The organism is Micrococcaceae bacterium Sec5.7 (assembly GCA_039636785.1).
GTDB lineage: Bacteria > Actinomycetota > Actinomycetes > Actinomycetales > Micrococcaceae > Arthrobacter.
In genome coordinates this window covers 3332773-3389446 of record CP144169.1, presented here as the reverse complement: position 1 = coordinate 3389446, position 56674 = coordinate 3332773, and the positions used below count along the sequence as shown (strand labels likewise).

The window sequence follows — 56674 nt, the reverse complement described above, 5'->3', positions numbered from 1 at the left end:
CTGGAACGGGACATCGTGCAGGGTGGAATGCATATTGATGTCGATCAGGGCCATACCGCCCAGTTCATAGGTGGCGGAGGTACCGCCCGCGGCGGGGGTTTGAGGGAGGTTGGCGACCCCGGCGCAGAGCATTTTGGAGTTGGCAGCGTACTGGCAGTCCTGGTAGTCGATGAACTGGTCCGGGTTCTGCCAGGTCGCCAGTTCCTTGCCTTGAAGGTTCCACTCGGCGAACCGGCGCGACCCCCACGTGTTCCCGACCAGGTGGCCGGTCTTCTTGTCCATGACGATCCCGCCGAACTGGTCGGGCACCTCGAACTGCTTGTGCACATCCAGGGAGCTCGCGTCCACGCGGTAGATGATGGCGCTGCTGTTGGGCCGGTACTGGGCGACGGGGACCCAGATGCTCGTGCCGTCGAAGTCAATACCGCCGGGGTGGTACATGTCGCCCTCGCCGAGCGTGATGTCCTTCTGGAGGTTGCCGGCCTTGTCCATGACGAACAGATGGCCCACACCCTTGCCCGGGGTGCGGTCGTGGCCGCCCTGTGGGCTCGGGTATTTCGCGGTGGGCTCGAGAATCTGGACCGCGGACAGGAAGATGTGGTCCTCCGTGAACGCGATGCCTTCCGTGTGGTACGTCGGGAAGTTGAGTTTCTGTTTGCCGGCCAGTTGCCAGTCGGTGTTGCGGTCGACGGCGCTGAAACCGTCCGCGACGGCGGTATCCGGCGTGTGGCGGTCGGCGGTTGCCTGGCCCTGTGCGGTGGCTTGGGCTGCCGCTGTTCCGCCCATTGCGGACGCTGCGATGGCTGCCGTGATGACGGCGGCGAAGATGCTGCGCGTGCGGGTTGTGCTCATGGGGTGGGCCCTCTCTCGTTATTTCGTGCCGTCCTGACGCTACGGGCGGGTTGTGAACCGGGAGAGTCCAGCGGCTGAACAGGGTCCTGCGCTCGGTCCGGCGGTATCTCCCGAACCTGGCCTTCCATCGACTCATCGCACGTCCCGCGCCTTGGTGCGCCGGAGCCGGCTGTGGCGGAGCCGATCCCCTCGGTCCTACAATCGGGATGGACGCAACCGGCCGAGGCACCCCCGGATACGCCACCGAGGGGCTCTGATATTGTTTCGGTGCCGACGAAGGACACGAAAATGCCGGACATCCAAGGGCTGATCAGTTCACTTCTGCCGGAAGACTTGGCTCTGCTGCAACAACATGGCCCAAACAATCTGCTGGAGAGGGCCATGATTGATGCCATCGACCGTGCCGCCGGCGGCCCCGGTGAAGGCCGTGGCTACTACATTGTGCGTGGCAGTCTTGAACCATCGGAACGCCGGAATTACTATCTGCGCGAGGATGTGGCGGCGGCGCTGTTCGCGCCAGAATCCCTGGAGGGTGCGTTCGGAGCCGACGAATGACTGGACGGACCGCCGCCGGGCCTGCGCGTTATCGCGGCCAGGAGGTCCAGCCACCGGCGGTCAGCGCTTAGGATTCGGCGGCGGCCGGGTCATGGACGCGGGCGGAGGGGGAAAGGCAGCGGCCGGGTAAAGTCTGGCGACCTGCGTCATGTAGATTGCCCATTGCGGGCCGGCGATCATGTAACCGTCGATGCCCCTGTAGAACTTGCCGTTGATCGTGACGTTCTGGCCGGCCCGTTTCTGGCCTTCCAGAGTGTCGCCGAAGAAGGACGCGGTGGCGATGCCGGTGGTGTAGCCCACCACCCAGGTAGCACCGTTGTTGTTGGAGGTCCCTGTCTTTGCCGCCACGTGCACCAGGCTCTGGACCTTGGGGTTGATGTAGATGCCGGACCCCTTTCTCAGCACGTCCTGGAGCACGGCGTTGACGCCGCGGGCAACCTCGGGTTTGACGGCGTCCCGGCAGATGCTGGTCTGGACCGGGAGCTTCCTTCCGGCCACATCGGTCACGGCCACGATGGCGATCGGAGCGCAGTATCTGCCGTCATTGGCGAACGTGGCAAACGCATTCGCCAAGTGGAGGGGGGCCACGCCGATGGCGCCCAGCAGGTTGCCCAGCTGATGCATGTTGACTGGGGCGTTGTCCAGACCACTGTGGATACCCACGGCATCGACCATCCTCTGGATGCCGCAGAAGTCCAGCTGGGCGGCGGTAGCGAAGATTGCCGTGTTGATGGAGTTGTAGAGGCCGTAGTTGACGGGCATCGGCCGGTAGTACCCCAAATCGTTGTTCTGCAGGTCGTCCGCGGCGCCGAGGCCGGCGATTTTCTGCTTCGTGCTGTAGGCACCGGCTACCTTTCCACAGCTGGATTTCCACGGAAATTCGAGCGGATAAGACCGCCGGGATGCGTCCACCGTGGTGGTCATGGACTTGCCCTCATTGAGCCATTCCGCGAACGTGAACGGCTTCATCGTGGACCCGGGCTGGAAGCCGCCTGCTCCATTGAGGTCATTGCCCTTGGCGTCCTTGGAATCGACGTTGAAGTTCAACTGGGTATCGAATTTCCCACGCACGGGAAGAAAGACGGTGTTCTGCGCCATGGCGAGGATCTTGCCGGTGCCGGGCTGGATAGAGACCAGGGACGCACCCCATTTGTCCGGGTTCGCCCCGGCCGTGGCGTTCACCCGCACCTGCGCGGCCGACTGCAGCCGGCTGTCCAGCGTGGTGGTGATGGTCAAGCCGCCCCGGTACAGCTTTTTCTCGCGCTCGGTAACGTCGGGGCCGTAGGCCGGGTCGTTGAGGATCAGGTGGGAGACGTAGTCGCAGAAGTAGGTTGCCATGGCGGCAACGGAGCACCCCTGCCTCGAGGGAGTGATCTTAAGGGCAACACGTGTGGCAATGGCGGCGTCGTGCGCTGGTTGCAGGATCTTGCCCTGGCTGAGCATGTTGTCCAGCACCTGGTTGCGTCGCTTGAGGGAGTTTTCCGGATGGACGGAAGGGTCATAGAAGCTGGGGCTGTTCACGAGCCCGGCGAGCAGAGCAGCCTGGGGCAGCGTGAGGTTCTTGGCGGAGCTGCTGAAGTAGTGCCGCGCTGCGGCTTCGATACCGTAGGCGTCCCGGTTGAAGAACACGATGTTGAGATAGCCCTCGAGGATCTGGTCCTTGCTGAACTTCTTTTCCAGCTGAAGGGCAAGCCTCATTTCGCGCAGCTTGTCGCCGATGGTTTTCTGGCCGCTGAGGACCACCTCGTCGCCCTTGTCTGAGGAGGACAGAGACTCGTTGACTATGTTGGTGACATACTGCTGGGTCAGCGTGGACGCTCCTTGCTTGCTGCCGGAGGTCAGGTTGGAGGTCACCGCCCGAAGAATTCCCTGGGGGTCCACGCCGGCGTGCTCGTAGAAGCGGCTGTCCTCGATGGCGATAATCGCGTCCTTGATGTACGGGGACATCTGGTCCAGCCTGACCTTGACGCGGTTCTCCGCGTAGAAGGTGGCGATCAGCTTTCGGTCCGAGCTCAGTACCCTGGTGGACTGCGACGGTGTTTCAACCGCCAGCTCAGCCGGAAGGTTGTTAAAGAAAGAGATCGAATTACTGACCGTCATGCCGGCGACAGCCACAGAGGGAACGACGAGGCTGGCAGCCAGAACCCCGCAAATGGCGCTCACCGCGAAGAATCCGAGAACCCTGCCCAGGGCCACGGCCGGACGAAATTTTGGGCGGTTCTTTGGCGCCATGTTTTTCCAGCCAACGCGCTTGCTATGTGTGTCCAGAATACGCCGTAATTTGGCCCAGCAACCAGACCGCAACAGAGATTCTGAACCAATGCGGAGAGCTCAGGCAAGACGGCATGCAGCGCAATGCAAGAGGACGACGGCGGGAGCTTCCCGCCGTCGTTCTCTCTCGTTCTGCGCCGCAAGGCGGGTGCGGATCTTCCTCAGATAGTGCGCGGTGCGCGGGCCAGATTCTCGGTGAGTTCGTCCGCGTTCTGGCGCACGACGTAGGCCGGGCGGTCCCGTTCCACGCGCCAGCTCTCGGACAGCGGGCCGATGTTCACCGTGTCGAAGCCGAACTCGTCATAGAGCTTTGCCACCAGCTCGCTGGCCTCGGGGTAGTCGCTGGCCGTGGCAAGCGCCCGCCGGTTGTCCGTGCCTGCCGGGGTTCCGTCGGTGGTGATCTGCGGGGCCTTGATGTGGTTGAAACCCTTGGCCACCTTTGACGTGGGCAGGTGTTCCTGCAGCAGACCGGAGGTGGTGGCTTCACCGTTATCGAGGGCCGGGATGCGGCCGTCACGTTCCCAGTAGTAGTTGTTGGTGTCGATCACGATCTTGCCCGCCAGTGGCTCCGCGGGGATGTTCCGGATGCTCTTGAGGGGTACGGTGACGACGGCGAAATCGCCTGCGACGGCCGCCTCGGCCGGCGTTGCGGCCCTGGCCCGTGGCCCCAGCTCCGCCGCCAGATCTGTCAGCGTATCCGGTCCCCGGGAATTGCTGATCACCACGTCATAGCCCAACATCACTGCCTGACGCGCAACTTGGCTTCCAATGTGTCCTGCACCGATGATTCCGATTGTTGTCATGTCCGGGCAAACACCATCCCGGGCCCAGATATTTCGCAGGCTACGCCTAGGGTTCATAACCCTAGGCGTAGCTGTCTTCCTTGTCGCGCCGAGGCTGGACACGGGTAGTTACCGCTGAGGCGAGCATGGCTCCTGCCGCCGCGACGGCGTCGATGACGGGGACGCCGAGCCTGCGGCGGAGAACGTCGGCCATACCGATGCTCGTCAGCCCGGTGCTGGCCTCAACGATCACATCTGCGCCGGCGTCCACCAGCATATGGGCGGCGGCGAGGGCGTCGAAGATGCCGGTGGGCATCAGGAATCCATCCGGTGTTTCGACGCTTTCGGGCCCGTCGATCAACAGCATACGATCGCCCAGGAGCTCAGAGATGGGACTCGGCACCTGATGCTTCAAGCCCAGGACGCCCACCCTGCCGCCGAACGCCAGGGCCGCGGCCGCGGCGGCGGAACCGGCGCCGATCACCGGAATGTCCACCAGGGCGCGCGTTTGGGCAAGCCCGGGATCGGCGGCACAGCTGATGATCAGTGCGTCCACGTCGCCGGCCATATCCAGGGCGATCTCCACCACCTTCGGGGCTGCGGCCCGGAGCGACTCTTCGTTGTAAACCCCGGATGGTTGGCCGGGGATGCAGCGGGTGGTGACGTCGAAGCCGAACGTTTCCTGCAGCAGCCTTCCATGGGTGCGCAGCAGCCGGCGGTCCGACGTGGTCAATGCCCGGATGAGTCCTACGCGCATGATTCGTGCCTCCCCCTGAATGGATTTTGTAATCACACGTTAGCCGGACAATGTTTCCTGCCGTTTACCGGCGAATGACTAACAAATGCGGCGTGGCCGCGGCGGCGGGGCCACGGTTCACCCCAGCAACCCGTCCACATAACACCAGCGCCACTCCTCGCCCGGCTCAATGCTGCGCATGGCAGGGTGGCCGCTTGATTCGTAGTGCTTGGAGGCGTGGGTGCCGGGTGACGAATCGCAGCAGGCCACGTTCCCGCAGTCCAGGCACATTCTGAGGTGGACCGTCGTCGTTCCTTCACGGACGCACTCCGCGCAGAAGGCGCCATCGGGGACAGCCGGGAACGCGGCGTCCTCCAGATGTTCGCAGCCGCCAACCGCCCTCAGGGGGCTCCCGCCGGTGCCGGGCATTTCCAGATCGTCCAGGGATGAGTCGAGCATCGATTCCTCCACATCCAGTCTCTCCAGAACATCGCTGAGAACTTCGTGGGCGTACCCGCCGGTGCGCCTTAGTTCCAGGACTTTTGCCCGCTCCGCCTCCAGCATGGCCAGCCGCAGCTGGGCGTAGCGCCGGCTGGGGGTGGCCGCCTCCGGCCCCGGCCGGCCGAGCCGTTCCCACGCCGCCAGGCCGCGTTCCTGCGTCCGCCGTTTGAGCATCGCCATGACCTCCGGCGGATCATCATCCGAGCGCAGCTCCTCGAGGCGGTCCACGCCCGCGGTTGTGGCCAGCTGCATCAGCGACGCCTGGTTCAGGGCATCCTCGCGCTGATCCGGACCCTGGACCTGCAGCCGCCGGACCAAAGCAGGCAGCGAGAGCCCCTGGAGCGCAAGCGTGCCGCCCACCACCACCATGGCGGCCAGGATCAGCACGGAGCGGTGCTCCAGATCCGCCGGCAGGACCAGTACCGCGGCAAGAGTCACCACACCCCGCATCCCGGCCCAGGAAATGATGGCCGGGTACGTCCACGGCGGCGCCGGATCCTTGCGGCGGACGGCAGGAATCAGCCGGGGAAGATACGTTGCGGGGAACACCCAGACCGGCCGCAGCACCAGCACGGCCAGCAGGATCGCCACACAGCCGGCCCAGATTCTGCCCGCGCCCAGCGAGTCATCCTGGACTCCTTCAATGATGGTCCGGACCTGCAGCCCGATGAGAAGGAACACGGAGTTCTCCAGCAGGAACTGGACCGTGTCCCAGTTGCTTCGCTGGCTCTGGCGCGCAGCCCCGCCCGGCATGGACGGCGCTTTCGCGCCCATGATCAGACCCGTGACGACGACGGCGAGGACACCCGAGGCGTGGATTGCCTCCGCCGGCAGATAAGCGACGAAAGGCGCCATCAGCGACGTCGAGGTGTTGATCGCCACGTTCCGGATCCTCTTGCGGAGCTGGGCCAGGACATAGGCGACGGCGAGGCCCACCAGCAGGCCGCCACCGGCCGCCACAATGAATCCGCCGCCGATCTCAGCGGCGGAGACGGATCCCGAAACCGCTGCGATGGCCGCGCGGAGGCAGACCAGGGCCGTCGCGTCGTTGACCAGCGATTCCCCTTCAAGGATGCTGACAATCCGGCGCGGCATACCCACCTTGCGGGCAATGGCCGTGGCCGCCACGGCATCCGGCGGCGCCACCACCGCACCCAGCGCGATGGCCGCAGCCAGCGGGATCTCGGGGAAAAGCCACCAGGCAATGAAACCCACGGAGACCGTGCCGAAAATGACGTAGCCCACCGAGAGCAGGCCGATGGCGCGCCGGTTGGAGCCGAAGTCGAAGAGCGAGGTCCGGAGTGCTGCGGCATAAAGCAACGGCGGGAGCAGCCCCACGAGCACCAGCTCAGGGTTCAACTCGATCCTCGGGACGAACGGCAGAAACGAACCCACAACGCCGGCCAAGACAAGCAGGAGCGGAACGGACACATTGATTTTCCGGCCGAGCGCGCTGCCGGCACACACCACTGCCACCAGCACAAGCAGTCCCAGGGCCACTTCCATTGGGCCATTCTCTCAGCTGGGTGTCTTTTTCAGGAGCGCGGGAGGCAATCACGGATCGGCGCAGGCACGGCCACCGTGGCTCGGCACCATTGGGCCCCGGGAGCTGCCCCGGGAGCTATATGAGAGCGGGTGAAGAAGAAGTATTCTGAAATCACCTGAAGAGGGTGCTCTACATTCAATATCGCGGTGGAAGACCGCAGGCCCCATCGGCTCCGGGGCAAGCTGCTGTTTTCTCTGCAGTGAGCTGGATCGTCATGGTCCACGAAGGAGCCCAGCGTGTCAATGGAGACCAATTCCCACGATATGCCAACCCGTGGGCCGGCCAGACCGGCCCCCTATGTCGTCAGCGGGGTGCTGCTGGGACTGGGAATCATTCTGCCGTTGCTCGTACCGATGTATGCCAGCATCGAGCCGCGTCTGGGCGGCATGCCGTTCTTCTACTGGTACCAGATGATGCTTGTGCCGATCGAGGCGGTTGTCATCGGCATCTGTTACTGGGTCATGACGCGGGAGGACCAGCGCCGCAGGGACGTCCTGAAACGCGACGTGACCGGCAAGGCGCCGACGGCAACGAACGACGACGGCGGTGAAGGGCGATGAGCATCGTTCCAAGCTCCGCCGTCGCAACCTCCGCTGTGATGGCTGAAGGTCCCACCAGAAGCATCGACGGCGTGGCACTGGCCGTCGTCGTCGTACTTTTTGTGCTGGTGGGTGTCCTGGGTTTCTATGCCGCCCGCTGGCGCGGCGGCGGCAAGGAAGGCCTGCATACGCTGGACGAGTGGGGCTTGGGCGGCCGCAAGTTCGGAACATGGGTGACGTGGTTCCTGCTGGGAGGCGACATCTATACGGCGTACACGTTCGTGGCCGTGCCCGCGGCGATGTGGGCCACCGGCGCGGTGAGCGGCTTCTTCGCAGTGCCGTACACGATCGTGCTCTACCCCATAGTGTTCCTGCTGATGAGCCGGCTGTGGTCCGTCTCGCACCGGCACGGCTTCGTCACCACCGCGGACTTTGTGGGCGGGAGGTACGGCAGCAAACCGCTCTCCATTGCCATCGCGCTCACCGGCATGGTGGCCACCATGCCCTACATCGCGCTGCAGCTTGTGGGCATCAAAGCGGTGCTGACTGTGTTGGGCGTGGGCAGCCCGGATAACCCGTTGCTCAACGATCTGCCGCTGATCATCGCCTTCGTGGTGCTGGCCGCATACACCTTCACCTCCGGGCTGCGTGCCCCGGCCATGATCGCCGTCGTCAAGGACGTGCTGATCTACCTGGCTGTGATCGTGGCCATCATCTACCTGCCGGCCAAGTTCGGCGGCTGGGGCACCATTTTCGATGCGGCCCAGACCAAGATGACGGCGATCAGCCCCGCCACAGGCAAGCCCGTCGGCGCCATCATCCCCGGCGCGGCCAGCTACTCGGCGTACTGGACGTTGGCGCTGGGCTCGGCCATGGCATTGTTCATGTATCCGCATTCGGTCACTGGTGTGCTGGCGACCAAGAGCCGGAATACGATCCGGAAGAATGCCGCACTGCTGCCGCTCTACTCCCTGGTTCTCGGCTTCCTGGCGCTGCTGGGTTACGTGGCCATTGCCGCAGGGACCAAACCGACCGAGCTCGACGGCAAGACGATCAATCCGCAGCTGGTGGTTCCGCAGCTGTTCCTGGACAATTTCCCGTCCTGGTTTGCCGGCGTCGCGCTGGCCGCGATCGCCGTCGGCGCCCTGGTGCCGGCCGCCATCATGTCCATTGCGGCGGCAAACCTGTTCACCCGCAACATCTACCGGGACGTTTTCCGGCCCGATGTCACACCCAGGACGGAGGCCAAAGTCTCCAAGATAGCCTCGCTGGTGGTGAAGTTCGGGGCGCTGATCTTCGTCATCGCGATGGACCAGTCCGCCGCCATCAATATGCAGCTGCTGGGTGGCATCTGGATCCTGCAGACCTTCCCATCCATCGTGGCCGGCCTGTATACGCGCTGGTTCCACCGGTGGGCGCTGCTCGCAGGCTGGGCAGCGGGCATCATTTACGGGAGTGTGGCCGCGTACAACGTGGTCAGCCCGGCGACGAAGCAGCATTTTGGCGGATCGATTGCAGCGATCCCCGGCACCGATGTGCAGGTGTACATCGCCGTGGTCGCCTTTGCGATTAACCTGATTGTGGCGGTGCTGTTGACGCTGGTCTTCCATGCCGTGAAGCTGGCGGACGGCAAGGACATTACGCGGAGGTCCGACTACGGCGCCAACGAGCACAATCCGAAGGTCGCCGAATTGTCAACGAGATTCCCGCGGACCCCAATAGCCTGAGCCGGGCGCCCAGAGATCGTCCGGCCTGGACGGTGTCCTCTTACGATATTCGCCACCGGCCATGCTGGCCCATTGTCCGAAACCGGGATGCCTGCTGGCAGACGAGCTGCCAGCGGCTGTCGGCGCCGGCCCGAGGACAAGGCCAAGGGCACATCAAGAATCTCGCCGCCCGGAAACGCTACCTGCGCGATGTCTACGAGAAACCCAACCTCGCCGGTAACCTTCACAGCATCAAAATGCCGGTCACATTCTGATTTGCGGATAAAACAGCTGCCAGAATCCGCATATATGGGAATATTCTGGATATATGCCGAAAATACGAGTATCTGAAGCAGCACGGTTTCTGGGCGTCAGCGACGACACCGTCAGACGCTGGACCGAAAACGGAATCCTGACCCCGATCAAGGACGACTCCGGCCGCCTGGCCGTCGACGGACTCGAGCTGGCCCATCTGGCCCGCGACCAGGCACAGCTGCCCGAAGACCCGACCCATGTGGGCCGTTCCGCGCGCAACCGCTTCGTCGGGCTGGTCACGGGCATCACTGCCGACAAGGTCATGGCTCAGGTCGAGCTCCAGTGCGGGCCCTTCCGGGTGGTGTCACTCATGAGCAGCGAAGCCGTCCGTGAACTCGGGCTCGAACTCGGATCCGTGGCCACCGCAGTGGTCAAGGCCACCACCGTCATCATCGAAACACCCCAAGGAAAGAGCATCATATGAGGATCACACGCAAGAACATCACGGCCCTGTTCGCTGCAAGCGCCCTGGCCTTCGGCCTGGTCGGCTGCGCTTCGGGCACCCTGGGAGCGACGGGCAGCGGCTCCGCCAGTGCCAGCACCAGCGCGACGCCAAAACTGTCCGGGACCGTGACCGTCTTTGCTGCAGCATCCCTGAAGGCAACGTTCACGAAGCTCGCCGGCGAGTTCGAGACCGCCAACCCGGGCACCAAAGTCACGCTCAACTTCGCCGGGTCCTCGGACCTCGTCACCCAGATCACCCAGGGCGCCCCGGCAGATGTCTTCGCGTCAGCCGACACGAAGAACATGGCCAAGCTTTCCGACGCCAAGCTCATCGACGGGACCGCCAGCAACTTCGCCACCAACGTCCTGGAAATCGCCGTCCCGCCGTCCAACCCGGCGTCGATCAGCTCCTTCGCCGATCTGGCCAAGCCGGGTGTGAAGGTTGTTGTCTGCGCCCCCCAGGTTCCCTGCGGCGCCGCCACCGAAACCGTTGAAAAGGCCACGGGCACCACCCTGACGCCGGTCAGTGAGGAATCATCCGTGACTGATGTGCTCGGCAAGGTCACTTCAGGCGAGGCTGACGCCGGACTGGTCTACGTCACCGACGTCAAAACCGCCGGCGACAAGGTCAAGGGCATCCCCGTCCCCGAGTCAGACAAAGCCGTCAATACGTACCCGATCGCCACAGTCGGTGCCAGCAAGAACAAGGACCTGGCCAAGGCATTCATCGCCATGATCACCGGCAGCGAGGGCAAGACGGTCCTGACCGACGCCGGATTCGGCACCAAGTAAGGACCGCATGAAGCACGTCAGGGGCAGCGGGTACGAGGGCATCCCGCGGTGGGTGTACGTCATCGCCGTGGCGGGCGGTCTGTTCGTCCTGCTGCCTCTGGCCGCCATGGTCGCCAAGGTCAACTGGCCCCAATTCATTCCGCTCATCACCTCGGACGCGTCGCTGACGGCGCTCGGATTGAGCCTGCGAACTTCGGCAGCGAGCACGTTCCTGTGCATCGTGATGGGTGTGCCGCTGGCATTGGTCCTGGCCCGCGGGCAGTTCCCCGGTCAGCGGTTTCTGCGCTCGTTCGTCCTGCTGCCCCTCGTTCTTCCGCCCGTCGTCGGCGGCATCGCCCTGCTCTACACCTTCGGACGGCAGGGCCTGCTGGGAAAATCACTGGAGCTAGCGGGCATCCAGATAGCCTTCTCCACCACCGCCGTCGTCCTGGCCCAGACGTTCGTGGCCCTGCCGTTTTTGGTGGTCAGCCTCGAGGGTTCACTGCGCACTGCCGGAAACAAATACGAGGCAGTCGCTGCCACCCTCGGGGCTCGGCCCACCACCGTCCTGCGCCGCGTCACGATCCCGCTGGTACTGCCCGGTCTGGCCTCCGGAGCAGTGTTGTCGTTCGCCAGGAGCCTGGGCGAATTCGGCGCCACCCTGACGTTCGCCGGAAGCCTTCAGGGAGTCACGCGGACCCTGCCGCTGGAAATCTACCTCCAGCGCGAAACCGACGCCGATGCCGCCGTCGCGCTCTCCCTGGTCCTCGTGGCCGTTGCCGTCATCGTGGTCGGCCTAAGCTATGGGCGGCGAAGGCAGAGCGGCAGCTCGGTCGAGGCGGGCCGGTGACCTTTGATCTGGAGGCCACCGTCAAGGCGCGCCGCTTCGACGTCTCACTCAGCCTCGGTGCGGCGGAAACCGTGGCCATTCTGGGCCCCAACGGGGCCGGGAAGTCGACACTCCTGGCGGTGATTGCGGGTTTGCTCCGTCCGGACAGCGGCCGGGCCACCATTGACGACACGACGCTCTTCGACCTGGGTCCGGGACGAACTATCTGGAGCGCCCCGCACCGCCGGGGCACGGCGCTGCTGGCCCAGGAGGCTCTCCTGTTTCCGCACCTGAGCGCCCTGGACAACGTCGCCTTCGGGCCACGCAGCGCCGGGGCATCCAGGGCGGCCGCGCGGGAGACCGCCCGGCACTGGCTCGCTGAAGTCGACGCCGAATCCCTCGCGGCACGCCGGCCGGGCCAATTGTCAGGAGGCCAGGCCCAGCGCGTGGCCGTGGCACGGGCACTGGCCGCCGAGCCGGAGCTGCTGCTGCTCGACGAGCCCATGGCAGCCCTAGACATCCACGCCGCACCAATGCTACGCCGCCTGCTGAAGCGCGTCCTGACCGGACGCCGGGCCATCATCATTACCCACGACATTCTCGACGCCCTCATGCTCGCGGACCGCGTCATCATCCTCGAAGACGGCCGCATCAGCGAAGAAGGCCCCACCCGCGAGATCCTTCAACGACCGCGGAGCAGGTTCGCCGCCGGCCTGGCCGGGCTGAACCTCATGACCGGCACGGTCACCAACCTCGGCATCATCACAGCCGAGGGCCTGAACATCGCCGGCCGCCACGAAGACAGCATCATCCCCGGGCAGGACGGCGTGGCGGTATTCCCGCCGTCAGCCGTGTCCGTGTTCCCCACCGAAGAACACGGGAGCCCACGAAACTCGTTCCCGGTGCTCATCACAGACCTGGAACCCCACGGCGATCAGATCCGGGTACGCGCCGGTGGGTTGGCCGCAGACATCACACCGGCCGCCTCGGCGGACCTCGCACTGACACCTGGCATGACCGTGTACTTCGTGATCAAGGCCGCTGCGATCTCCATCTCTCCGGCCTAACCAACAAACCGTGCCTTGTACCACCCGTTGCCTCTCGTTGGCCCATCGCTGATCACCCGATCAAGATCCGACTTCCGGACCAGAAAACCGTGCAGACGACTTCTGAGAATGACAAACGCCCGGTGGAGGACCGACTTATGGGACAGGGGGATCCGCATTTGGTACGTTCCAGATCGCCAGCGAATTACTTGCTCGGCTCACTGATTCTGATCCAGTAGCGCCACGCGGCGCCGTTTTCGCTGTCGCAGTCATCCTCGAGGATGCCGTCTTGGCGCTCGATCGTCTTAGCAGAGGCGCCGTTGCCGGCCTCGCAGACAACCAGCATCCGGTCCATGCCTAGCACCCGAGCCTCATCCACCATCCGACCCAGTGCCCAAGTGGCCAGCCCACGTCGGCGCGCGGAGGGCCGGATACCGTAGCCGATGTGCCCGGCCCACTGCACGAAGTCGCTGAACTCGTGCCGCAGCGCGATCCCGCCGAGCACTTGGTCACCCTGGATGATCCACCGGTATGTGCAACGGACCGAGTCTTCGGCGAGCCGCGCCACCCAGGCCGCGAACCCGTCGGGTGAGTCGACCTCATCGGTCGGCAACAGTCCAAAACCATCCTCGTGGAGGCCGGCGCCCCACTCGGCATGTGCCTTGAGCCAGGCGGCGTGCAGGCGTTCGGTAGGTGCGATCAGGTGGGGCATTCCGCAACTATATCGATCCGGGGCAAGCGCCCGTTAAGCCTTCCGAAAGGAACGACGAACCGCCATTTCAAGCTGTGATTTAACCGCCACTCTCGACGAAAAGTCACACTCGGAGATTCTGTATACCAAAGTCCCATCACAGGGGTTGAATGCGACACCGGAGGCTAATTCTGGCGCTCACGCTACCCGTCTCTCCTCAATACATCGCGCTGCCGGTCTCCGCCCACGGGCCGCATGCTGCCCAGCTGGTCAGAGCCCGAGCGCCTCTGCAGCGTGGCCCGTTGAAATGTCAGTGCGACCGCAGACGGAACGGAGGCTACGGTTGAACTGATGGCCGGGCAGGAGCCCAGACCGTGACGGATCAGGGGGTGCGGCTTCGGGTGGCCACTGTCGCGATCAGGACGACCGTTCGGACCGGCGACGCGGCCCCCGTGGGTCACCGTTCAGGCTAGGTGGCTTGAAATGAGGTAGGCGTAGGCGACCGTGTTCTGGGTGTATTCGCCAGTGGAGGGCTGGTACCCTCCGCAGGTAATCAGCCGCAGTTCGGCCCTTTCGGCGTTTTTGTACACCTCGATGGTGGGGAACCGGTTCTTGTCGTAAGTTTTTACCCGGTAGACCCGGAAAACTGCGACTGTCCGGTCATCCCGCGTCACGGAGACCTGTTGACCGTTCTTCATCTCATGAAGTCGGTAGAACACCCCGACAGGGCTCTGCACCGAGTTCACGTGGCCGAGTATCACCGAGGATCCCGGCTCGCCGGGCGTGGGTGAGTATCTGTACCAGCCGGCCGGGGAACCGGCGTCGCCGGGCGGCACGGCAATCGTGCCGTCGGCGTCTTTGCCCAGCCTCAGCAGGCTTGAATCCACCCCGATGGCGGGGATGGCCACTCTGGCCGGTGCGGAGCCGGGCAATACGGGCCCCGATGAAACAGCCGGCGAGGGCTTTTTGGGCGGCGCGGACGGCCGCGCCCGCGCCGATGAGGGGGCCGATGCTGGCGGGGAGGGTACTGTCGCCGTCGACACGGCCGTTGGGGCTGTCGGTCCGGGCGAGGCATGGCTTTGCAGGCCAATGCCTACGGTGATGGCTCCGCTGGTCAGGAGCAGGATGGCCGCCGCCGACACCAGGCGGCGTCCGCGGCGGCCAAGTCCCTTGTTTTTCATTGGATCGGCGTGCGGTTACCGTTGGGCGGCGGCGCGTCGACGGACAGCGACGGCACCGGCACCGGCGAGCAGCAGTCCGCCGCCGAGGGCGATCATGCCCATGTCAGGACCGGTGCTGACCTGTTCGGCGCTCACTCCGGTGCCGGGGGCGCCGGCTGGCATTGCCACCAGGGTGCCGCACAGCGCCGGGGACGTCGCCGCGAGCGGCAGCGAGGGAACCAGATCGCTCTTTGCCTTCTGCGCAGCCGCGGACAGCGTGGCCGGGTCAAGTCCATGGACGACGACGACGGCCTTGCCAGCCTTCAACGACTCCGCGGTCTTCGCGTTCAGGGTGAACGTCCGCTCGTAGGTGTAACTTGCGCCCATGCCGGCTACGGCCAGGTTAAGTCCTGCGGCAGGGCTGACATCGCCGCTGGTGGAAAGGGTCGTGCCGATCCCGCCGTAGGAGGGTGCGCCCTCGGTGGTGCTGATCACACCGTCCTTGTCCTTGTCGGCGGCGGTCGTGGGACACACACCCTGGGCGCCGACGTGGATGTGCTGGACATGCGGGAAAGGCTTGCCGCTGAACGTCGCGGCCAGACCGCTCACCGTCTCGGTCACGGTGGCCTGGTCCCCGGACACCTTCACCATGATGGTGCCGGTGCCGTTGCTGCCGTTGATTGCACCAAGATTCGCCTGATAGGTACCGTCCGCTGCCGCCATGGCAGGGGAACCCAGCAAAGCCACGGCGCCCAGCGCCAGCGCCGGGGCAATCAGAAAACGAGATCTACTTTTCATAGCAATAACTCCTCATCCAAAGGTCGCAGCACCGACGTGGCCGCGATCACTTAACAGTGATTCGCGGCGCACCGACCCACGGATGGGTTCCCACCGGACCGGACAGTCACCGATGCCGCGTCCGCCCTCAATGGAGATCCCCACGAATGCAGGTGCCCAACAGACCCCAGCCCCGAATGCCGGCACGTCAAAGTACAGGTACAGGAGCACTGCTGCGAAAGCCCCGGCCGCAATCAGAGCGGCAGCGGCGTAAGCCCCGGACGATCAGCAGCCTCGACGTGATGCCCGGCGGGTCGTCACGGCGGACGGGTACCGGGAAACCTCGTCTGCGGGCGGTCACTTGACGATCAGGGTTCCCGTCATGTTGCTGTGATAGGCGCAGTGGAAGGGGTACGAGCCTGGTTTCATCGGCGCCGTGAACTCGACCGGGTCGCCCTTGACGATGACCTCGAACGCTTTGCCCTCGTCAGCGGTGACGGTGTGGGCCTGGGCGTCCTTATTGATCACGGTGACCTTTGCGCCGGGACTGACCGAGACCGGTCCCTGATAGGCGAAATCCTTAATGGTGATCTCCACCGGCGCCGTCGATTCGGTGGGGGATGCGGCCGGCTGGCTGGAAGCCGAGGCGCCCGGAGAAGCGGCAGAAACCGACGCCGACGCTGACGCTGTAGAGGTGCCGCTCCCTCCCGGCGATGAGCAGCCGGCGATTGCGATCAATGCAGTCGCGGCGATGATTCCCGTGCCTGCCTTGGTGATCTTCATGGTTGGCCTTTCCAGAAGCATCTAGGGTTATCCAATTTTGTAAGCATCCACGGAAGTGCCTGCAATATCAACAGTTCCTCGGGAAAATTCATCGGAAAACCGCCAGGTATCGTGCCGCGGGCTATTCGGTCCAGCAGGCCAGGACGGTCGTGGCCACCTGGTACGCCAGGGCGGTTCGCGTCACGCCGTGCGGACCGACCGTTCCGGGCAGGTCAGAGGCGTCCACATGCAGGGTCATATTGTCCTTGAGGAAGACAACTGACCCGTCCTGGTCCTGGTAGGCGGGAAATCCGAGGTTGGCCAGGCCCTCGATGGGCGCCGCGTTCCGCAGCGTCCCCCGCAACCCATCGAAGTACACTCGCGCTGACGGCTGGTCCGCTGACTCCTTGACGGAAAGTACCAACGGGCCGCCGGAGAGGTGATAGGTGCACGTGTAGAGGTGGTCGGCCCACGTCGTCACCGTGTGCGGGGGCGACTCCAGCGCCAGGATCGAGGCGACATTGGTCTGTGTCTCCGGTCCGCAAACCATCAGGGCCGCCTCCGGGGGACCGTCACCGGACCCGCCGCCGGCCACTTGGGCCGAAGCGGAAGGCTCGGCCTGGGGCGCGGCATCGGAATGATCCGTCGATGACCCCGGGGCCGGCGTCTCCGGAGACACGGACGTCCCGTAGTTTGGCCCGGCAGTGCCGGCCGGCACCCCGCACCCGGCCAATAGGAGCGATGCTGCGGCCAGCGGGCCCAGCCACCAGGTACGATTACCCATCTCAGACACCAATCCTCGACCCTTTGTCTCGTAATCTATTCGTCGCACGGAACACTATGGATTGGTCCGTGCACCGCCCCGGCTAGCCGCCACAAATCGGAGGCGCGCCGGCACGATCATGCCGGCCTTTTTGGCAACCGGTCCAGGTCCTGGCGTCGAAGCCGGCTGCAGGAGCATCCCTATTTGGAGCCCTGATCTTTTTGTACATCGCCTGGCTTGGCTGCGCTTGCCGCCGCGACGCACAGGGCGAGGACCCCCAAGCCGAGCGGCAGTCCTGCGAGGGTGGCGATCCCGCCGACGAGGAGTGGACCTCCGGCGTCTCCCAGTTCCCTGCCGAGTTCTGCCGAGCCCATGGTGCGGCCGATTCGTTCGGGCGGGGTGGTGTCTGCCAGGTGGGCGAAGCCCAACGGCGTGGCGGTTCCGATGCCCGTGCCGATCATCGCCGCGGCGACGAAGATGGTGACGATCCCCGGGGCCAGCGCCAGAAGCGCGATGCCGGCGGCGGTGAGCAGGAGCCCCGTGGCCATGCCGCGGGAGTCACTGATGCGGTGCTGGTCGCGCATCCTTCCGACCCATGGCTGCGTGAGCACCGAGGCGATGGCCAGGACGCTGACGGCCGCGGTCCCGCTGACAGGGCCGAGACCGTGTCTGACGGCGAGGGCCGGAAGGAAGCCGATGGCCGCACCCAGTGCGCCTGTCGACGCTGCCAGGACAAGGGTGGGCACCAGAAACCGCCGTTCTGTTACCTGGCGTGCAAGGTCCAGCACCGTGTATCGCTGGCGCGGGAGCGGCTCCAGGGGAGACACGGACAGTGCCACCCAGACTCCCGTTGCGGCGGCCAGGACCGAGAGCGCGGCGAACAGCAGGGAGAATCCACCGGCCTGTATCAGTCCGGCGCCCAGGAGCGGTCCGATGACGTAGCCCAGGCTCTTCCAGGACCCGTACCGCCCAAAGTAGGTGCCGGATTTCTTGCCGCCGGCCAGCCTGGCCACCATGGCAGAGGACGCAGGCGAGAACGCCGAGGCAGCAGCACCCTGGCCGAGGCGCGCCAGCCCGAGCATGAGCGGGTCCGCGGCCCACAGCCCAATGAGGGAGAGCAGGGCAAAGGCCAGGAGTCCTCCCACAATGACCGGCTTGGGCCCTATCCGGTCGCTCAGTGCCCCGAAGACCGGCTTGAGAAACACTTCGGACAGGTCGTAGACGGCGAGCAGAATGCCTAGGTTCAGAAGGGTCAGACCGATGTTGTCGCTTTGGGCACCCATGCCGGCGGCTATGCTGTGGGCTCCGAAGGCCGTCACGAACCCAGCCGCGTACAGCGGTGCCGTGGACGTGCGGGTGGTCCGTGTTGGCTCAGGAGAGGTCATGCGTGCAGCTCGCTGTAAACGTGACCGGAGAATTCTTCAAGGTCAGTGGTGCAGGCGGCCAGGTCCATCTCGGCCCGTTCGGCCAGCGGACCACCGAAGACGTCCCGTGAGCGGTTCGCGCGGAACCACCGCCGCAGCCGTTCCAGGCTCTGTTCTTCCTCTTCGAGTTCGGCCAGCGTGAATTTGCGCTTCGCGATTTCGCTGGCGATCTCGTCCTTGAATTTGGCGCAGTCGGAACTGAACTCGGACCATTCGTCCTCGCGGGCGGCGTCAAAGAGAATCCGCAGCTTCGCGGCGTCGGCGTCTCCGGACAGAGTGGTGAGCACCATCAGCTGGCCGCCGCCGGCGAGGGCCAGACCGCGGGCCTTGTCCGCCCCTTGCCGGCAGAGGGGAACATCGGGCGCCGTCCAGGCGCCTTGCCCGACAGGGGCAGCGCCGAAGCGCCTTAGTTCCCGCCAGACCGCCACCCGATGCCGGGACGGCTCCGAGGGCATCTGCACGAGCATTACCAGCCAGGACGGTTCTTCGGTTGCGGTCACAAATCAAAGTGTAACGGTTGCTACATATTCACAGAGAATATTGTCGCAGGGCGGCCCTCAGATCATCGAGTGGCGGCAACCCGGACATCTTTCCTCCGGACGGATAGAGGCGGCACGACACGGCCGGGGCGGCATCGGACGGAAACAGATCATGGCCAGCAGCGCGGAAGGTGGGTGACCCGTGGAAGTCCAGCTCCGCGGCCTCCGACTCCGAGGTGACCTCCTGCACCCGCGCCGTGCAGCCTGTTCCCTCCAATGCCAGGGCCCGGTCAAACACGACACGGGCGGCGGCCGTGTTCGGGCAGCCCGGAATGGTGAGCAGTTCGAAGTCCACGGCTCAGCCCGTCCGGCCGGACACGGTCAGCGACGGCGGAACGGACTCCGTGGGAAGGCCTGTACCGGAACCGCACTCTTCGCAGCAGGCGTCCGTTCCAGCCCCGGGGACCCGGGTCTGGGGGACGGTGCAGCAGACGTCGCCGCGCCAGGCCTTGATCCCTTCGCGGACGGCGATCACGGCTATGACCAGAGCCGCGGACGCATCCGCCCACCACCAGCCGAGGGTGCTGTTAAGCACCAGGCCAATCAGTAATACCCCAGACAGACACGTGCACAGCAGGGTCTGTTTGGAATCCACGACGGCGGTCCGTGAACCGAGCTCCCTGCCGGCCCGGCGCTGTAGCCAGGACAGGACAGGCATGATCACCAGACTCAGTGCCGCGATGACAATGCCCGGCGTGGAGTGCCGGGGCTCGCCGGCACCGATGAGGGCGCTGACCGCGTCCGCTGCCACGAACGCGGCCAGAGCGAAGAAGGACAGGGCGATGATGCGCAGGGTCAGGTGCTCACGCCGTTCGGGATCCCGGGCCGAGAACTGCCACGTGAGCGCGACGGCGGAGGCGACCTCGATGACCGAATCCAGTCCGAACCCGATCAGGGCGGAGGAGCCGGCCACCCCTCCGGCCCAGAGTGCAGCGATCGCCTCGATGACGTTGTAGGTGATGGTCGCCGCGGCAAACAGGCGGATGCGGCGGCTCAGAACGGCCCGGCGTGGCGTCGAAGGTGCCAGCTGGAGGCCTGTCATGCCAGGCACGATCCGTCCGGTGCGCAGCAGGCCGGGTCCACAGCCAGCACTACACCCAGAAGGTCCTTGATCGCGTGGCCCAGCCGGGCGTCGGCAAGCTCATAGAGAGTGCGCCGCCCGTCCGGAACCGCTACCACCAGCCCGCAGCCGCGCAGGCACGCCAGATGATTGGACATGCTCTGCCTGGACACGCCAAGTGAGTCAGCCAGGGAGGAAGGATGTGACGGAGCGCCTGCAAGTGCCAACAGGATCCTGGCCCGGGTGGGGTCCGAGACTGCGTACCCGAAGCGAGCGAGCACCGGGGCGTGCGTGAGGGTTTCCATAGTTCCAAAGTACATCGGTCAGTGTATTCACGCAATCATGTACCTGGGTGAACGATTGGCCTTCATCCCAGGGGGAGCACATGATGACGGCGACGCCGCCTCACCGGGTGCAGCCTCACCGGGTGCCGGTGGGCTGGAAGGTGGCGCCGTCGTCGGTGGATACGACGATCCCGTCAGCGGTGGCGGCCCAGATCCGGGGGGTTCCGTCGGCATCCACGGTTGCCGCAATCGCCTGGACTTCGTCATTGATCAAGCCCTTCCGGGTCCAGGTCGCCCCGCCGTCGGAGGAGTAGTGGACGGCTCCGTCGGGTTCGACACCGAACGCGGCACCGGCGCTGGCGAACGCAGCGAACTGGATCACAGGAGCGGACGCGTCAGCCGTCCAGGTTGCCCCGCCGTCGGTTGAACGCTGCAACCCGCCGGGGGTGGTGGCGAGCACGGTGTCACTGCTGGGGGTTCCGGCCAGGCCGGCCGGGGCGAAGTCCGCCGCCACTGTTTTCCAGGTCTTGCCGTCCGGGCTGGTGCGCAGTGTGCCGTCGAACGCCACGATCCCGGACTTGGTGGTGGTGAGGGCATGGAAGTCTGATTCACCCTGCCGGGACAGCTGTTCCCAGGTTTTGCCGCCGTCGGAGGATCTGATCAGACCAAGGGGGTTGGGAAGCCCGGAGCCTTTTCCGGGGTGGCCGGAGGCGTAGAAGATGCCCCGGTCCTGGCCTGCAGTAAAGCCCATCAGGTCATTGGTGGCACCGATTTTGGTGGCGGGCCGCTTCGTGACGTCGAACAAGCCGTCGTGAGTGGCCAGGAGCACCTGATCCGTGTCACCTCTGACGCTTAGACCGTGGACGTGGGCGTTCGGAAGGGCATTGCTCGTGCTCTTAGACGGGGACGGATCGGCGGGGACGGAGGCCGGAACGCAGGCCGACAAAGCCAGAACCAGGCCTGCGCAGGAAGACAGGACGGCCGCCTGCCGTATGCGGGAAATGGATGGAAAGGGCACGGGGAACTCCAGGTTTTTGAGGTCGGGCAAGCGAGGGCGGCACCGGCCCTGGCAGGGCCGGTGCCGGTAAATGCTGGTCAGGGGCCGGCCAACAGGCCCCTCATTTCCTGGATTTCCGCTTCCTGTGCGGTCACGATGGCCTTGCTGAGGTTGACTGCGTCAGCGTTCTTGCCGTTCGTGTTTTCGGTCTTGGCCATCATCACCGCACCTTCGTGGTGGGCCACCATCTGGTTCAGGAAGAGCCTGGCCGCTTCCGTTCCCTGGGCGGCGTCGAGCTTCTTCAGGTCCTCCCCGCCCATCATGCCGGTCATGCTGTGGCCGGCTGACATCTGCGTTGATTCGTGCCAGCTCGTGAGCCAGCCGGTCATCGTCTCGATCTCCGGGCCCTGCGCTGCCTTGATCTTGGTGGCCAGGGCCGTTACCGAAGCCGGGATGCCCTGCTTCTTGAGCATCATCTCGCTCATTTCCACCGCCTGGGCGTGGTGCGGGATCATCGTCTGGGCAAACGCCGTGTCGGCGCCGTTGTGGTCCCCGGCCGCGGCTGGTGCGCTGCTGGACGTGGCGCTGCTGGATGGTGCGCTGGAGCCGCTGTGGCTCATGCCGGGCATGGCGCCGCCGCCGGATCCGGTGGAGCACCCGGCCAGGGCGATGGCCGCGGCGACGCCGGTGGCAGAAAGGGTCAGAAACTTCTTGTTCATGGAAATCAGGTCCTTCAAACATCAATCGGCTTGTGGCGCCGTCGGAAGATGGTGAGCATCATCGATGCGCCCGTCAGGCCCGCAGGGAGCGCGTCGGGCGGGGTGTGCGCCGGGGCTGGTCACGGCGCAGGGCCCTGTTTTACGTCCGGCTGATGGACAGCTCACCCGGTGAAGGACTGCCGGGAAGGTAGGAATAGAGGCCGGCGACTGTACTGGCCACACTGGGGTTGAAGGTGAAGGCAAGCACTGTGGTTCCCGGCAACGGGGCCGCCAGGGATCCGCTGCTGGCCGACGGGGTGCAGGGTGCGGTCATGGCGTGCATGCTGGTGCAGTTTCCCGAGCAGGGGCACGACTCTCCCGAGGCGACGCCTGTGGCCACCACGGGCGACGGGTCCGCTGTGGTGGTGCCGGCGGCCTGATGGCCTGTGTGGACATCAGGCGCTGCCGCCCCGGCATGGGCCGCGGCTCCGGCGGTCGCTGCGACAGCGGACGGGTTGTGCATGGCGTGGTTTCCCGTCATGATGTGCATGCCGAAAATCCCGGCGATGACGGCCAGGATCCCGGCGAGCAGGCCCACACGGCAGAGAAACGCCGCCGCGCGGCCATTGCCTGCTGCGGTCATGATGTTCCCTCCTTCCGTGCGGATCTGTTTGACTTCAAGGCTACCGGCCCCGGACAGCCGGGTGGCGCCTCCGGGTTCAGCGAACCCGGGCCGGGTTCAGTTTCACCCGGCGCAGCAGCTGGGCGTTCAGGGCCACCACGATGGTGGAGACGGACATCAGGACGGCGCCGGCGGCAGGGGAGAGCACAACACCCGCGAAGGCCAGCACGCCCGCGGCCAGGGGGACGGAGATGACGTTGTAACCGGTGGCCCAGACCAGGTTCTGCCACATCTTCCGGTAGCTGGCCCGTGACAGGTCCACCATCGACAGGACTGCCCGGGGGTCGTTGCCGGCCAGGACCACGCCGGCCGATTCCATGGCTACGTCGGTGCCGGCGCCGATCGCGATGCCCACTTCGGCCCGGGCCAGTGCGGGGGAGTCGTTGACTCCGTCGCCCACCATTGCCACCTTCAGGCCGCGGGCTTGGAGCTCGGCTACTTTTTTGTCCTTGTCCGCCGGGAGGACTTCGGCGAAGACCTCGTCAATGTTCAGTTCGGCAGCCACCGCCTGGGCAACCTGTTGGGCGTCGCCGGTGATCATGGCCACCTTGATGCCACGGTTCTGCAGGGCGGCCACGGCCTGGCGTGATTCGGGGCGGACGGCGTCCTCCAGGCTGACTGCGCCCAGGATCCGGTTTCCGCCCACGATGTGCAGCACGGCCGCCCCGCGGTCCATCCAGGCCCGGGTGGATTCTGCCAGGGCCGCGGGTTCGGCGGTTCCGAGTTCCCGCAGGAGCGCCGGGCCACCGACCGCCAGGGTCCTGCCATCAATGGTGGCGCGGACGCCGCGGCCGGTCAGGGAGGTGAAGCCCGTGGCCGGCGGAATCTTCAGTCCCTGTTCGCGGGCTGCCCGGACGATGGCCTGGGCCACGGGGTGTTCGCTGTCAGCTTCCACGGCCGCGGCCAGGGCCAGCACCTCGTTCCGGCTTACGCCGTCCACACCGGCGGTGTCTTTGAGTTCGGGTTCGCCTTTGGTCAGTGTTCCGGTTTTGTCGAACAGCACGACGTCGACGGTCCGCATGCGCTCGAGGGCCATCCGGTTCTTGATCAGAACGCCGACCCGGGCGGCCTGTTCGGTGGAGATGGCAATCACCAGCGGGATGGCCAGGCCCAGGGCGTGCGGGCAGGCAATAACCAGCACAGTGACGGTCCGGGTGACCGCCTCCGGGACACTGCCCAGCAGCGTCCAAACGACGAAGGTGATGACACCGGCGCCGGCGGCGAAGTAGAACAGGAATGCCGCGGCCCTGTCCGCCAGGGCCTGGGCTTTGGAGGACGATTCCTGTGCTTCGGCGACCAGGCGCCGGATTCCGGCCAGGGCGGTGTCATCGCCCACGGCAGTGACGCGGACGCGGACGGTGTTATCCGTGGCCACGGTCCCGGCGACGACGGGGTCGCCGGGAGAGCGGGGCACGGTCTTGGATTCGCCGGTGATCATGGATTCGTCGAACTCGGCCTGGCCGTCGATGACGGTGCCGTCAGCCGGCATTCTGGCCCCGGAACGGACCAGGACAATGTCGCCGGCGCTGAGCTCGGAGACCCTGATGGTTTCTGTGCCTGCCCCGGTGATGCGCTCGGCCTCGTCGGGAAGCAGGGCCGCGAGGGCATCCAGGGCTCCCCGCGCGGATCCGAGGGCGCGCATTTCAATCCAGTGGCCCAGGAGCATGATCGCGACCAGCAGGGCCAGTTCCCACCAGAAGTCCAGATCGAAACTGCCGATGCCCAGGCTCGTGACCCAGGAAGCGACAAACGCGACGCTGATGGCCATGCCGATCAGCAGCATCATGCCCGGGCTCCGGGATTTCAGTTCATTCAGCCCGCCCTGCAGGAACGGCTGGCCTCCGTAGAGGAAGATCACCGTCCCCAGGACCGGGGCGATCCAGGCCGAACCCGGGAAAACGGGCGGTATGAAGCCGAGGAGGTGACCGAACATCGGGCTGAAGTACACCACTGGCACGGCCAGGGCCAGGGTCAGCCAGAACCTGTTTTTGAACATCGCCGTGCTGTGCCCGGCATGCTGGCCATGGCTGTGCACCGCATGGTCATCCTGCGTGCTGTGGCCTTCGTGGCGGGGGCGCTCCAGGTCTGTTGCCACGGCAGCCCCCTGATGGTTGTGGTGCTTGGTGTGGTCTTCCATGATCTCTCCTTGAGGGGATCCGGGCCGGCCTAGCTGGCGACCAGGCTGTATCCGGCGGAGGTGACGGCGTCACGGACCGCCGTATCAGCGGCAGCTCCGGAAACAACCAGGCGGGACAAACCGCCGGGAACGAGTTCGACGGTTGCGGCGTCCACGCCGTCCAGTGCTGAGACGGCCTGTTGAACAGTCTCCACGCAATGCCCGCAGCTAAGCCCTTCGACAGCGTATTCGGCGTCGCCGGTGCCGGTCAACGAGCCTTCCACGGCATCGGTTGAGCAGCAGCCGCAGCCGGACGAGGAGGAGGCCAGCGGCAATTCTTTCCGGTTTTCTGTTCCACACATGTCAGTTCCATTCCTTGAAGAAGGTGCGATGGGGTGCTGGGATTGAACGGCTGTGATGGCGGTGCGCTGAACCTGCCGGGACATACCAGTCACTGACAACACCTGAAACATACCCCCTGGGGGTATTTTCGTCAAGGGGCAGATTGAAGAGTGCGCGAGACTGTGTAAGTATCTGCGTATGAATGCAGATACGAATGCTTGCATCCGCACCCCAGACAGTCAGCACGTCGAGCTCGCGGTGGAAGTCTTTGCCATGCTGGCGGATGTCACTCGCGTCAGGCTGATCCTCGCCCTTCGCCACGGCGAACTGCCCGTCAACGCCCTCGCCGAAATAGCCGGCAAGTCCGCTGCTGCCGTCTCCCAGCACCTGGCCAAAATGCGGCTGGCCCGTATGGTCGCCACCCGCCAGGAAGGCACCAAGGTCTACTACAGGCTCCAGGACGGCCATGCCTGGCAGCTGGTCGCGAATGCGATCCACCAGGCTGAACACGCCCTCGGCACTGCCCCGCACCACAGTGCCGTCCCCCATGACGCCGGCGGGGAGGCTAAGGCATGAGACGGCAGATGCCGCCTTCCGGCCACGACGTGCGCCCGCATCCGCACGGACATGCTGAACACGGCGAGGACGAGGGCCACCATCATGGCCATGAGCACGGGCCGCACGGGCACGTCCATGGCACAGGTCTCAAAGGATGGCTACGGGAGCTGTTCGTGCCGCACTCCCACGACTCCGCCGATTCCATCGACGAAGCCATGGAGGCCAGTGGCCAGGGCATCCGCGCCGTCAAGATATCCCTGCTCGGGCTCGGCGCCACATCGCTCTTCCAGCTCGTCATCGTCCTGATCAGCGGCTCCGTCGCGTTGCTGGCCGACACCGTCCACAACTTTTCCGACGCCCTGACCGCAGTCCCGCTCTGGATCGCCTTCCTGCTCGGACGCCGCGCCGCCACCCGCACCTACACGTACGGCTTCGGACGGGCCGAAGACCTGGCCGGGCTGTTCATCGTGGCGATGATCGCGCTGTCCGCTGTCGTGGCAGCCGTCGAATCCATCCGCCGCTTCTTTGAACCCCAGCCCGTCCAGAATCTGGGCTGGGTGCTGGCCGCCGGGCTCGTCGGCTTCGCCGGCAATGAACTTGTCGCGATCTACCGGATTCGTATCGGCAGGAAGATCGGCTCCGCCGCGTTGGTCGCTGACGGGATCCACGCCCGCACAGACGGATTCACGTCGCTGGCTGTCGTCGCCGGCGTCGTCGGCATATGGCTCGGATTCCCCCTCGCGGACCCGATCGTGGGGCTGCTCATCTCCGCAGCCATCGCCGTGCTGCTCTGGGGAACCGTCCGCGACATCGGTCGCCGGCTCATGGACGGGGTCGACCCAGCCTTCACAGACAGGCTCACATCGCTGGTCGAAGTCCTTGCTCCGGAGGGATCGTCGTCACGGCTGCGTTGGACGGGACACCGCCTGCACGCCGAGATCACCATCACGGCAACCCCGGGCATGAAGCTGGACAACTTCGCCGATCTGGCCGCCGGCATTGAACGAGCCACCCGCGCCGCACTCTCCAACATCGCGTCGGTCACAGTCGTGCCCCGAGTTCCTGTTTGATGCGGTGATGCGGCGGCGTTTGATGGTCAGCTCCCAGTCCAGGGCGGCGACGACGACGGAACCGTCGTGTGGTTCCCGAGCCCGGGTTACGCGGAATCCACCGAATTGCATCTGAGGCAGGATGCGGGCATCTCGGGGGCTCCATGATGGAAAGTTCCATAGGAACGTGGAGTGACATGCGGGAGCCACGACGAGTGCTCACCGATGAAAGTTGGGAGGAGTATCACCCCGCAGATTGGACACCGCCTACACGCTGGGCAATCAGTTGCGCAGCCCGGTGAAGAACGTGGCGATGTCCTTCGCCAAGAGTTCCGGGAACTCGAGGGCCGCGAAGTGGCCGCCCTTCTCGAACTCGCTCCAGTGCACAATGTTGCTGTTGTCGCGCTCGGCCAGCGGCCGGATGGTCTGGAAGTCATCGGCGAAAACCGCGACCCCTGTCGGTGCCGAGTTGACCGCGGGAGTGGCCCCGGCGCGCGCCTCCTCGTAGTGGTACCGGCCGGCTGCCGCAGACGTGTTGGTCAGCCAGTACAGCGAGACCTCCGTCAGGATCTGGTCGGCAGTGACCAGGCTGGTTCCGTTCCCGAAGCTGTTGAACAGCTCATTCCAGGCAAGCTGCCCGACGGGTGAGTCGGAAATGCCCACGGCCACGGTCTGGGGCCGCGTCGAGTTGATGCCGTTGTAGCCGCCCACCGATTGGAACCACTCGAGGTGTGCCAGCGCCTCGTAGTCCTTGGGTCCGAACTTTTCGAACTCGGCGGGATCGCCCGAGGGGAAGGAAAACAGCTGCAGGGTATGGAGCCCCAGGAATCCGTCGGGGTTCATCAATCCGAGTTCCCGGGCAACCATCGCGCCGCCGTCGCTGCCGTGCGTTCCATAGCTTTCGTAGCCGAGCCGGCGCATCAGGGTATCGAAGGTCCGGGCCACCCGGGCCATGGTCCAGCCGCGTTCCTTCAGCGGGGTGCTGAAACCGAATCCGGGAATTGAAGGTACGACGACGGAGAACGCGTCCGCGGCGCAGCCGCCGTGCGCTTCCGGATCGGTCAGCGGCCCGATCATGTCCAGGAAATCGATGAAGGAACCGGGGTAGGTGTGCGTCAGCAGCAGCGGGGTTGCGTCCGGGACTGCGGACGGCACGTGGATGAAGTGAACCCTTTGGCCCTCAATCTCAGTCAGGTAGTGCGGAAACTCGTTCATCCGGGTTTCCTGGGCGCGCCAGTCGAAAATGTTGACCCAGCGGTCCACCATTTCCTCGAGGTAGTGGTTGGGTGTGCCGTAGTCCCAGTCATCACCCGGGGCTGCCTGGGGGAGCCGGGTGCGGGCGAGGCGGGAGCTGAGGTCATCCAGATCGGCCTGGTCGACGTCGATTTTGAAGGGACGGATGGCTGCGGGGGATTGCTTCATCGTGTTCATGCATTCAGCCTATGAGGCATATAGGAAGGGTGAGTTCCTATATGTGGGACCATTTCAACATGCGTGAGACTTCCTCCCGGCTCCTGAAGCTTTTGGCTCTGATGCAGGCGCGTCCGGCCTGGCCGGGCCCGGAATTGGCCGAAAGGCTGAACGTGAGCACCCGCACCGTCCGCAATGACATCGACCGCTTGCGGGGGCTCGGCTACCCGGTGGACGCTGTCCGCGGAGCGGCCGGTTATTACCGGCTGGGGGCAGGCGCGAATCTTCCCCCGCTGTTGCTGGACGACGAGGAAGCCGTTGCCGTGGCTGTTGGTCTGAGGACCGGGAGCGGCGTCAAGGGCATGGAGGAAACCAGCGCCCGTGCACTGGCAAAACTCGAGCAGGTATTGCCCCATCGCCTGCGCCGCCAGGTGACCGCCATCAATTCGGCCACGTCGAAGGGCCCTGACAATACGGGCAGCAACGTCAAGGAACCCGAAGTGGATCCGGCTGTGCTGGGGACGATCGCCGGTGCCATCCGGGACCGGCACTACCTCCGTTTCCGGTACAACACACCGAAGGGCGGCACACCGGAAAGTGCGGAACGATTTTCCGAACTCGTCGAACCGTACCGGCTGGTGAGCTGGGTCCGTTATTCGTACCTGGTGGGTCGCGAGCAGAAGACGGGGGCCTGGCACACGTATCGGGTGGACTGGCTGGATTTGAGCATGCCCACCGGCCGCCGCTTTGCCCCTGAGCCGCTGCCCGGTGAGGACTATACGAGCTTTGTGCTGCGCGACGTCGCTTCGACGGGATGGAAGGTGCACGCGCGCATCACCGTCTTTGCATCCGCGGAGGAAGTACTCTCCCGCATCCATGCCGCCGTCGGGATTGTTGAATCCGTTGACGAGTCCACGTGCGTGCTGGTGACGGGAGCGGACAGCCTCGAGGTCATCGCCGTCTACATCGGCATGCTCGGGCTCGACTTCAAGGTGTCGGAGCCGGCCGGCCTGGTTGAGCACCTTCGCCTGCTCGGCCAGCGCTACGCCAAGGCGATTGACTAGATCTGGCCGATGGCTTGGGAAGCGTGCAGACTTACCGTGTGAAACCGTTTCTGTTGCTGGCCTCGCGGGCCGAGGATGCCGCCGCCGAGGACGAGTACCAGGCGTACCTCCGGTACGGCGGGCTTGAACCGGGCCGGCTGAAGCGCATTCGAATGGAGGCCGGCCCCTTGCCGGATCTCGAGCTGTCCGACTATTCCGGCGTGATCGTGGGCGGGAGCCCCTTCACTTCAAGTGATCCGGCAGAGCACAAAAGCGAGGCGCAGCACCGGGTGGAGCGTGAGCTGTCCGGGCTGCTGGACCGGATCGTGGCCGAGGATTTCCCGTTTCTGGGTGCGTGTTACGGGGTGGGAACGCTTGGCCTGCACCAGGGGGCAATTATCGACCGGACCTATGGCGAGCAGCTGGGCGGTGTGACCATCAGCCTGACCGCCGAAGGCCTGCGGGACCCGCTGCTGGACGGGATGCCGGAGCAGTTCACCGCATTCACCGGCCACAAGGAAGCGTGCACTGTCCTTCCGTCCCACGCGCTGCTCCTCGCGAGCTCGGCAGCGTGCCCGGTGCACATGTTCCGGATCAAGAACAACCTGTACGCCACGCAGTTCCACCCTGAACTTGATGCCGAAGGGCTCGTCACGCGCATCGACATCTACCGCCACGCCGGGTATTTTCCTCCTGAACAGGCAGAAGAGCTGATGGACGCAGCCCGGCAGTTCAGCGCAACGGAGCCGATGAAGATCCTGCGGAATTTCGTGGCGCACTATGCCGCGTAACGGCGGCAACGCTGCCGGGTGACACCGGCGCGACCGCGCAATGCCTGCGCAACCGGGCACCCCGCCGTCGTGCGTCTGCGTCCCGAATCGAAGCGGGGCTTGGCAGGCCTTCAGTCCAGAGGCAAAGTCACGGTCACGCACGTGCCGTTTCCGGGGCTGGAGGCAATGTCCATGGAGCCGCCGGCCTCGTGCACGGCCACAGACATCAGCCGCAGTCCGATTCCGTGGTGCCGGCCGCTCGTGGCGGCTTCGCTGTCGAAGCCGGTGCCGTCGTCGGTGACAGCCAGCCGGATGCCGTGGCTGACGGCTGCGAGGTGGACAGTGAGTTCGGAGGCCTCTGCATACTTGAAGGCGTTGCTCAGGGTTTCACGGGCGGCTTGGTAGAGCAGAGCTGCGGAAGCGGCGGGGATTTCAAGGCCATGGTGCGGTGTCTCCCAGTGCACCACAGTCCCGTGCCGGCGGAGCGGAGCTGTCAGTCGATCAATGCAGCCGGCAAGCCCGAGCGCGTGTAAGTCCAACGGATGCTGATCCGTGATGACACCGCGGACCGCGGTGACTTCGTCAAGAGCTGATTCTTCCCCCATGGTGGTCCTGCTTCCTTGCAGCCAGTGATGCTTTCTTTGATCGCGGGGGCTGGGTTCCCGCTGGTGATCCGTTGGCTTAAGGTTGGCCCGCCAACCGCAGGGACCCCGAAAGGTCCGCTCAAGATCTGCTCAAGTTTTTCCGCAGCGTCCATCTCCGCGGTGTCCGCTACGGAGTTGCTCGGGGCGCTTCACTGCCCGGGCCTCGCTCAGTTGCGGCGGCTTACTCCGCTTTCCAGGCGTAGCGGCGTTCGGGGCGGCCCACGCCGTATTTGAGCTTCACGTCCACGCGTTCCTCGTCGTTGAGGTGTTCGAGATAGCGCCGAGCGCTGACCCTCGACGTACCCAGCAGCATGGCCACTTCCGCGGCAGAAAGGTCGGACACGGCGGAGTGTAGGACGCGTTCCACGAGCTGCATTGTCTCGGCGCTGCAGCCTTTGGGGAGGGGCCGCTCGGTGCGGTCCAGGCCGAACACCCGGTTGACGTCCGATTGTTCCGCCACATCCTTGGACGAATCCAGGCCCTGATATGCGCTGCGGTAGTGCTCCAGCCGTTCCTGCAGGTCCGTTTGCGAGAAGGGCTTGATGAGATAGTGCACAATGCCGCCGCGGAGGGCCCGCCTGACGGTATCAACCTCCCGGGCGGCGCTTATCACCAGCACGTCCAGTTCGGGTGCGGCCTCGCGCAGGCGCTGCATCAGATCCAGCCCGTTGATGTCCGGAAGGTGGATGTCCAGGAGGACAAGATCGGGTTGCAGCCGTTGTGTCTCCACGAGCGCCTGGGCGCCGGTATGGGCCACCCCCACGACGGCGAAACCCGGGGTGCGCTGGATGAACCCGGCGTGCACTTTGGCCACCATGAAGTCATCGTCAACGATCAGGACGTTGATCATGACTCAAGCGTCCGGTGGAGTAACCGCGCAGTAAACACGGCGCCGTCGTCATTGTGCACGGTCAGTTCGCCACCGCGGCGCTGGCAGACAATGCGGGACAACGCGAGTCCATAACCCCGCCCGCCGCCGGCGGTGGCGCTTTTTGTGGTGAAGCCCTGGTGGAAGATTCGGTCCAGATCCTCCTGCGCAACGCCCGGCCCGGAGTCCCGGACCGTTACATTCACACGTTCCGGATCCTCCTCGATGAGCACCTCAACCGCGGCATCCGGTGTGTTGGTGACGGCGTCCAGGGCGTTGTCCACCAGATTCCCGACGACGGTGGTCAGGTCCCAGGACAGCTCTTCACTGATGCGGCCCAACCGGGAGCCGTCCGCCAGGTGGAGAGCCACCCCCCGCTCGGCGGCGGGGCTTGATTTGGCAATGAGCAGTGCTGCCAACGCGGGGTCCTCGATCCTGCTGGTTACTTCCTCGTTGAGGCGGGTACGGCTCAGGCTGGCGCCGTTGACAAACTGCACCACGGAATCGTATTCGCCGATCTGGATCAGCCCGGAAATGACGTGGAGCTGGTTGGCGAACTCGTGGGCCTGCGCTCTCAGGGTGTCCGTAGCCGTCCGGGTGGTCCCGAGCTCCCGTTCCAGGGAGGACAGCTCCGTGCGGTCACGGAGTGTTGTCACCGAGCCGATCACGCGCCCGTGGGAGAGCATGGGCATCCGGTTCAGGACCACCATGCGTTCGCCCACCAGGACAAGGCGGTCCGGTCCGGGCTGGTCCTGGGTCAGGACCTCCTGCAGAGCCGGTTGCACCGATACGCTGGCGAGATCCTTCCCCACACAGTCTGCGGGCAGCCCCAGGAGACGGCGGGCGCTGTCATTGACCACCGTAATGCGATGCTGCGGATCAAGTGCCACCACTCCCTCCTTGAGCCCGTGCAGCATGGCCTCCCTGTTCTCGACAAGGCCGGTGATCTCGCTGGGTTCCATGCCGAGTGTCTGGCGCTTGACCCGCCGGGACAGAAGCAAGGATCCTGCCACTCCCAGGACACTGGCCACGCCCAGGTAGGTCAGCAGGTTCGGCACAGCCTCGCCGAGGCTTTCCCACGCCGACGGGTAGTTCCGGCCCACCGACGCGATGCCCACCATGGCACCGCTCTCATCCAGCACGGGCACGTGTGCCGAGAGAATCGCGGCGCCCTGCGGGCCAACAGGCCCCGTCCAGGCCCGCCCGGACAACACCGCACTGTCCCCGAGCTCGAGTGCCCGTCCCACCTGTGCAGGGTCGGAAGAGGTCACCACCATCCGGTCTTTTCTGGCCAGGGCCACTTGAGAGGATCCGGAGACGGTCCGCACCGATTCGGCTACGGCCGGCAGCACCGATCCGCTTCCGAGTTCAGCATCCGGGAGCATGCCGCGGACTGTGGGGTTCGCGGCGAGGGCCTCAGCCGCAGACAGTGCGCGGCGTCCCTCGATCCGTTCAAAGCCTGCAGCGGACTGGGCCAGGGAGATCGCGACCACTGCGACGAGTACAGCCAAAACGATGAGGAGCTGTAAACGGAGGTATTGCCCTGCTAGGGACATTCCCCGCCGTCGAGTCATGTGCTGTCCTTCCGTGGTGTCCATGCCGGCCGTGCCAGGAATTGCGGCTTGGAGGGGAGGGCATCTGCGTGGTCCGCAACGCAGTTGGGTGAACTATACCGCAGACCCTGAAGGTGCTTCCCGCAGCCACCGTTCAGCCGTCACAACCCTGATTTTAGGGCCCCGGTCAGGGTCTGGAAACGTGAACGCAATGAACTTAACGTTCTCTGGTTACACAAGAGTGAGCCCCGTCACTTTCGGCCCTAGCATCGGTAGCACCCGATAGACACAATGAAATGAGGAACGAATATGCGCCATTTCAGCGCATTGCGTATGGCCGCCCTCGCGGCAGGTATCGCACTGGCGGCTTCCGGCTGCGGTGCCACCGGAAAGACAGCCGCGGACCCGTCGGCGTCCGGAGCGGCCGCCGGCCCCATCACCGAGCTCAGGATCCTGGTGCCGAACACTGCCGGCGGTGGCTACGACACTACGGCCCGGGTGGCGGCGAAGGTGCTCGACGACGAGAAGATCGCTTCCAACACCGAGGTCTTCAACCTTGCCGGTGCCGGCGGAACAGTTGGCCTGGCGCGGATCGTCAATGAAAAGGCCAACGGCGACCTCACCATGCTGATGGGCCTCGGCGTCGTCGGCGCCAGCTACACCAACAAATCCGAGTCAAAACTTACCGAGACCACACCTCTGGCGCGGCTCATTGAAGAGCCCGGCGCCATCATGGTGTCCAAAGACTCTCCCTACAAGACCATCGACGATCTCGTAGCGGCCTGGAAAAAGGACCCTTCCACCATCAGCGTCGGCGGTGGCTCTTCCCCGGGCGGCCCGGACCACCTCTTGCCCATGCAGCTCGCAGGTGCCGTTGGCATCGACGCGACCAAGGTCAACTTCGTCTCCTACGACGGCGGCGGTGACCTACTCCCGGCCATCCTCGGCAACAAGCTCGGCTTCGCTGCCTCGGGAGCGGGTGAATATCTTCCGCAGATCAAGTCCGGCGACATTCGCGTCCTGGCCACCAGTGGTGAAAAGCGGCTTGACGGCGTAGATGCCCCCACGCTCAAGGAATCGGGCATAGACCTGGTCTTCAGCAACTGGCGGGGCATCGTGGCACCTCCGGGCATCAGCGACGCCGACAAAGCAGGCCTGATTGCCGCTCTCGAGAAGATGCACGGCTCAGACGCCTGGAAGGAAGCACTGAAAAACCACAGCTGGACCGACGCATTCGTCACCGGCGACGAGTTTGCAACTTTCCTGACGGAGCAGGACAAGCGTGTTGCGGACGTGTTGACCAAGCTCGGACTGACGTGACCTCGATTTCATCCCGTCTCAAGGGCCGCTCCGAGCTGGGGGTTGCACTCCTGCTCGGGGCGGCCGGGGCCGTGGTTCTTTGGGATGCGTCCGGGCTGGCCACTCCGTACTCCAAGTCGGACCCCGTGGGACCCAAGACCGTTCCGTTCATCGTTGCCGGCCTGCTGCTGGTCTGCGCCGTGATGCTGGCCATCAATGTGCTCCGGGGCGGGCATGGTGAGGCCGAGGCCGGCGAGGACGTGGACCTGACGCACCCCGCCGACTGGCGCACCGTGCTTCCCCTGGCAGGGGCATTCATTGCCAACGTCGTGCTGATCGACTGGGCTGGCTGGGTAATTTCCGGCACCGTCCTCTTCTGGGGCAGCGTCTGGGCGCTGGGCAGCCGCCACTATGTGCGGGACGGACTGATCTCCGTGGCGCTGTCCCTGCTGACGTTCTACGGCTTCTACCTCGGCCTGGGCATCGCCCTTCCTGCCGGACTGCTCGAAGGGATTCTCTAGTGGACATCTTCTCCTCACTGATGGACGGGTTTGCCACGGCGCTGACGCCCGTCAACCTTCTCTACGCCCTGATCGGCGTTATCCTCGGCACGGCCGTGGGCGTCCTCCCCGGCATCGGGCCGGCCATGACCGTGGCCCTCCTGCTGCCTGTGACCTATGCCCTGGAACCAACGAGCGCGTTCATCATGTTCGCCGGCATCTACTACGGTGGAATGTATGGCGGATCCACCACCTCGATCCTCCTGAACACCCCGGGCGAATCCTCCTCCGTCATCACGGCCATCGAAGGCAACAAGATGGCCAAAGCCGGCAGGGCCTCGCAGGCGCTGGCCACGGCGGCCATCGGGTCGTTCGTGGCCGGCACCATCGGCACCACGCTGCTGGTGGTCTTTGCCCCGATTGTGGTCCAGTTTGCCGTCAGTCTTGGCGCTCCGAGCTACTTCTCGATCATGATTCTCGCGCTGCTGGCCGTCACCGCTGTGCTCGGCAGTTCGCGCCTGCGGGGCTTCGCCTCACTGGGCCTGGGCCTGGCCATCGGGCTGGTGGGCATCGACTCCGTCACCGGCCAGCGCCGCCTCACGTTCGGCCAGCCACTCCTGGTGGACGGACTGGACATCGTTGTTGTCGCCGTCGCGATCTTCGCCGTTGGCGAAGCACTGTGGGTTGCGGCCCACCTGCGCCGCACCCCGCTGCATGTCATTCCCGTGGGGCGGCCGTGGATGGGCAAACAGGACTGGAAACGGTCCTGGAAGCCCTGGCTGCGCGGAACGGCGTTCGGTTTCCCGTTCGGAGCCTTGCCCGCGGGCGGGGCCGAGATCCCCACTTTCCTGTCCTATGTGACGGAAAAGCGGCTGTCCAAACATCCCGAAGAGTTCGGACACGGCGCCATCGAAGGAGTCGCCGGACCGGAAGCGGCCAACAACGCCGCGGCTGCGGGAACCCTGACCCCCATGCTGGCCCTCGGTCTTCCCACGAATGCGACGGCGGCGGTCATGCTGGCCGCCTTTGTGCAGTACGGCATCCAGCCGGGACCGCTGTTGTTTGAAAGCCACGGACCGCTGGTTTGGGCGCTGATAGCCAGCCTCTTCATCGGCAACACCCTGCTCCTGCTGGTCAACCTGCCTTTGGCGCCGTTGTGGGCGAAACTCCTGCAGCTGCCCCGGCCCTACCTGTACGCGGGGATCCTGTTCTTCGCCACGCTTGGCGCCTATTCCGTCAACCTGCAGGCGTTCGACCTCGTTGTCCTGCTGGTCCTGGGCGCCCTCGGATTCCTGATGCGGCGGTATGGCCTGCCTGTCCTGCCCCTCATCATCGGCCTCATCCTGGGGCCGCGGGCCGAGGGTCAGCTCCGCAAGACCCTCCAGCTCAGCGGCGGGGACGTCTCGGGCCTGTGGAGCGAACCGATCGCAATCGGTGTCTACGTCATCGTTGCCCTCATCCTCGCCTGGCCTCTGCTGATGAAGCTCTGGCGGCGTACGCGCCCCAAGGCGCCGGCCGCCGTCGTGGTTATGGCAGGGGCGCCACTCGAGAGCACGGGTGATGAATCTGAAACCGAAACCGGTGCCCGCACCGAATCCACCCATGCCGCCCGGCGACAGGAGCAACCATGAGCGTCGTCGTCGGATACGTCCCCACGCCGGAAGGCGTGGCGGCACTGGAACGCGCCGCAGCTTCCTGTCCCGTCCTTGCCGTCAAGGCCAGCTGAAGCCGGCCGGCCGGCTAGCCAGCGTGCTTAAGGGCTACCAGAACGTCCTGCACGAGCTGTTCAGGAGACCTGGCGATATCCAGCAGCACGCTTCCGGCGGCCAGCTCTTCCGGGGTCAGCGGCTCCAGGGCAGCCAACTGGCTGGGCAGCAGCGTGACAGGCATAAAGTGGCCGGCCCGCCCGCGCATGCGCTCGCCCAGCAAGGCAGGGTGGCCGTCAAGATGGATAAAAACCACCTTGCCTTCGGCCTCGGCGAGGAGCGCACGGTACGTGTGCTTCAGGGCCGAACAGGTCAGCACGGTGCTCTTCCCGGCAGCGGACTGCGAGGTCATCCAGCCGCGGATGGACTGCAGCCACGGCCAGCGGTCCTCGTCCTGGAGGGGTGTGCCGGCGTTCATCTTGGTGATGTTGGACTGCGGGTGGAACTCGTCTGCCTCCGCCATGACCCAGCCAAGGTCCCGGGACAACGCCTCAGCGAGGGTGGATTTGCCGGCTCCGGCTACACCCATCACAACCAGGTGCATGGCAGGAAACTTCATTGTTCTACCTCCGTAGAAGACGTCGTTGGCTTCCAGAGGAAGCTCGAGCCAGCTGTGGGCAGCTGCGCCGGAAAATAAAGATAGCACCATTGGAATGCATTGGTAGTATCTTTTGTAACACAGGTCATACCTTTTCGGTTAGGTCGTCCAGGCTTGAACCAAGCTTGGACCAGGCGCCCCGGCGCAGAGGGAGGCTTATAGATGTCGACGGCGACAGAGCACAACCAGGGGACCAACGACGGCGACGCGTCGGTTCCGGCCCTGCATCTGAGAGTGCTGGACGCACTCGGGGAAGCCATCGTCTCCGGAGCGATGGCGCCGGGGCGGCGGCTGACCCTGGACGAACTGCAGCAGCAGTACGGCATCTCCCGGACGCTTGCCCGCGACACCATGCGTGTCCTTGAATCCATGAATCTGGTCTACTCCCGGCGCCGGGTGGGGATTGTGGTGCAGGAGCGCGGGCTGTGGAACGTGTTCGATCCCAAACTGGTGCGATGGCGACTCGCCTCCGATCGCCGGGCCGAGCAGTACAGCAGCCTGACGGAACTCCGGATCGCCGTCGAGCCGATCGCCGCGGCCGGGGCTGCGCGCCGGGCCAGCGCAGCGGAGCGCCGCGAACTTGCCGGGCTTGCCGCGGAGCTGCGGCGCCTGGGCGAGGCCGGTGAGCTCGAGGCATTTCTGGAGGTGGACATCGCCTTCCACCGTCTGCTCCTGCACAGTTGTGGCAACGAAATGTTCAAAGCCCTTGACGGGATGGTGGCCGAGGTCCTCTCAAGCCGGACGAGGCAAGGTTTGATGCCGTTCCGGCCCCGGCCCGAAGCGCTGCAGGCACACGAGGATGTGGCGGCGGCGGTGGCGGTGGGTGACGCCAGCACGGCAGAGACGGCGATGCATCACATCCTGGACGAAGTCCGGAGCGCAATGGGTCTGCAGTAGGTCCGGCCATCAGGCCGGCCGCCCGGCGGTAACATCGTGACCATGCCCGACGCTTTAGACATCGCAGGCCCCATTCTGGAACTGCTCACCTGGTTGTGCCTGCCGCTCGGCCTGATCCTGTTGGTGACTGTGGGGTCCATCCGGCGGTTCGGGTACCCATGGGTTGCGGCGGATGGTGTTGTTTACGCCGACGAAACCGGCACCGGCTTCCGCTGGTTCGACCACAAGTACCGGGTCCACCACGCGCCCATGTCACGGCACGACATTAAGGACATGGCAGCGGGGGACGCCGTCGTCATTTATTACCTGCTCAACAGGCCGTCACAATGGCAGACCGCTGTGCCGGAGATTCCCTGGAAGACCGCCGGCATACTGGGCTGGCTGCTCGCCGGAATCGGTGCCGCGGCCCTGGTCTCCGGTTACGTTCTTCCGCTGTTCTGATGTTTTGCATCACCCGGCAGTCCGGCTGCTGGTCTGCGGGCACCGAGGCTACTGCCGGTAGCCTTCAACCTCTTTGACGGGCCTCTCGGTGGCCTCGTTCGGGTTCTCGCCGGATTCCTTCTTTGCCCGCCGCTGCCGGAGCAGGTCCCAGCACTGGTCCAGACTCTCTTCGAGGCGGCGCAGGCGCTCGCCGCCGGTACCGGCACCGCCGTCGTCCGCTTTTGATCCGTCACGGAGGTCATGCTCTTCCTGCACCAGCTCCGTAATTCGCTGGAGAATGTCCTGATCGTTCACAGTGGCCTCTTTCCTTGCGCATGAGCTTCCACCCAACAGGCTACTGAGGGACGCCGGTTGTGGCCAGAGAGACGGGAACGCTTTGCACTGCCGTGGGCAGAGCCCCGGCCAGGATGAGCCGGCCGGGGCGCTGCTGCTTTCCTTAGCCCTGCTGATTAGCGGCTCTTCGTAATTAGGCATGGTTGGCGGGTTTCACCCGGTACGGTCGGTGACCGCCTGCACTGAGCAGATTGCGCAACCGGTAGTTGGAGAAGTTCCGGAACCCGCGAGCAATCCGCCGCGTCGTTTCAATGACCCCGTTGACGGCTTCGGTGGGTCCGTTCGAGGCGCCTTGGGTCTTGAAATAGGCGAGGATTTCTTCCCGCCAGGATTTCAAGGTGCGTCCGAGTCTGGCTATCTCTGGGATCGGACAGCGGGGGAATGAGGCCAGGGCTTTGGCCACGAGTTCACGTCCGCGTTCCGGAGCCACATGGTAGATCGCGCGGACTTGTTGATAGCACTGCCAGGCGAGAGTCACTTCGTGGTTCGGGTCCCCGTTCTCGAGCTTGGCATCCAGCCGGGCGACCTGCTTCTGGGTGAGATGCTCGGCACCGACCTGCAGGGTCCGGCGGATCCCGTAGAGCGGGTCGCCTGTGCGTCCTCGATGGCCGAGCGTGTCTTGCTGCACCCGACGACGGACCTCATCGACCATCGCGGAGGCAAGTTTTACTACGTGGAAAGCATCAAGGACCTGGATGGCGTCGGGCAGTTCGTCACGGATCGCGTTGGCGTAGCCGCGGAACGGATCCAGGGTTGCGGTCTTGACGCCGGCCCGGAATTCCGGGGTTTGTGCCTTGAGCCAGTCCGCGTACGTTTTCCCTGAACGGCCCTCGACAAGGTCAAGTAGTCGGGCATGAACAACCCCGTTGGCGTCGCGGGTGTGATCGATGATGCCGGTGACCATGCCAGAACCGGGGAACCCGGTATGGACCCAGACATGCTCGTCAACACCCAACGCATCAACTCCAGCTAGCCTGCCAGCGGCAGTAGTGCGGCGTGCTGCCTCGGCCTGCACGGGTTTCCAGAGCGTGTGCCAGGAGACTCCGAGCTGGTGGGCCAGTGCCGAGACCGACGTGTCATAACGGGAGAGCGCATCCGTGGCCCAGAGGACGGCCCGGGTGGTCAGTTTCGCCTTCGCTGGCGCCAACGCATGCGTCTCAGTGAAGGTACCGGCCGGGCAACCGGGATCGGCGCACCGCCACACCCGTTTGGCCCAATCCAGCCGGACAGGGCGGCCATGGGAGGGCGTGTCATGGAGGCGAACAACGCGGCGTCCGTGGCCAATCGCAACCACACCACAGAGCGGACAGCCGGCAAGGATCTGGTCGGTTTCAACGGTGATGATTTGCTCACGGACAGTGTTCTCAACGACGGTGACGTGAATGCCCGCGACATCGAGAAGGGCATTGGCATGAGCGCACCAGCCCGGGCAACAACTAGCATTATTCATGTCAGGGTTTCTTGTGAATGTTTGCTTTGGTCGCTAACTATTCAAAGAGACCCTGACGTCTCTTCCGCACAGCCACGCCGCAACGGGGTCATTGAAACGACGCAGCCCTCCTTGGAACGTGGACGTGGTTCATTTTCCGGGCAGCGCCTCAGTTTTTTGAAGTCGAAAGAGCCACCCGCTGAGGTGGCTCTTTCGTTTTCTCCGGTGTTCTCGTTGTAGATCATTTTGGCGTGTTGACGGATTTTGTGGGACGCCCCGGAATTCGTGAGGCGCCCTGATCGTGTGTTCCACGTGCTCAGCCAGATGCCTGCGTAGTGATGGAGCAGGATTGCGCGTTTAGGGTTCCTCGCCCCCGTGATCAACCCAATGACAAGCGTTGAGCGTGCCGCCTCAATGACGTCGTCGGTGATGGTGCTGAGTTCATTGATTTTCATGACCCGTTCGACCTGGGTGAAGAGCCGGTCGATGAAGGGGAAGTTGCTTCGGGTGATTCTCGCGACGGCGGCGACGGCCGGGGCATCAGTGAAATCCTCCGGGTGCAGGGTCTGTCCGCGCGGCCCTCTGACCCTGTCCGTCTTCTATTGTTGATGCGCGCTCACGGCCTCGTGGTCGTGCATGCCGGGTCGCCGCGGGCCTCACGGACCATTCCGGTCCCCCGGCATTAGAATCCTCCCGACGTCGCGCCGGCAGACCCTGAGGATGGGGTCGTGAAGGTCGAGTTGGAGCCGGCCTGCCAGGCGTCTGCGGAGGCCGGGTAGTTGGAATCCTGGCGCTTAATGCACTTCCACTCGATGGCAGTGTTCGGCGGAAGGTCGCTGATCGTTCCGGTCCAGGTGGGGTAGGAGGTGGGGCCGAGCTTGACGGCGCTGGCCGGTGACCAGTTCCCCAATCCGGGGACGTTGCCCACGACGTAGACCGACTGCCCGCTGGTGGTGGTGCCGTTTGAGCAGGTGAAGCTGGCTGATACCGGGGTCTGGCCGAGCGTGAACTGGAACGACTTCGCGGTACCGACCGCGGCCCTGTCGGATTTAGCGACGACGAGGTTCCCTCCGGCGTTGTACCAGCCGCTAGCGGCGGCATCGAAGGCTGCCTTGTTTGCGTACGGGGTCAGCGGCATTCCGTTCAATGTCACGGCGGAGGCCTGGGTTTCGTCGGTGACGAGCTGGACAACGTTCTTCCGGCTGTCCGGCGCCCCGGTATAGGTTCCGGACGCCGCGGCGATGTTCACGGTTTCGGTGGACCCCGAGAGTTGCTGGGTGATGCCGGTTAGGCGTTGCGCCCCGGTTTGGTAGTTGACCGATGTGCCGTCGTCTTCGGTGAGGGTGAAGTTGGAGGCGTTGGTGTCGGGGTAGACCTGGGCGACGAGCTCGTTGCGGGTGGTAGCGTCGGTGCGGGCGCCTGTGACGTTCATGGTTTTGTCGTCGACGTACATCTTGGGCAGGATCGCCCCGGCCTTCGCGAACGCGGGGAGCTGGAAGACTCCGTTGGTCCACTCGGGCAGGTTGTTCACCCACTGGCCGGTGCTGACGTACTTCTTGTTCGTGTGGTAGTCGTACCAGGTTCCGGCGGGCAGGTACATGTTCCTCTGCCGTTCGCCCGATGCAGCGACAACTCCGACCAGCATGTTCGGGCCGATCATCTTCTCGCTGCCCATTGTGCGGACGTTGGGGTCGTTCTGGTAGTAGTACACCAGCGGGGGGGCGAGGGGGTCTCCGGTGCTGTAGGCGTTGTGCGCCACGGAGTAGTAGTAGGGGGTGAGCTCGTAGCGCTGGCGGAGGTTGGCGAGGTTGCTGGGGGCGTCGCCGATCTTGTCGGGGGCCGTCTGCTGGCAGTTGCAGGTGTTGTCGGTGTGGGGGCGGATTGGAACGTCGAACCACGCGGAGTTCGCGAACCACTGGGTGTAGATCTCGTTGATGTCGGACCCGGCGGTGGCCTCGTCACGGTGGAAGCCGCCGATATCGGAGCCGAAGTAGTCGATGCCGGACATCGACATGTGCGCCTGGACGTTGGCTTGGTCAGCGAGGGCGGTCATGCGGGTGGCGATGTCACCGGACCACATGGCTGCGCCGGCGCGCTGGATACCGGCAGCCCCGGAACGGGAGAGTAGGAAGGGCCGCTGGGTTGAAGAAGCAGCGGTGTACCCTTTGGCGACACTGTTGGCCCATTTCAGGGCGTACAGGTTGTGGTAGTCGGCGTGGGCGTGCTTTCCAGGTAGCAGGCCTGCGGTCCAGTCGTTGGAGTCGTACATCTCGGGTTCGCCGAGGTCGAGCCAGTGGCCGAGGATGCCCATGTTGGCCAGGGGCAGCTCTTTGGTCGTGGCCCAGTATGCTCCCGCGGCCGGCTGGGTCCAGTCGATCATGCCGCCGCGGCCCCACCAGTCGTTGGCGGTGAGGTAGACGGGGGCGCAGGCGGAGCAGCCGGCGCGGGCCAGGTAACCCTGATTGGCCAGGTTGGAGTGTTCCGGGAGTCCCTTGCCGATGTAGGACTCTTCGATGGTCATCAGGCCGATGCCCTGGGTGTCTCGGTAGTCGGCGACCTTGGCTGCGGCGTTGGGGAAGTTGGTCGGGTCGAACTGGAGGGTGCCCATCTTGGTGTTGTCGGAGCCGGCGGTGACGCCGCCGAACCATTGCACGTCGAGCATAAACCCGTCGACGGGGAATTTGTCGGCGCGCAGGCCGGCCAGGGTGTTGTCGATCTCAGTCCAGTTCTTGTAGCCGTATTGGGAGTTCCAGAGCCCGAATGCCTTCTGCGGGGGCACGGGCGGGCGGCCGGTGAGGTTCATGAAGCTCTTGCGCAGCTCGGGCAGGCTGGGACCGGTCATGACGTACCAGCGCAGCTGGTCACCGTAAGTGTCCACGGTCCAGGGGTCTGCGGTGAGGTTCCAGTCCTGCTTGTAGACCTGGTCGACGAACAGCCCGTAGTTGGCGTTGTTGGCGCCGACGGCGAACAGGACGGGGATCTGGGTGTTGCCGACCGGGCCGTTGTCGACGTCGTAGTTCATGGTGTTGCCGTAGGCGCCGGGGGAGGAGCGGTCGATTCCAACCCTGTCGCCGTCGGCATGGCCACCGGTGGGGAACGACTCGCCGAGGCCGTAGGCGTTCTGCATGGCGGACTTGGTGAAGGACAGTCCCTTCCACGCTGCTGTCAGGTTCCGGGGGCAGACGGTGTGCAGCAGCAGGGCTGGGCTGCGGGTCAGGTCCGCGACGTCGGCGCACATGGTCGTAGTGTTGACGCTGACCTGGACGTGCGCGGTGCTGACGGTCGAGCCGGTCAGGGTGAAGGCGGTGGGGCCGGCATAGGTGGTCCCGGCGACCTGGTCGGTGGAGGGGATGGCCGCACCGGCTCCGGGCCCGGCGCCGGTGCCCAGTTCGAAGTGGACCAGGTCGTCGCTGAGGAATTCGGCGACCAGGTAGTCGCCGGCGCCGGTGAACTGGACGCGCTGGATCCCTGCCGCGTGGGCCGGGACGGCGGTCACAAAGGCGGCCCCGGCGGTGGAGGCGAGCAGCAGCATCACTCCGACGAGGATCCCGCTGAGGCGGTCTCGCTGGCGGTTCAGGTGCAGGGCGGTCATGGCCGTGCCACCGTGAGGTTGTCGAGGTTGACGGCGGCGGTGTTGGCCGTGTCGTAGGAGATCTTCACTGAGTGCCGTCCTTGGGTGAGGATGGTGGTGATGGTTGCGGTGCCCCACGTGTCCCAGTTAGCCAGGCTGGGGAGTGTGAGGGTTCCCACGGAGGTTCCGTCGACGTAGATGGTCCGGGTGGCTGGCCCGCCTGTGGCGTTCGCGTAGCGGAAGGCGAGCTGATGGGTGCCGGTGGCGTTGGCGCTGATGTCGAAGGTCAGCGAGGAACCTGAAGTGTTGAAGCCGTCGACGAAGCCGGTGCCGGTGTATCCGGCGTGGTTGGTGTTGACGGTGGTTCCTGTTGCGGTGGCGAATTCCGCCTCGTATGCGCCCTTGTCGACCCCGGAGAGCACGACGGTGCGGGTGGTGGTCCCGGAGGCGAGCTTGACGAGGGTGAACTGTTGGACGGGGTCCCAGTACCAGCCGGTTGCCGCGGCTGTGAGGCCACTGAGGGTGCTGTAGGCGGTCAGAGGTGTCCCGTCGACTGTGACGGTACTGGGGATGGTGGTGTTGACCTGGAGGATTGCGGCGGTGGCGAGCTGTGGCAGGGTGGCGGTGACCTGGTGGCCGCTCCAGTTCTCGGCGCTGGTGACCTGCTTGACGCTGCCGGCTGTGTCGTCGAAGTAGTCGGCCGAGGTGGATCCTGCGGGGTAGATCCGGAATACGAGATTCGTGTAGTTGTAGACGTCGTTGCCGATGTTTCCGCCGTACTCGTAGTTGGCGTTGAGGTTCAGCGGGATGATTGCGCCGTCGCGGGCGTAGACGGGGATGGTCGAGGTGTCGGCGTTGTAAGTCTTGGTGCCGGGACCGGAGGCCTTGCCACCGTTAGTGACGTCGTGCCATTCCCCTCCCGGGAGGTAGAGAGTCACCGAGGTCGCTCCTTGAGTGGTGATGGGGGCCACGAGCAGCTGGCGCCCGAACATGTATTGCATGTCCAAGGGCGCTGCCGAGGCGTCGCCGGGGAAGGCGAGCCGCATGGTCTGCAGCAGAGGCAGCCCGGTCAGGGAGGCGTTCTTGGCCTCGGTGTAGAGGTACGGGATGAGGTTCATCCTGGTGTTGGCGAACTTGCGGAAGGTGGGGATCACCGTGGTGTCGCCGGTGCGGGCCTGCACGTTCCAAGGGGTCCGAGCCTCTGACGAGGTGGGATTGGATTTCTCCGAGTGGTACTGCATCATCGGGGAGTAGGTCTGCTGGGCGGCCGCCCGGAGGTACAGTTCGCTGCTGGGGAAGGTCCCGGTGAAGCCGGCCATGTCCCAGGCCCAGAACGCGATGCCGGACTCCCCTCCGCTGAGCCCGGCGCGCAGGGCCTGCTGGAAGGCCGAGAAGGTGGAGGCCTGGTCGCCGGCCCAGTAGATCGAGTGTGCCTGGGCGCCGGCCGTGCCGCCGCGGCTGAAGAGGACCCCGTTGCCATTCTTCTTGGTCTGGACGTAGGTGCCATAGGCGCCGGTGTAGGCGTTGGTGTAGCCGTTGTGCATCTCGTCGCCCTTGCGGCCGTCGGCGAAGGTGGCGTTGCGGCCGAAGATCATCTCGCCGCCGTCTGTCTTCATGCCGTCGATGCCGACGTCGTCGAAGAGATAGGCGCGTTTGCTCATCCACCAGGCGGTGGCCGCGGCGTTGGTGAAGTCGGGCATGGTGCTGTTTCCGAACCATTCCCCGGTGGGGATCCGGTATTGCGCGCCGGCTCCGTCTCCGACCAGGTATCCCTGGGCGGTGGCGTAGCTCTGGTCGTTGAGGTGTTGCTGGGGCGGGGTGGAGGGGTTGGTGTCGAAGTTCTGCTTGAGCACGGGGATCTGCCACAGGACGACCTTGATGTTCTGGGCGTGGGCGGCGGCGACCATCGACCTGGGGTCGCTCCATTCGCCGCCGGACGGGAAGGTGAGGTCGGAGTAGGTCAGGGCCGCGCTGCCGGGCTTGGCAGTGTAGGTGGCGCCGTGCCAGACGTAGAAGGTGGCCTCGTCGCTCCACTGCTCGAGGACCAGGACGCTGTGCGGGATGTTGTAGCTGGTGACGTTGCCCAGCTCGCTTGTCACTTTCGTCTGGGTGTTCCACTCGTTGGCGGACATCCACAGGCCGAAGGCCCACTTCGGGGGGAGCCAGGGCCGGCCGGTGATCGTCGTGTATGCGTCCAGGATGTTGGCCTGGGTACCCGTGAGAAAGTGATAGTCGACTGTGGAGTCGAGGGCGCCGCCGGTGTCGACGGTGAAGCCGACCATGTCGGCGAGGTAGGTGCACACGTTGAACAGGGAGTAGCGCGTGCTGGGGACGTACACCCCGTAGCCTGCGGAGTTGGTGAAGAACGGCACCGACATGTAGGTGCGGTGGGTGGGGCCTTGGTCCTGGTACTGGTTATAGACGTAGTTGTCGACGTCGTGGCCGCGCTGGTCGAGGTAGTCGTACCGTTCGCCGAAACCCTCGAACCGTTCTCCAGCCGGGGTCAGCCAATGGTCCTCGATCTTGGTAACGGTGGTGGCGCCGTCGCTGGCCCATCCGGTGTTGCGGAATTTGGCCGGGTCATACTGCTGGGCAATCAGCGTGGTGCCGTCGGCCTTGTAGACAGAAACGCGGTAGGGGCTCTTCTGGATCTTCACTTGCAGCGCGCTGGTGGCCAGCTGCAGCGTGGTGCCGGTGTCGGTGACGGTGTAGCTCGTGGCGCTTGTGATATTCAGGCCGGTGCCGTGGGGTGCGATCTGGACGTGGAAGCGGTCTGGTGCGGGGAAGGTGTAGCGGATCTTGGGGGAGAAGCTGCCGGAGGTGTCGCTGACTGTGACATCGACCGAGGTGCCGTTGTTGGTGTAGCCGCGGACGTTGCCGGTGCCGGACCAGTCCGTGACCGCGAAGCTGTACGGGCCGCTGGTGATGGCGCCGGTTCCGTCGACGTTGGCGTGGATGGTGTAGGTGATCTGGTCGCCCCTCGCGAAGGACCCAAGGTTCACCTTCCAGTAGCTGTTGTTGCCGTTGTTGTAGTCGAAGGAGCAGCCAACGTCAGTCTGGGCGACCCCGTTCTTGGACCAGGAGACCCAGCACGTCTGCCCGGGGGAAATCGGCCACGTGGCCGAGTGCAGCTGGACCGTCTGGGTAGACATCGGGTCACGCGGACCGCGTTCGGTCGGCGTGGTGCTGTATAGCTGGTCGTAGCCGGTGGGCCCGTGGAAGACCCCGCTGATGGTGCCAGCTTTGGCCGACTCTGCGCCGAAGACCGCCGGCAGCAGGGCCAAAGGCACCGCGCCCAGGATGCCGAGGACTGCTGTGCGGCGGGATAATGTCGGCGTGACGGAAACGGACATCGTTGCCCTGCTTTCTTTTGAGAGTGAAGCTCACCCAGCGGAGCGGCCGATGAGGGTCGGCTCGTCGCTGTTCAAGCGGAGGTTGGGTTCGAACAGCTCGTTGAGCAGGAGGCTTGCGGCTCCGCGTGCCCAGGCCTCGTCGTCCCAGGCCTCGGCGTGGATCGAGAGCCCGTCCTGCAATCCGTCGAAGACAGTCTCGTTGAGCGCACGGCGGAACGCGGGCATGATGAGGTCGAGATTATGCGTGCCTTCGCCGGCCAGGAGGAGCCGGTCGGGGTTCAGGATGTTCACGACGTTGCCGACAGCTTGGCCCAGATGCTGGCCGGCCTTGGCGAAGACCCGCGCTGCACGCTCGTCCCCGTCCCGGGCCATCGTGCCGGCCTCGTCGACCGTGACGCGTCGTCCCAGCTCACCCGCGAGGGATCCCAGGAGGGCCGGCTCGCCGATCACGGCCTCCAGGCAGCCGCGGCCACCGCACTCGCACTCCGGGCCTTCGGGCACCACCTTCATGTGGCCGAGCTCGCCGGCACCTCCGCGGCTGCCCCGGAACAGGCGCCCGTCGAGCACCATGCCCATGCCGACGCCGCGTCCTATGGTCACGACAGCGAAGTTCTTCACGCCCCGTCCGGCCCCCCAGCTCTGCTCACTCGCCACCAAGGCGTTGACGTCGTTGTCGATGAGAACCGGCAACCCGATCGCCTCTGAGAGCCGTTTGGCGAGCGGTTCGTTGCGCCAATCGAAGTATGTCGCGTGGCGCACACTTCCCTCATCCCGGTCGATCACCCCGCCCATGCCCAGCCCAACGCCGAGGATCCGGCCATGGCCGGCGGGAGCAAGCGCTTCGACTGCACTGACGATGCCTGCCACTACCGCGCCGGGCGTCGGGAACGCCAAAGCGGCGTCGGCTCGGGCCACGACGTTGGCGTCCAGGTCCGTCAGGACGCCGATGGCCCGGTTCTCGGTCAGTTTGATGCCGACGACGTAGCCAGCGCGTTGACGCAAGCCAAGGAGCACCGGTGGCCGCCCTCCCGCCGATGCGCCGGTGGCCCGCTCTTCGACGAGGCCTCGGTCTATGAGCCGTGACGTGATGGCAGTGACCGTCGGCCCGCTGAGTCCAGTGCTCCGTACGATGTCCGCGCGGGAATGGAGCGACTCGCCGCGCAGCTCCGCGAGCACGAGGGCCTCGTTGATCTCCCTGATCAGCCCTTTGTTGCCCGCCCGGTCGATCCTCACAGCGCACGCCACCTTTCCGAAGTAACTAAATTAAGTTGCCGAACAAACGCTAGGGCAGTGCGGGCTACTCCGCAAGAGGAATTTCCTGCTCGGACCAGGAAGCAGTCTTTGAGCATCGGAGACCCCTTGACGTGAGATGCATCATAGTTCTAATCTTCATTTAGTCGTAAATAAAGGAGAATACAATGGTTCGGCCGAGCGGCAACGCTGACGTTACGCGGTCTGCGATCCTGGCATTTCTTGGTACCTCCGGAGGTGCGTCCCGGGCTGACTTGGCAAGGGCACTTGGCGTCTCCCCGGCTCTTATGACCCAGCTCATCAAAGAGCTCATCGCGGATGGCCTCGTGAGGGAGCTGTCAATGTCTCCCTCCAGCGGCGGTCGTCCTGCACGGATGCTGGGCCTGGCCACCGCTGCAGGGCGCGTGGTGGGTATGAAGATCTCGAAGGATCATGTTGCGTTCGTTGAAACGGAACTTAGCGGGCATGTAGTACGGTCCGGCAATAGGGCATACGACGCTTCCTCGATCACATCGCTTTCCGACGTCGTCTCACTGGTCCATTCATTCGTTGGCGAAGACCGTGTCACCCCCCTTCTGGGAATAGGCGTCGGTGTTCCCGGATCGGTGGACGCGCAGGGTAGTGGTGTTGTTGATTCAAGCCTCCTGGGGTGGCGGCAGGTACCGCTTGGTGCGGTTCTGAGCCGGGAGCTCCATGTTCCGGTCCTGGTGGAGAACAATGTCAACGCCCTCGCTGTAGCCGAACGGCTCTATGGGTCAGGCCGCGAGCATGCGGAGTTTCTGGTTGTGACGATCGGCGAAGGCGTCGGCGCGGGGTTTGTCACCGGCGGTGCAGTCGTGCGCGGCAGCAGGGGCGGTGCCGGCGAAATCGGCCACATACCCGCAGTTGCGGATGGACCTCTTTGCACCTGCGGTAACCACGGATGCATTGAGGCCCTGATTGGGGAAAAGACACTCGTCGCGCATGCGCGGCAATCCGGAATCATTTCGTCATCAGAGACCATGGCAGATCTGCAAGAGCGCGCAAACGACGGTGACCCCCTCGCCCAAGATATTTTCAGGGGAGCCGGTCAGCCGCTGGGTCGAATCGTCGCTGGTCTCGTGCAGATCCTGGATCCGGAGATTGTGATCGTCAGCGGGGAAGGAACCCGCGGATGGCGCCACTGGGCAGCAGGATTCGAACGATCTTTCCGGGGTGCCCTAACGGCAGACCGCAGGAGCATCCCCGTGATCGTCGAGTCCTGGGACGACGAGGCTTGGGCGCGCGGAGCCGCTGCACTCGTGGCGTCTGCGCCCTTCTACAGCGAAGAAAGTTCAGGCGAGCAGGGGAGACGGGTTCGTGCCCGGCTTACCCATGTACCCGTGGAGGTAGGAGGATTGTGACCGCTCTACAAGACTCGAGGTCCGGCCGCCCCGGACCGGCGGCAACAACGAAGCGCTACCGAGGACCCGGGGTTCGGCGTAAAGCAACCGGCACTCGACTCAAATACGGGCTGACTGTCGCCGGTTTCCTCATCCCGAGCGCGTTGCCACTGTTGTTCTTCACCATCATTCCCATGTTTTCCGCGTTCTGGATCAGCCTGAATCAATGGAATCTAGTCGGCCCGATGAAATGGGTGGGCCTCGAGAACTACGGCAAGCTCATCAGCGACCCCGGCACGCAGGGCGCCTTCCTGCACACCATCTATTACATCGCCGGATACCTGCCGCTTGTGTACATCGGCGGGCTGGCCATAGCGCTTGCCCTCAATTCCCGAATCAGGGGACGCAGCATGATGCGCGGCCTTTACTTCCTCCCCGTGGTGACCAGCTGGATCGTCGTTGCACTTGTCTGGCGTTGGCTACTGAATCCCAGCACGGGAATCGTCAACTGGCTACTTGGACTCATCGGGGTGACAGGGCCGGGGTGGTGGACAGACCCGGCATGGTCCATGCCTTCGATCATCGTGGCTTCCGCGTGGAAGGACCTTGGCTTCGTCATGGTGATTCTGCTCGCCGGCCTCCAAGCCATTCCGGAGGACCTGTATGAGGCCGCGACCGTCGACGGCGCCGGCCGGTGGAGGCGGCTGTTCAGCATTACGCTTCCCATGCTTTCCCCTTCGACCTTCTTTGTCATTGTGTTGTCGCTGATCAACGGATTCCAGGTATTTGACCAGGTCTATGCCATGACCGGAGGCGGCCCCAACAACTCTTCCCAGGTCGTGGTCCAGCAAATTTATGACCTTACCTTCCGGTACGGCAGGGCCGGCGAAGCATCGGCACTGTCATGGCTACTGTTCCTTTTCATCCTGGTCATCACTCTGATTCAGGTGCGCGGTCAAAAGAAATGGGTGCACTATGCGTAAGCAGCGTCCCTCGATCACTCTGAACATTCTCGTCTTCGTTGGCGCCCTCATGATGGTCTTCCCCTTCCTATGGGCGTTCGTAACGTCCATCAGCCCCGGGGCCGGCCTGTCCGCCACCCCGCGGCTGATTCCGGAAAACCCATCGCTGTCCGCCTACGCCCAGCTGCTCCAACGGCTCCCATTTGCCCAGATCGTGCTCAACAGCCTCATTCTGGCTGTCCTCACAACGTTGTTCCAGCTTGTCACCAGCTCACTGGCCGCCTATGTCTTTTCCCGGATGCCGTTCAAAGGACGCAACGCCGTGTTCGCCGTGTATCTGGCCACCATGATGATTCCACTTCAGGTTCTTGTCGTCCCGTTGTTCGTGGAAATGAAAAGCCTGGGCCTTATCGATACCTACCTCGGCGTTCTGTTGCCGGGCATTGCCAGCGCCTTCGGCGTGTTCCTCCTACGGCAGGCAATGAATTCGGTGCCGCAGGACCTAGACCAGGCCGCGACATTGGACGGCGCAGGCCACTTCCGAATCTTCGGTCTCATTGTCCTGCCCTTGGTCCGTCCAGCGCTGGCGACACTGACGGTGTTCGCGTTCCTGAACAGCTGGAACAGCTTCCTATGGCCGCTGATCATCCTGCGCACCCCCGCAATGAAAACCCTCCCCGTTGCACTGGCAGGACTCCAAGGCCAGTACACCACCCAGTGGGACATCGTCATGGCCGGATCAGTCGTCAGCGTCCTGCCAATGCTCGCCCTCTACATCTTCACGCAGAAGTACATCATCCAAGGGGTCGCGGGCACCGGACTCAAATAGACCGGACCGCACTGCTTCCCCCTTTATCAATGGAGATACACATGAATAAGAAGCCCCTGGCAACACTGGGCGTCGCCCTCGCTGCAATCCTGGCCATGTCAGGCTGTGGATCAGCAGCAAGTCATGACGCTTCAAGCACTGAAAAAGTAACCATCAAATACTCAAACTTCATCTCGAACGGAGGCAACGAGAAGAACCTGGACACCATCGTTCAGGCCTTCGAGAAGGCCAACCCGAACATCACCGTCCAGGTCACCACCCTGCCCTACAAGGACTACGCCACAGCACTCCAGACCGATCTGGCCGCTGGGACCCAAGCCGATACTTTCGATATTGAATACGCGAACCTGCGCTCCTATGTGGCCAACGGGGCGGTCGCCCCTCTCGACGGAGTCGACGGTTCCAAGTACAAGCAGTCCCTGCTGCAGTCCTACCAGTCAGACGGCAAGCAGTACGCGCTGCCCAGTTCCTTCTCCGACGTCGTCCTCTACTACAACAAGGCGCTCTTCGACGCCGCCAAGGTCGCCTACCCCACAGCCGACTGGACATGGGCTGACGAAACCGCTGCCGCGAAGAAGATCACAGACAGCGCAGCAGGTGTCTATGGAGACTTCCAGAACGTGAGCTTCTACGAGTTCTACAAAGCACTGGCCCAAACCGGTGGCAAGTTCCTCAACGACGACGGCAAATCCGTCGCCTTCAACTCACCCCAAGGAATCAAGGCCGCCGAATGGCTGGCGGGCAAGAGCGGAACGACCATGCCTACACCGGCCCAAGGCGCCGGGACCCCGGACTTCGACACGAAACTGTTCCAGGACGGCAAACTTGGCATGCTCCACAGCGGCATCTGGGTGGCCAGCAGTTTCGCCGATTCACCCAAAAACTGGGACATCGTCGTTGAACCCGGAGACACGCAAAAGGCAAGTGCGGAGTTCTCCAACGCCATAGCGGTATCTGCCAACTCCAAGAACAAGGCCGCCGCCCAGAAATGGTCCGAATACATGACCAGTTCAGACGTCATGGCACAGACCCGCATCAGCACAGGATGGGAACTTCCCGCCACCTCCGATGACTCCGTCCTGAAGCCCTATCTCGCAAAGGACAAGCCGGCAAACCGCCAGGCCATTTTCGACGCCCTTGACCACGTCACCCTCCCCCCGGTCATCGGCGACAACCAGCAAAAAATGGTCGACATCATCACCAACGCTCTGGGCGAAGTCGAAGCGAAGCGCTCCAGCGCGGCCGATGCCCTGAAGGGCGCCGCGGACCAAATCAACGCTCTGCTGAAATAAACCGGGCACAACCCGAACAAGGCCGGAGAGCGGGCCGCGGTGACACGGTGAGCTGCCGGCACCGCGACCCGCTCACCATCTGAAAGAGAAGCCCATGATCGACAAATCCATGCCAGATTCAACGGTAACGTCCAATGGCGAGGCCGCTGTCCGTTCGATAGTCCAGGCCAGCATCCAGCTCATCTTGGAACAGCAGACCCCTGGTGGCGCTTACCCGGCGAGCCCGTCGTTTTCCGCCTATGCGGGGTACTGCTGGTTTCGTGATGGCTCGTACATCGCTGACGCCATGTCCGCGGCCGGTCATATCGAATCCGCCGAACGGTTCTTCGACTGGTGCTCGATAGCCTTGACCTCCCGTGCGGGAAGGATCCGCCGTATCGTGGCTGAAAGCCTGGCCGGCAGGCCGGTGGCCGGTGATCAAATGCTGCCCACGCGTTTCACTCTCGACGGGGCCGAAGGAAGCGATGACTGGTGGGATTTCCAGCTCGACGGGTACGGCACCTGGCTTTGGGCTTTGGCTGAGCACAGCGCCCGCCATGACCGGCCACTGGAACGCTGGGCCGAGGCCATTGCCCTCACCATTGACTATCTTTACGTCTCATGGGAACGGCCCTGCTATGACTGGTGGGAAGAATCGGCCCAACACGTGCACGTGAGCACTCTTGGTTGCATCGCCTCCGGAATGGCCAGCATCGCCCAAACCGGGATACTAGAGGAATCGCTCTCAGAACGGGCCACTTCGACCGCGGAACAGATCCGACGACGAGTCCAAGATGAAGGTGTCCAGGACATCCATCTGACGAAATGGCTGGGAACAGACACCGTAGATGCCAGTCTCCTTGCCCTCATTGCACCGATGAACTTCCTTCCCCCGCACAGTCCCTTGGGAACAGGGACCATCGCGGTCATAGAAGAACAGCTCACCGTCGATAACGGAGTTCACCGGTATCTTGCCGACACCTACTACGGCGGCGGCCAATGGCCCTTGCTTAGTTGCTTCCTCGGTCTGGCCCAGGCCGCTGCCGGAAACCGGACCAGAGCCCATGAGCTCCTGGAATGGGCCGCATGGACGGCCGGCGAGAACGACGAACTTCCCGAACAGGTTGAGCATCACCTTCTTGACCCCGATCATCTTCAACCCTGGAACGAGCGCTGGGGGCCCTCGGCAAACCCGCTGCTGTGGAGCCACGCCATGTTCATCCGTCTGGCCATCGCACTCGGCATCCCTTACAACACCGCCGGTTCGACTCCGGTTCCAGCAGCGAAAGAGAACGCTAAATGATCCGTCACAAGCCCTTCGGTTCCGGCCACCCCTACGTCGACGACACCGAACAGCGCAGCCCGTCCCATCCCGTCGCAGGGGAGCCCGTCATCCTCGGCGTGCGAACGTCGCCGGAACTGACCGACGTGATTTGCGAGCTTGAGGTCACCGGCAGCGACGGCACCGTCACGAAAACGACCGAAACCCTCGCACGAGTACCGGCGGCGTCCCGCGGCCAGGTCATCGACGGCGGGCACCTCGCATCCGCCCAAGCCAAACTCGCCCGTTCAGCCAGCGGCTGGCAGATAACCCTTGGGCCAGCGGAGGCGCGGACAACATACAAGTACCGCTTCACGGCCCAGACCCGCAACGGCGGGACGGAAAAGACCCGGTGGTTCAGCTACAGCGCCGCCACTTGGACTCCCGCCAGCCAGGCCCTTAACGTCATTGGACCAGACCGCGTGATCGCCGACTCCGTTGAGGTATTACATGATGGTGTCCGGCCTTTGCGTGTTCGTTTCGCTCTCCCTCTGGCCCTGAACGACCGTGTCACCGGCTTTGGAGAACGCTTTGATGCCCTCGATCACCGCGGGACCAAGCTGGACGCGGTCGTCTTCGAGCAGTACAAGAGCCAAGGAGCGAACCGGAAAACTTACCTGCCGATGCCCTTCGCCCACGTGGTCGGCGGGGACGGCTGGGGTTTCCACGTCGAAACTTCCCGACGTACCTGGTATGATATCGGCGCCTCCGACGAACGCCGCCTCCTCGTTGAAGCCGAAGTCGGCCCCGAACCCCTGAACGGGGACACTCTTCTGAATCTGAGGTTCTTCGAAGGGACGCCGACCGCGGTCCTGAAGTCCTTCCTGTCTGTCGCCGGCAGCGCCAAGGAGCTTCCTGACTGGGTGTTCAAGCTGTGGGCCAGCGGCAACGAATGGAATACTCAGGCAGAAGTCATGCGACAGATGGATCTGCACCGAGACACCGGGATTCCGGTCGGATCCGTCGTCATCGAAGCGTGGAGTGACGAAGCTACCTTTACAGCATTCCGCGACGCTGAATACGAGCCAAATCCCGATGGTTCGCCGCACCGTCTCAGCGACTTCACATTTCCAGAGCAGGGTGCCTGGCCTGATCCGAAGGTCATGGTTGATGACCTTCATGCCCGGGACATCCGCGTTGTTCTGTGGCAGATTCCGCTCATCAAAATGCGCCCCCACCCACAAGGACAAGCCCAATTCGACGCTGAAGCCGCGGTTCGTGAAGGACGGCTCATCCGTGAAGAGGCCCCGGATGGCCGCCTGCGTCCCTACCGCAACCGGGGGTGGTGGTTCCCGCTCAGCCTGATGCCGGACCTGACCGACCCGGAAGCCGCCCGATGGTGGACGGAGAAGCGTCGCTATCTGGTCGAAGAAATCGGCATCGACGGGTTCAAGACCGACGGCGGGGAACACGCCTGGGGCGAAGAACTCCAGTATCTGAACGGAATGCGCGGAGACGAAGGAAACAACCTCTTCCCGGTCGCATACGCCGAGGCCTACGGTGACCTTCTTGAATCCGCAGGCAAGGCCCCAGTGACCTTCAGCCGCGCAGGATTCACCGGTTCCCAGGCCCACGGAGCCTTCTGGGCCGGGGATGAGAATTCCACATGGGATGCATTCCGTTGGTCCCTGTTTGCCGGACTCTCCGCGTCAGCAAGCGGAGTCTTGTATTGGGGCTGGGACTTCGCCGGCTTCTCTGGCGATGTCCCGATCTCGGAACTGTACCTGCGGTCGGCTGCAGCAGCAGTCTTCGTGCCCATCATGCAGTATCACTCCGAGTTCAACCACCACCGGAAGCCATCGAGGGATCGCACTCCGTGGAATATCCAGGAAAGATCCGGGGATGAAACTGTAATCCCCGTCTTCCGTGAACTCGTCGAACTGCGCGAACGTCTCATTCCCTACCTGGCTGAGCAAGCCCGCAGGGCTATCGACACCGGAGCCCCCCTAATGCGCCCGCTGTACTTCGACTACAGCAAAGACGAAGAGGTATGGAAGCACCCCTTGCAATGGATGCTCGGTGAAGACCTTCTTGTCGCTCCCGTCACCGACGAGGGAGTCCGCAGCTGGACGGCCTACCTTCCCGGCGGCAACTGGCTCGATGCCTGGACGGGAGAAACATACGCCGGCCAGCGAACCGTCGAGGTATCCGCGCCACTGAACCGCGTTCCTGTCTTCGTGAGGGCGGAAGCCTGGGACGAGATGAAGGACGTTTTCACCCCAACGGCCTAACAAGACCCGACGGTCAGCTCTTCCGCGTTGGGGAATTATTGATGGTTCCTCAACGCAGAAGGGCTAACACTCGCCGGGAGATGCCCGCGGCCGTATCTCTCCATCGGAACGGGCCGGACGACATATCCAACCTTGCCGAATTCCGGGATCTGCCCCGGACACCCAACTCGAAGGAAGTCCTTGGAATACAGAAAACTCGGTCGAAGCGGCATGTATATCAGCGAGATCGCATACGGCA

The 56674-nt window shown here is 64.4% G+C and carries 54 protein-coding genes and 3 pseudogenes (2 of these 57 running past the window's edge); 25 read left to right on the top strand and 32 right to left on the bottom strand.

The annotated features are described in order from the left end of the window. On the bottom strand, window positions 1–852 hold the 5' portion of the coding sequence (locus tag V3C33_16150) for a DUF6454 family protein (GenBank protein XAS66982.1). It extends 156 nt beyond the left edge of the window; the window shows 852 of its 1008 coding nt (coding positions 1–852); the start codon lies at window positions 850–852; the stop codon falls past the left edge of the window. 288 nt (window positions 853–1140) lie between these two features. On the opposite strand from V3C33_16150, the gene V3C33_16145 reads away from it, so the two are divergent. After that, on the top strand, window positions 1141–1407 hold the full coding sequence (locus tag V3C33_16145) for a hypothetical protein (GenBank protein XAS66981.1): 267 nt from the start codon (window positions 1141–1143) through the stop codon (window positions 1405–1407). A 60-nt stretch (window positions 1408–1467) separates the two neighbouring features. Here V3C33_16145 and V3C33_16140 read toward each other — a convergent pair whose 3' ends face one another. From V3C33_16140 to V3C33_16125, 4 genes are all read right to left on the bottom strand, one after another. Beyond that, window positions 1468–3639, bottom strand: coding sequence for a transglycosylase domain-containing protein (locus tag V3C33_16140; GenBank protein XAS66980.1), 2172 nt, complete (start codon window positions 3637–3639; stop codon window positions 1468–1470). 200 nt (window positions 3640–3839) lie between these two features. Beyond that, window positions 3840–4481 carry an NAD(P)-binding domain-containing protein gene (locus V3C33_16135; protein ID XAS66979.1) on the bottom strand — a complete coding sequence of 214 codons (642 nt, stop codon included), beginning with the start codon at window positions 4479–4481 and terminating at the stop codon, window positions 3840–3842. A 61-nt stretch (window positions 4482–4542) separates the two neighbouring features. Continuing rightward, entirely contained in the window at window positions 4543–5217 is a 675-nt protein-coding gene (locus V3C33_16130; GenBank protein ID XAS66978.1) for an aspartate/glutamate racemase family protein, read from the bottom strand. Between the two features lie 117 nt (window positions 5218–5334). Next, window positions 5335–7203, bottom strand: a complete 1869-nt coding sequence (locus tag V3C33_16125) for a Na+/H+ antiporter (GenBank protein XAS66977.1) — start codon at window positions 7201–7203, stop codon at window positions 5335–5337. A gap of 282 nt (window positions 7204–7485) precedes the next feature. Between V3C33_16125 and V3C33_16120 the strand changes: the two genes are divergently transcribed. The 6 genes from V3C33_16120 to V3C33_16095 all read left to right on the top strand — a co-directional run bounded on the left by V3C33_16120 (window position 7486) and on the right by V3C33_16095 (window position 12914). Further along, a complete protein-coding gene (locus tag V3C33_16120) occupies window positions 7486–7803 on the top strand; it encodes a DUF3311 domain-containing protein (GenBank protein XAS69764.1) in 318 nt (105 codons plus the stop codon). Beyond that, a complete protein-coding gene (locus tag V3C33_16115; GenBank protein XAS66976.1) occupies window positions 7800–9509 on the top strand; it encodes a sodium:solute symporter in 1710 nt (569 codons plus the stop codon). The genes V3C33_16120 and V3C33_16115 overlap by 4 nt, the downstream gene beginning before the upstream one ends. A 307-nt stretch (window positions 9510–9816) precedes the next feature. Then, window positions 9817–10227 carry a TOBE domain-containing protein gene (locus V3C33_16110; protein XAS66975.1) on the top strand — a complete coding sequence of 137 codons (411 nt, stop codon included), beginning with the start codon at window positions 9817–9819 and terminating at the stop codon, window positions 10225–10227. After that, window positions 10224–11039, top strand: coding sequence for a molybdate ABC transporter substrate-binding protein (gene modA, locus V3C33_16105; GenBank protein XAS66974.1), 816 nt, complete (start codon window positions 10224–10226; stop codon window positions 11037–11039). Before V3C33_16110 ends, modA begins: the two co-directional genes overlap by 4 nt. A gap of 7 nt (window positions 11040–11046) precedes the next feature. After that, window positions 11047–11868, top strand: coding sequence for an ABC transporter permease (locus tag V3C33_16100; GenBank protein ID XAS66973.1), 822 nt, complete (start codon window positions 11047–11049; stop codon window positions 11866–11868). Beyond that, on the top strand, window positions 11865–12914 hold the full coding sequence (locus V3C33_16095; protein XAS66972.1) for an ABC transporter ATP-binding protein: 1050 nt from the start codon (window positions 11865–11867) through the stop codon (window positions 12912–12914). Before V3C33_16100 ends, V3C33_16095 begins: the two co-directional genes overlap by 4 nt. A gap of 184 nt (window positions 12915–13098) precedes the next feature. On the opposite strand, the gene V3C33_16090 is transcribed toward V3C33_16095, so the two are convergent. The 4 genes from V3C33_16090 to V3C33_16075 form a co-directional block, all read right to left on the bottom strand. After that, window positions 13099–13605 carry a GNAT family N-acetyltransferase gene (locus V3C33_16090; protein XAS66971.1) on the bottom strand — a complete coding sequence of 169 codons (507 nt, stop codon included), beginning with the start codon at window positions 13603–13605 and terminating at the stop codon, window positions 13099–13101. 443 nt (window positions 13606–14048) lie between these two features. Next, the gene (locus V3C33_16085; GenBank protein ID XAS66970.1) at window positions 14049–14765 is read right to left on the bottom strand and encodes a class F sortase; all 717 of its coding nucleotides are present in this window, start codon (window positions 14763–14765) and stop codon (window positions 14049–14051) included. A gap of 15 nt (window positions 14766–14780) precedes the next feature. After that, on the bottom strand, window positions 14781–15542 hold the full coding sequence (locus tag V3C33_16080; GenBank protein XAS66969.1) for a hypothetical protein: 762 nt from the start codon (window positions 15540–15542) through the stop codon (window positions 14781–14783). A 336-nt stretch (window positions 15543–15878) separates the two neighbouring features. Next, window positions 15879–16118, bottom strand: coding sequence for a cupredoxin domain-containing protein (locus V3C33_16075; protein XAS66968.1), 240 nt, complete (start codon window positions 16116–16118; stop codon window positions 15879–15881). On the opposite strand from V3C33_16075, the gene V3C33_16070 reads away from it, so the two are divergent. Continuing rightward, complete coding sequence (locus V3C33_16070) at window positions 16105–16329, top strand: hypothetical protein (protein ID XAS66967.1); 225 nt, start codon at window positions 16105–16107, stop codon at window positions 16327–16329. The two genes, V3C33_16075 and V3C33_16070, sit on opposite strands and share 14 nt — an antisense overlap. A 96-nt stretch (window positions 16330–16425) precedes the next feature. Here V3C33_16070 and V3C33_16065 read toward each other — a convergent pair whose 3' ends face one another. From V3C33_16065 to V3C33_16015, 11 genes are all read right to left on the bottom strand, one after another. After that, window positions 16426–17067 (bottom strand): hypothetical protein, encoded by a 642-nt coding sequence (locus V3C33_16065; GenBank protein XAS66966.1) that lies wholly within the window; start codon window positions 17065–17067, stop codon window positions 16426–16428. Window positions 17068–17246: 179 nt separating this feature from the next. After that, entirely contained in the window at window positions 17247–18431 is a 1185-nt protein-coding gene (locus V3C33_16060) for an MFS transporter (protein XAS66965.1), read from the bottom strand. Continuing rightward, window positions 18428–18970 (bottom strand): Chromate resistance protein ChrB, encoded by a 543-nt coding sequence (locus V3C33_16055; protein XAS66964.1) that lies wholly within the window; start codon window positions 18968–18970, stop codon window positions 18428–18430. Before V3C33_16055 ends, V3C33_16060 begins: the two co-directional genes overlap by 4 nt. Window positions 18971–18998: 28 nt before the next feature. After that, a complete protein-coding gene (locus V3C33_16050) occupies window positions 18999–19304 on the bottom strand; it encodes a hypothetical protein (GenBank protein ID XAS66963.1) in 306 nt (101 codons plus the stop codon). A gap of 3 nt (window positions 19305–19307) precedes the next feature. Then, window positions 19308–20051 (bottom strand): cation transporter, encoded by a 744-nt coding sequence (locus V3C33_16045; protein XAS66962.1) that lies wholly within the window; start codon window positions 20049–20051, stop codon window positions 19308–19310. Beyond that, window positions 20048–20374, bottom strand: a complete 327-nt coding sequence (locus tag V3C33_16040) for a winged helix-turn-helix domain-containing protein (GenBank protein XAS69763.1) — start codon at window positions 20372–20374, stop codon at window positions 20048–20050. Before V3C33_16040 ends, V3C33_16045 begins: the two co-directional genes overlap by 4 nt. 115 nt (window positions 20375–20489) lie before the next feature. Further along, window positions 20490–21371, bottom strand: coding sequence for an exo-alpha-sialidase (locus V3C33_16035; protein ID XAS66961.1), 882 nt, complete (start codon window positions 21369–21371; stop codon window positions 20490–20492). Window positions 21372–21448: 77 nt separating this feature from the next. After that, window positions 21449–22069: a DUF305 domain-containing protein gene (locus tag V3C33_16030; protein ID XAS66960.1), complete on the bottom strand. Its 621-nt coding sequence runs from the start codon at window positions 22067–22069 to the stop codon at window positions 21449–21451. 139 nt (window positions 22070–22208) lie between these two features. Further along, window positions 22209–22691, bottom strand: a complete 483-nt coding sequence (locus V3C33_16025) for a hypothetical protein (GenBank protein ID XAS66959.1) — start codon at window positions 22689–22691, stop codon at window positions 22209–22211. Window positions 22692–22767: 76 nt separating this feature from the next. Beyond that, entirely contained in the window at window positions 22768–24867 is a 2100-nt protein-coding gene (locus V3C33_16020; GenBank protein XAS66958.1) for a heavy metal translocating P-type ATPase, read from the bottom strand. Window positions 24868–24896: 29 nt separating this feature from the next. Then, a complete protein-coding gene (locus V3C33_16015) occupies window positions 24897–25208 on the bottom strand; it encodes a heavy-metal-associated domain-containing protein (GenBank protein XAS66957.1) in 312 nt (103 codons plus the stop codon). Between the two features lie 178 nt (window positions 25209–25386). On the opposite strand from V3C33_16015, the gene V3C33_16010 reads away from it, so the two are divergent. Then, window positions 25387–25764 carry a metalloregulator ArsR/SmtB family transcription factor gene (locus V3C33_16010; GenBank protein XAS66956.1) on the top strand — a complete coding sequence of 126 codons (378 nt, stop codon included), beginning with the start codon at window positions 25387–25389 and terminating at the stop codon, window positions 25762–25764. After that, complete coding sequence (locus V3C33_16005) at window positions 25761–26816, top strand: cation diffusion facilitator family transporter (protein XAS66955.1); 1056 nt, start codon at window positions 25761–25763, stop codon at window positions 26814–26816. Before V3C33_16010 ends, V3C33_16005 begins: the two co-directional genes overlap by 4 nt. Here the strand turns inward: V3C33_16005 and V3C33_16000 are convergent. Both V3C33_16000 and V3C33_15995 read right to left on the bottom strand, forming a co-directional pair. Then, window positions 26814–26906, bottom strand: a pseudogene (locus V3C33_16000) (LexA family transcriptional regulator). The gene V3C33_16005 and the pseudogene V3C33_16000 overlap by 3 nt on opposite strands. 171 nt (window positions 26907–27077) lie before the next feature. Then, window positions 27078–28226, bottom strand: coding sequence for an epoxide hydrolase family protein (locus tag V3C33_15995; GenBank protein ID XAS66954.1), 1149 nt, complete (start codon window positions 28224–28226; stop codon window positions 27078–27080). A 59-nt stretch (window positions 28227–28285) separates the two neighbouring features. Here V3C33_15995 and V3C33_15990 point away from each other — a divergent pair, with 59 nt between their 5' ends. Together V3C33_15990 and V3C33_15985 are read left to right on the top strand one after the other, a co-directional pair. Further along, a complete protein-coding gene (locus V3C33_15990) occupies window positions 28286–29269 on the top strand; it encodes a WYL domain-containing protein (GenBank protein XAS66953.1) in 984 nt (327 codons plus the stop codon). A 38-nt stretch (window positions 29270–29307) separates the two neighbouring features. Further along, window positions 29308–30039 carry a glutamine amidotransferase gene (locus V3C33_15985; protein XAS66952.1) on the top strand — a complete coding sequence of 244 codons (732 nt, stop codon included), beginning with the start codon at window positions 29308–29310 and terminating at the stop codon, window positions 30037–30039. A gap of 110 nt (window positions 30040–30149) precedes the next feature. Here the strand turns inward: V3C33_15985 and V3C33_15980 are convergent, their stop codons facing one another. From V3C33_15980 to V3C33_15970, 3 genes are all read right to left on the bottom strand, one after another. Further along, the gene (locus tag V3C33_15980; protein XAS66951.1) at window positions 30150–30623 is read right to left on the bottom strand and encodes an ATP-binding protein; all 474 of its coding nucleotides are present in this window, start codon (window positions 30621–30623) and stop codon (window positions 30150–30152) included. A 220-nt stretch (window positions 30624–30843) separates the two neighbouring features. Further along, a complete protein-coding gene (locus V3C33_15975; GenBank protein ID XAS66950.1) occupies window positions 30844–31512 on the bottom strand; it encodes a response regulator in 669 nt (222 codons plus the stop codon). Next, window positions 31509–33086, bottom strand: a complete 1578-nt coding sequence (locus V3C33_15970; GenBank protein XAS69762.1) for an ATP-binding protein — start codon at window positions 33084–33086, stop codon at window positions 31509–31511. Before V3C33_15970 ends, V3C33_15975 begins: the two co-directional genes overlap by 4 nt. A 306-nt stretch (window positions 33087–33392) precedes the next feature. Between V3C33_15970 and V3C33_15965 the strand changes: the two genes are divergently transcribed. The 3 genes from V3C33_15965 to V3C33_15955 are packed head-to-tail and all read left to right on the top strand — an operon-like array spanning window position 33393 to window position 36513. Further along, entirely contained in the window at window positions 33393–34403 is a 1011-nt protein-coding gene (locus V3C33_15965; protein XAS66949.1) for a tripartite tricarboxylate transporter substrate-binding protein, read from the top strand. Next, window positions 34400–34903: a tripartite tricarboxylate transporter TctB family protein gene (locus tag V3C33_15960; protein XAS66948.1), complete on the top strand. Its 504-nt coding sequence runs from the start codon at window positions 34400–34402 to the stop codon at window positions 34901–34903. The genes V3C33_15965 and V3C33_15960 overlap by 4 nt, the downstream gene beginning before the upstream one ends. Next, complete coding sequence (locus V3C33_15955) at window positions 34903–36513, top strand: tripartite tricarboxylate transporter permease (protein XAS66947.1); 1611 nt, start codon at window positions 34903–34905, stop codon at window positions 36511–36513. Before V3C33_15960 ends, V3C33_15955 begins: the two co-directional genes overlap by 1 nt. Window positions 36514–36622: 109 nt before the next feature. Here V3C33_15955 and V3C33_15950 read toward each other — a convergent pair whose 3' ends face one another. Next, a complete protein-coding gene (locus tag V3C33_15950; GenBank protein XAS66946.1) occupies window positions 36623–37147 on the bottom strand; it encodes a gluconokinase in 525 nt (174 codons plus the stop codon). A 201-nt stretch (window positions 37148–37348) separates the two neighbouring features. On the opposite strand from V3C33_15950, the gene V3C33_15945 reads away from it, so the two are divergent. Next, window positions 37349–38083, top strand: a complete 735-nt coding sequence (locus V3C33_15945; GenBank protein ID XAS66945.1) for an FCD domain-containing protein — start codon at window positions 37349–37351, stop codon at window positions 38081–38083. 42 nt (window positions 38084–38125) lie between these two features. Beyond that, the gene (locus V3C33_15940) at window positions 38126–38524 is read left to right on the top strand and encodes a hypothetical protein (protein XAS66944.1); all 399 of its coding nucleotides are present in this window, start codon (window positions 38126–38128) and stop codon (window positions 38522–38524) included. Between the two features lie 48 nt (window positions 38525–38572). On the opposite strand, the gene V3C33_15935 is transcribed toward V3C33_15940, so the two are convergent. Beyond that, window positions 38573–38818 carry a DUF2630 family protein gene (locus V3C33_15935; protein XAS66943.1) on the bottom strand — a complete coding sequence of 82 codons (246 nt, stop codon included), beginning with the start codon at window positions 38816–38818 and terminating at the stop codon, window positions 38573–38575. Between the two features lie 172 nt (window positions 38819–38990). Next, entirely contained in the window at window positions 38991–40199 is a 1209-nt protein-coding gene (locus V3C33_15930) for an ISL3 family transposase (protein XAS69761.1), read from the bottom strand. Between V3C33_15930 and V3C33_15925 the strand changes: the two genes are divergently transcribed. Continuing rightward, window positions 40110–40526, top strand: a complete 417-nt coding sequence (locus V3C33_15925) for a hypothetical protein (GenBank protein ID XAS69827.1) — start codon at window positions 40110–40112, stop codon at window positions 40524–40526. The genes V3C33_15930 and V3C33_15925 overlap by 90 nt on opposite strands. 140 nt (window positions 40527–40666) lie before the next feature. Here V3C33_15925 and V3C33_15920 read toward each other — a convergent pair. From V3C33_15920 to V3C33_15905, 4 genes and pseudogenes are all read right to left on the bottom strand, one after another. Further along, window positions 40667–40858: pseudogene (locus V3C33_15920) on the bottom strand (ATP-binding protein). 110 nt (window positions 40859–40968) lie between these two features. After that, on the bottom strand, window positions 40969–43878 hold the full coding sequence (locus tag V3C33_15915) for a TIM-barrel domain-containing protein (protein XAS66942.1): 2910 nt from the start codon (window positions 43876–43878) through the stop codon (window positions 40969–40971). Further along, the gene (locus tag V3C33_15910; protein XAS66941.1) at window positions 43875–47210 is read right to left on the bottom strand and encodes a TIM-barrel domain-containing protein; all 3336 of its coding nucleotides are present in this window, start codon (window positions 47208–47210) and stop codon (window positions 43875–43877) included. Before V3C33_15910 ends, V3C33_15915 begins: the two co-directional genes overlap by 4 nt. Before the next feature lie 30 nt (window positions 47211–47240). After that, the gene (locus V3C33_15905; protein XAS66940.1) at window positions 47241–48443 is read right to left on the bottom strand and encodes an ROK family transcriptional regulator; all 1203 of its coding nucleotides are present in this window, start codon (window positions 48441–48443) and stop codon (window positions 47241–47243) included. Between the two features lie 185 nt (window positions 48444–48628). Between V3C33_15905 and V3C33_15900 the strand changes: the two genes are divergently transcribed. From V3C33_15900 to V3C33_15870, 7 genes and pseudogenes are all read left to right on the top strand, one after another. After that, complete coding sequence (locus V3C33_15900) at window positions 48629–49843, top strand: ROK family protein (GenBank protein ID XAS66939.1); 1215 nt, start codon at window positions 48629–48631, stop codon at window positions 49841–49843. Further along, window positions 49840–50805, top strand: a complete 966-nt coding sequence (locus V3C33_15895) for a sugar ABC transporter permease (GenBank protein XAS66938.1) — start codon at window positions 49840–49842, stop codon at window positions 50803–50805. Before V3C33_15900 ends, V3C33_15895 begins: the two co-directional genes overlap by 4 nt. Beyond that, entirely contained in the window at window positions 50798–51613 is an 816-nt protein-coding gene (locus V3C33_15890) for a carbohydrate ABC transporter permease (GenBank protein XAS66937.1), read from the top strand. Before V3C33_15895 ends, V3C33_15890 begins: the two co-directional genes overlap by 8 nt. A 41-nt stretch (window positions 51614–51654) precedes the next feature. Continuing rightward, window positions 51655–52905: a sugar ABC transporter substrate-binding protein gene (locus V3C33_15885; protein ID XAS66936.1), complete on the top strand. Its 1251-nt coding sequence runs from the start codon at window positions 51655–51657 to the stop codon at window positions 52903–52905. A 94-nt stretch (window positions 52906–52999) separates the two neighbouring features. Then, complete coding sequence (locus tag V3C33_15880) at window positions 53000–54187, top strand: glycoside hydrolase family 15 protein (protein XAS66935.1); 1188 nt, start codon at window positions 53000–53002, stop codon at window positions 54185–54187. Then, window positions 54184–56436 (top strand): TIM-barrel domain-containing protein, encoded by a 2253-nt coding sequence (locus tag V3C33_15875; protein ID XAS66934.1) that lies wholly within the window; start codon window positions 54184–54186, stop codon window positions 56434–56436. The genes V3C33_15880 and V3C33_15875 overlap by 4 nt, the downstream gene beginning before the upstream one ends. A gap of 180 nt (window positions 56437–56616) precedes the next feature. Further along, window positions 56617–56674: pseudogene (locus tag V3C33_15870) on the top strand (aldo/keto reductase) (it continues 634 nt past the right edge of the window).

Coding starts and splice junctions, on each gene's coding strand:
- V3C33_16145 (XAS66981.1), top strand. CDS start 1,141: ATGCCGGACATCCAAGGGCTGATCAGTTCACTTCTGCCGGAAGACTTG.
- V3C33_16140 (XAS66980.1), bottom strand. CDS start 3,639: ATGGCGCCAAAGAACCGCCCAAAATTTCGTCCGGCCGTGGCCCTGGGC.
- V3C33_16135 (XAS66979.1), bottom strand. CDS start 4,481: ATGACAACAATCGGAATCATCGGTGCAGGACACATTGGAAGCCAAGTT.
- V3C33_16130 (XAS66978.1), bottom strand. CDS start 5,217: ATGCGCGTAGGACTCATCCGGGCATTGACCACGTCGGACCGCCGGCTG.
- V3C33_16125 (XAS66977.1), bottom strand. CDS start 7,203: ATGGAAGTGGCCCTGGGACTGCTTGTGCTGGTGGCAGTGGTGTGTGCC.
- V3C33_16120 (XAS69764.1), top strand. CDS start 7,486: ATGGAGACCAATTCCCACGATATGCCAACCCGTGGGCCGGCCAGACCG.
- V3C33_16115 (XAS66976.1), top strand. CDS start 7,800: ATGAGCATCGTTCCAAGCTCCGCCGTCGCAACCTCCGCTGTGATGGCT.
- V3C33_16110 (XAS66975.1), top strand. CDS start 9,817: ATGCCGAAAATACGAGTATCTGAAGCAGCACGGTTTCTGGGCGTCAGC.
- modA (XAS66974.1), top strand. CDS start 10,224: ATGAGGATCACACGCAAGAACATCACGGCCCTGTTCGCTGCAAGCGCC.
- V3C33_16100 (XAS66973.1), top strand. CDS start 11,047: ATGAAGCACGTCAGGGGCAGCGGGTACGAGGGCATCCCGCGGTGGGTG.
- V3C33_16090 (XAS66971.1), bottom strand. CDS start 13,605: ATGCCCCACCTGATCGCACCTACCGAACGCCTGCACGCCGCCTGGCTC.
- V3C33_16085 (XAS66970.1), bottom strand. CDS start 14,765: ATGAAAAACAAGGGACTTGGCCGCCGCGGACGCCGCCTGGTGTCGGCG.
- V3C33_16080 (XAS66969.1), bottom strand. CDS start 15,542: ATGAAAAGTAGATCTCGTTTTCTGATTGCCCCGGCGCTGGCGCTGGGC.
- V3C33_16070 (XAS66967.1), top strand. CDS start 16,105: ATGGTGATCTCCACCGGCGCCGTCGATTCGGTGGGGGATGCGGCCGGC.
- V3C33_16065 (XAS66966.1), bottom strand. CDS start 17,067: ATGGGTAATCGTACCTGGTGGCTGGGCCCGCTGGCCGCAGCATCGCTC.
- V3C33_16060 (XAS66965.1), bottom strand. CDS start 18,431: ATGACCTCTCCTGAGCCAACACGGACCACCCGCACGTCCACGGCACCG.
- V3C33_16045 (XAS66962.1), bottom strand. CDS start 20,051: ATGACAGGCCTCCAGCTGGCACCTTCGACGCCACGCCGGGCCGTTCTG.
- V3C33_16040 (XAS69763.1), bottom strand. CDS start 20,374: ATGGAAACCCTCACGCACGCCCCGGTGCTCGCTCGCTTCGGGTACGCA.
- V3C33_16030 (XAS66960.1), bottom strand. CDS start 22,069: ATGAACAAGAAGTTTCTGACCCTTTCTGCCACCGGCGTCGCCGCGGCC.
- V3C33_16025 (XAS66959.1), bottom strand. CDS start 22,691: ATGACCGCAGCAGGCAATGGCCGCGCGGCGGCGTTTCTCTGCCGTGTG.
- V3C33_16020 (XAS66958.1), bottom strand. CDS start 24,867: ATGGAAGACCACACCAAGCACCACAACCATCAGGGGGCTGCCGTGGCA.
- V3C33_16015 (XAS66957.1), bottom strand. CDS start 25,208: ATGTGTGGAACAGAAAACCGGAAAGAATTGCCGCTGGCCTCCTCCTCG.
- V3C33_16010 (XAS66956.1), top strand. CDS start 25,387: ATGAATGCAGATACGAATGCTTGCATCCGCACCCCAGACAGTCAGCAC.
- V3C33_16005 (XAS66955.1), top strand. CDS start 25,761: ATGAGACGGCAGATGCCGCCTTCCGGCCACGACGTGCGCCCGCATCCG.
- V3C33_15995 (XAS66954.1), bottom strand. CDS start 28,226: ATGAACACGATGAAGCAATCCCCCGCAGCCATCCGTCCCTTCAAAATC.
- V3C33_15990 (XAS66953.1), top strand. CDS start 28,286: ATGCGTGAGACTTCCTCCCGGCTCCTGAAGCTTTTGGCTCTGATGCAG.
- V3C33_15980 (XAS66951.1), bottom strand. CDS start 30,623: ATGGGGGAAGAATCAGCTCTTGACGAAGTCACCGCGGTCCGCGGTGTC.
- V3C33_15975 (XAS66950.1), bottom strand. CDS start 31,512: ATGATCAACGTCCTGATCGTTGACGATGACTTCATGGTGGCCAAAGTG.
- V3C33_15970 (XAS69762.1), bottom strand. CDS start 33,086: ATGTCCCTAGCAGGGCAATACCTCCGTTTACAGCTCCTCATCGTTTTG.
- V3C33_15965 (XAS66949.1), top strand. CDS start 33,393: ATGCGCCATTTCAGCGCATTGCGTATGGCCGCCCTCGCGGCAGGTATC.
- V3C33_15950 (XAS66946.1), bottom strand. CDS start 37,147: ATGAAGTTTCCTGCCATGCACCTGGTTGTGATGGGTGTAGCCGGAGCC.
- V3C33_15945 (XAS66945.1), top strand. CDS start 37,349: ATGTCGACGGCGACAGAGCACAACCAGGGGACCAACGACGGCGACGCG.
- V3C33_15940 (XAS66944.1), top strand. CDS start 38,126: ATGCCCGACGCTTTAGACATCGCAGGCCCCATTCTGGAACTGCTCACC.
- V3C33_15925 (XAS69827.1), top strand. CDS start 40,110: ATGGAGGCGAACAACGCGGCGTCCGTGGCCAATCGCAACCACACCACA.
- V3C33_15915 (XAS66942.1), bottom strand. CDS start 43,878: ATGACCGCCCTGCACCTGAACCGCCAGCGAGACCGCCTCAGCGGGATC.
- V3C33_15910 (XAS66941.1), bottom strand. CDS start 47,210: ATGTCCGTTTCCGTCACGCCGACATTATCCCGCCGCACAGCAGTCCTC.
- V3C33_15900 (XAS66939.1), top strand. CDS start 48,629: ATGGTTCGGCCGAGCGGCAACGCTGACGTTACGCGGTCTGCGATCCTG.
- V3C33_15890 (XAS66937.1), top strand. CDS start 50,798: ATGCGTAAGCAGCGTCCCTCGATCACTCTGAACATTCTCGTCTTCGTT.
- V3C33_15885 (XAS66936.1), top strand. CDS start 51,655: ATGAATAAGAAGCCCCTGGCAACACTGGGCGTCGCCCTCGCTGCAATC.
- V3C33_15880 (XAS66935.1), top strand. CDS start 53,000: ATGATCGACAAATCCATGCCAGATTCAACGGTAACGTCCAATGGCGAG.
- V3C33_15875 (XAS66934.1), top strand. CDS start 54,184: ATGATCCGTCACAAGCCCTTCGGTTCCGGCCACCCCTACGTCGACGAC.